We start from the raw sequence: 56,788 nt of genomic DNA on the forward strand, positions 1-56,788 counted from the left end.
GCAGCGAGCGAAGCTAAATGGACGGCGCGCCCCCAAGCCGAGGACCGCAGCGGAGTCGGCCCCCCCGGGGCCGACCGCCGGACTCGGCCCGCTGTGCCCGCAGCCCGAGCCGCTCGGGCGCTCCGCTCTCGGAACGTCCAGCGGCTCGACATCGAATGACCGCAACGGGCCGACACCCGCCCCCGCCCGGCTTCGCAGGTCCGGCGCGAAGCTGGATCGGCAGCGCGCGGCGAGCCCGGCATGACGACGGGCCGCGGCGCCTTCATCGACCGCGTGCGCTGGCGCCTGCTGGCGGCCTTCTTCGTGCTGCTGTTCGCCGCCATCGCGCTCGCCGGCGTCGGCTGGTGGGGCATGCGCAGCACGCAGCGCGCGCTGGCCGGCGTCGAGCACGACCTGCTGCCGAACATCTCGCATGCGCTGGAGCTCGCGCAGCGCACGACGCAGCTGGCACTGGTGGCGCCGAAGCTGAGTGAGTCGGCGACCGAGGCCGAGCTCGAGGCGCACCGCGCCAGCGCGCAGGACCTGCTGCAGCAGATCCGCCGGCGCTCGGTCGACCTGCAGCCCGCGCGCGAGCTGCAGCAGGTGATCGGCCCGCTGCACGAGCAGGTCGGCCGGCAGCTGGAGACACTGATCACGCTGACGCGCGACAAGCAGCGGCTGCAGCAGGCGCTGGCGCTGCAGCGGCGCCAGCTGGAACGGCTGGGCGAACGCCTGCACGGCGCGGCGCGGCCCGCCGGGCAGCGCAGCGACGACCACGCGGCGATCACCGCGCTGTGGTCCACCCTGGTCTTGGGCCTGGCGGCCGAGGATGCCGCGTCCATCGGACGTTTGCAGGCCGATGTCGAGGCGCTGCTGCTGGCCGCGCGGCGGCGCGGCGCCTGGCAGCGATTGCCGGCGGCCGACACCACGCTGCTGAGCGCGCTGGCCGCAGGCGCCGACGGGCTGCTCGCGCAGCGTCAGCGGTTGCTCGACCTCGAGTCGCGCAGCGGCTACCTCGTGGTGCTGGCGCGCGCGAATGCCGACGAGCTGGGCGACGAGGTCTCGCGTTACGTCGCCCGCCTGCGCGGCGCCGCCGCCGAGCGCAGCGATGCGCTGGCGCGTGCGGTGCGCTCCGGCGAGACCGGCGTGCTGGCGCTGGCGCTGGTGGCCATCGTCATCGCGGTGCTGGCCACGCGCTACGTGCGGCGCCTGGTCGGCGAGGTCGAGACCATCACCGCGCTGATGTCGCGCCTGGCGCAGGGCGACACCGGCCAGCCGACGCCGGCCACGCGCCGCCGCGACGAGCTGGGCGAGTTGGCGCGCAGCTTCGAGGTCTTCCGCGACCAGGCGCTGGCGCAGCAGCGGCTCGTCGGCGAGCTGCACACGCAGCGCGAGCAGCTCGAAGCGGTGCTCGAAAGCCTGACCGACGGCCTCGCGGTGTTCGACCGCCAGCGCCGCCTGCTGCTGTGGAACCGCCGCTTTGCCGAGCTGCTGGCGCCGCTGGGCGCGCAGCCACAGGCCGGCATCGCCGCCGACGCGCTGCTGGCCGGCCTGCCGGCGGGCGCGCGCTGGCAGGCGTCGCCGGGCATCGAGACCACGCTGGACGCGGTGTGGGGCGGCGCCGGCCACGCCGAGCTGCTGCTGCCCGACGGCGGCGCCTACGACCTGCGCAGTCGCACGATGCCCGCCGGCGGCAGCGTCACGCTGGTCACCGACCTGACCGCGCGGCGCGCGATCGAGCGCGAGCTGCAGCAGTCGCAGAAGCTGGAAGTGCTGGGCCAGCTGACCGGCGGTGTCGCGCACGACTTCAACAACTACCTCGGCACCATGCTCGGCAACCTGGCGCTGCTGGAGGCCGAGCTCGCCGGCGCGCCGCGCCCGCAGCAGCTGTGGCAGCGCATCCAGCGCGCCGCGGCCAGCGCCGCGGGCCTGACGCGGCGGCTGCTGGCCTTCGCACGGCGCCAGCCGCTGCAGGCCGAGCGCGTCGAGATCGACGGCATGCTCGAGGAGATGCACGACCTCGTCGAGTACTCGGCGGGAGAGGCGGTCGACGTGCAGCTGGCGCTCGGCGCGCCGGGCGTCTGCGTGCACGTCGACCGCGGGCAGCTGGAGAACGCGGTGCTGAACCTCGTGCTCAATGGCGCCGCGGCCATGCCGCAGGGCGGGCGCTTGCGGCTCGTCACGTCGCGGCCCGACGAGGGCTGCATCGAGCTGGCGGTCGCCGACGAGGGGGTGGGCTTGCCCGAGGCGCTGCGCGAGAAGGTCTTCGAACCCTTCTTCACGACCAAGGGCGAAGGCAAGGGCAGCGGGCTGGGGTTGTCGATCGTCTACGGCTTCGTCAAGCAGAGCGGTGGCGACATCACGCTGGACAGCCGCGTCGGCGCCGGCACGACGGTGCGGCTGCGCTTCCCGGTGGCGGCGACGGTCGAGCGCGCGCTGCCGGGCCCGCGGCGCCCTGCGCAGCCGGTCGACGCCCCCGGGCTCGCGGGCCTGCGGCTGCTGGTCGTCGAGGACGACGAGGCCTACCGCGCGACCCTGCTCGACCTGCTGGCCGAAGCCGGCGCCGTCACCGACAGCCGCAGCTCGGCCGAAGACGCGCTGGCCTGGCTGGACGCGCAGGGCGAGGGCGCTTTGCCGCAGCTGGTGCTGTCGGACATCTGCCTCGGCCGCGGCCAGGACGGGCTGCAGCTGGCGCGTACGCTGCGCCGGCGCTGGCCCGCATTGCCGGTGATCCTGATGTCCGGCATGGCGCCCGAGATGCTCGGCCAGCCCACCACCTGGCTGCAGGATTTCGGCTTCCTGCAGAAGCCGTTCGCGCTGCAGGCGCTGGCCGATGTTTCAAGGATTGGCCCGCGCCACGAACATTCGTAATGCGGGGTTCATCTGCCGCCGGTCTGATGCCCTCACTGCACCACGCCCCCCGAGACCGCCGCGCATGAACCCCCGCACCGACCGCATCCGCCCGCTGAAGCAGGTCGCGCTGGTGATGGCCGTCGTGGGGGTGGCGCTGGTGGCGCCCGCGACACTCGCCGCGTCGATCAAGATCTCCTGCGGCTCGGTCGGCCAGGAGCTGGAGCTGTGCAAGCAGGCCGCCGAGCAGTGGGCGCGCAAGACCGGGCACACGGTGCAGGTGGTCGCGACGCCGAACGACGCCAGCGAACGGCTGGCGCTGTTCCAGCAGGTGCTGGGCGCGGGCTCCGACAAGATCGACGTGTTCCAGGTCGACGTCGTATGGCCCGGCATGCTCGCCGCGCACCTGCTCGACCTGCGGCCCCATGCGCAGGGCATCGAGCGCGAGCACTTTCCGAGCTTCATCGCCAACAACACCGTCGGCGCGCGCGACGGCCAACCCGGCCGCCTGGTCGCGATGCCGTGGTTCGCCAATGCCGGCCTGCTGTTCTACCGCCGCGACCTGCTCGACAAGCACGGCGCGAAGGTGCCGACGACCTGGGACGAGCTCGGCGCCACGGCGCGCCGCGTGATGCAGGCCGAACGCGCCGCCGGCAACGAGCGGCTGTGGGGTTATGTCTGGCAGGGCCGCGCCTACGAGGGCCTGAGCTGCAATGCGCTCGAATGGATCGTCAGCCACGGCGGTGGCACGGTGGTCGATGCCGACGGCCGCATCAGCGTGCGCAGCGCGCAGGCCGCCGCGGCGCTGAAGACGGCCGCCGGCTGGGTCGGCACGATCTCGCCGACCGCCGTGCTGAACTACGCCGAGGAAGAAGCGCGCGGTGTCTTCCAGGCCGGCAACGCCGTCTTCATGCGCAACTGGCCGTATGCCTGGGCGCCGGCCCAGGGGCCGGAGAGCGCGATCCGCGGCAAGGTGGGCGTGGCGGTGCTGCCCAGGGGCGCGGGGCCGGGCGGCCGGCCGGCGGCGACGCTGGGCGGTGAATCCCTGGCGGTGTCGAAGTACTCGCGCCACCCCGCGCTGGCCGCCGAGCTGGTGCTCTACATGACCAGTGCTGCCGTGCAAAAGGAGCGGGCGCTGAGCGGCGCCTACAACCCGACGCTGCCGGCGCTGTACCGCGATGCCGACATCGCGCGCGTGAACCCGTTCATGGCCGAGCTCGCCGACACCTTCACCAACGCCGTCGCGCGGCCCACCGCGATCAGCGGCGCGCGCTACAACCAGGTCAGCAACCAGTTCTGGAACGCCGCGCACGAGGTGTTGTCCGGCCGGACGGCGCCGGACGACGCGCTCGCGCGGCTCGAAGCCACGCTGCAGCGCCTGTCGCGCGGCGGCAAATGGAACTGAAGGCCATGCCCCGCCACGACGGGGACGGGCGGCCGGCGGTCGCCGCGCCAGTGTCGGCGATCGCGCCGGCGTCGGCAGCTTCCGCGCCGGCGCGCGGCAGCCTGCAGGCCCAGCGCCGCCGCCAGGCCTGGTGCATGCTGGCGCCGATGCTGGTGCTGCTGGCCGCGGTGGCGGCCTGGCCGCTGGCGCGCACCATCGCCGCGAGCTTCACCGATGCGCAGCTGGGCGCCGTTGAGCCGCCCGCCTTCGTCGGGCTGGAGCACTACCTCGGCGAGTACGGCGTGCTGGCCGACCGCGACTGGTGGGGCGCGGTCGCCAATACGCTGCGCTTCGCGATCCTGTCGGTCGCGCTGGAGACGCTGCTCGGCCTGGGCGTCGCGCTGCTGATCAACCGCCCGTCGCCGGTGCGCACGCTGCTGCGCGCCGCGATGCTGATCCCGTGGGCGGTGCCCACGGTGGTGTCGGCCAAGATGTGGAGTTGGATGCTGCACGACCAGTTCGGCATCGTGAACCACTACCTGCTGGCGCTGGGCCTCGTCGCCGCGCCGGTCGCGTGGACCGCCGACCCGGCGCTGGCGATGTGGACCATCGTGGCGGTCGACGTGTGGAAGACGACGCCGTTCATGGCGCTCTTGATCCTCGCCGCGCTGCAGAGCGTGCCGACCGACTGCTACGAGGCGGCGCAGGTCGACGGCGTGCCGGCCTTCACCGTGTTCCGCCGCATCACGCTGCCATTGATCCTGCCCGGCGTGGCCGTCGCGGTGGTGTTCCGCCTGCTCGATGCGCTGCGGATCTTCGACCTGATCTACGTGATGACCTCCAACAGCCGCGACACCCGCAGCATGTCGGTCTACGTGCGCGAGCAACTGATCGACTTCCAGCTGACCGGCTACGGCTCGGCGGCCGCGACGGTGCTGTTCTTCATCGTCGCGCTGGTGACGATCGTCACCATCGGCGTGCTGAAGCGGCGCGACGGGGTGGACGCATGAAGCGCCTGCGCCAGTCCGGCTATGCAGTGGGCGCCGCGGCGCTGATCGCCACCTCGCTGTGGCCGCTGCTCTATGCGATCGGCAGCTCGCTCAAGTCGCGCGACGCGCTGTTCGATCCGCGGCTGTGGCCCGAGCATCCCACGCTGGTGCACTACGCCGGCCTGTTCCGCGACCAGCCGTTCGGCCAGAACCTGCTCAACTCGCTGCTGGTCTCCGGCGGCGTCGTCGCGCTGTCGCTGGTGCTGGCGCTGATGGCCGCCTGGGCGCTGGGCCGGGTGAACTTCCGCGGCCGCGGCGTGCTGCTGACGATGATCCTGTCGACGTCGATGTTCCCGCAGGTCGCGGTGCTGGCCGGCATGTTCGAGCTGGTGCGCACGCTGGGCCTCTATGACCGCCTCGGCGCACTGGTGCTCGCGGACCTGCTGCTGACCTTGCCCTTCACCACCTGGGTGCTGGTGACCTTCATGCGTCAGCTGCCGAAGGAGCTCGAAGAGGCCGCGGCGATGGACGGCATCGGCGTGCTGACGCTGGTCTTCCGCATCTTCCTGCCGCTGCTGTGGCCCGCGGTCGCGGCGACCGGGCTGCTGGCCTTCATCGCCGCGTGGAACGAGTTCCTGTTCGCGCTCAGCTTCACGCTGTCGACCGAGCAGCGCACGGTGCCGGTGGCCATCGCGCTGATCAGCGCACCGTCGAAGTACGAGCTGCCGTGGGGCGCGCTGATGGCGGCGTCGGTGATCGTCACGCTGCCGCTGGTGGCGCTGGTGCTGCTGTTCCAGCGCTTGATCGTCTCCGGTCTGACGCAGGGGGCCGTGAAGTGAACCGGCTCCCTTTGCTCGACAACCGTCTTCGGCCCGTTTCGGTCGTTTGCGCCGGGACCTTGCGTGCCGGCACCGAGCGGGCCAAGGCCACTGGGTGCCCGGCTCCGCTCATGTCCCCCGGGCCGTGCGCCGCTGATACGCCTCAGGCTCAATCTCGGCCGGCCCTCCTCCTTGACTTCGCTACGCCGGGCACCCAGCGCCCTTGGCTGAGGCGACACCGTGGCAGGCGACGGCCTGCCAGGGCGGTGCGGATCAGGACGGTGGGGCGCTCTGTGGAGCGAAGTCAAGGAGGAGGGCCGGCCGGACCGCAGCCTGGACTCCTGAGCGGAGCCCGGCCCGGGGGACATGAGCGGAACAGAGCGCCCCACCGTCCTGATCTTGCGCGGTGCACGCATGGGGGCACGTGGCGACTATCCGCAACGGACCGACAGAGCGGCCGCTATCAAGTGAAGCTACCGAAATGAACCGCGTCGAGCTGCGCCAGGTGCGCAAGGACTTCAATAACACCTCGGTGCTCGCGGGCATCGACCTCGGACTCGCGCCCGGCGAGTTCTGCGTCTTCATCGGGCCATCGGGCTGCGGCAAGTCGACCTTGCTGCGGCTGATCGCCGGGCTGGAGGACTTGTCGGGCGGCGAGATCCGCATCGATGACCGCGTGGTCAGCCACCTGCCGCCGGCCGAGCGCGACCTCGCGATGGTGTTCCAGAGTTATGCGCTGTATCCGCACATGAGCGTGCACGAGAACATGGCTTTCGGGCTGCGGCACCGCAAGCTGGGGAACGACGAGATCGAGCGCCGCGTGCGCGATGCCAGCCGCATCCTGAAGCTCGACGGGCTGCTGCAGCGCAGGCCGCGCGAGCTGTCGGGTGGGCAGCGGCAGCGCGTGGCGATCGGGCGGGCGATCGTGCGGCAGCCGAAGCTCTTCCTCTTCGACGAGCCGCTGTCGAACCTCGACGCGGCGCTGCGCGTCGCGACCCGGCTCGAGATTGCCAGGCTGCACCGCGAGCTCGGCTCGGCGAGCACCGTCTACGTCACCCACGACCAGGTCGAGGCGATGACCCTGGCCGACCGCATCGTGCTGCTGCGCCCGGCGGCCGAGCGCGGCGATCAGCCCAGCATCGCGCAGGTCGGCTCGCCGCTGGAGCTGTACCACCGCCCGGCGAACCGCTTCGTCGCCGGTTTCATCGGCTCGCCGGCGATGAACTTCCTGCCGTCCGAAGTACGCGTCATCGAAGATGGTGCGCTGCACGCCTGCAGCGTCGGCGGCATCGGCTGGACCGCGCGCGTGCGCGGTGAGGGCATCGCGCCGGGCGCGGCCGTGACGCTGGGCATCCGGCCCGAGCACCTGCGGCTGGGCGAAGGCCCGGGGCGGGCGCGCGTCGTGCACGTCGAGCGCCTGGGTGAACATGCCTACGTCTACCTGCGGCCCGACGGCGGCGACGAGGCCGCGCCGCCGCTGCTGGCGAAGACGCCGCGCGAGGACGTGGCCGTCGGCGATGCGCTGGCCTATGCGCTGCCGCCGGAGGCGCTGCACTGCTTCGCCGCCGACGGGCGTGCGCTGCCGCGGCTGGCGGCCTGAGACCATGGGCCCCATCGATACCTGGACACTGCGGCGCGACAGCTTCGATCCCGCCACGCAGGCGCTGGACGCGACCCTCTTCGCGCTCGGCAACGGCTTCATCGGGCTGCGTGGTGTCGGCGACGAAGGGGCGCTCGGCGGCGCGCACGATGGCTGCTACCTCAACGGCTTCCACGACACCGCCGACATCCACCATCCGGAGCACGCGTTCGGCCTCGCGCGCCGCAACGAGTTCATGCTCAGCGTGCCGAATGCGAAGCGGCTCGCGCTATGGATCGATGGGGAGCGCATCGACCTTCGCCAGGGCGCGCTGCTCGGCTACGCGCAGGCGCTGGACTTTCGACGCGGGGTGCTCGAACGGCGCCTCGAGTGGCAGTCGCCGGGCGGCCGGCGCGTCTGCATCGAGAGCCGGCGCCTCGTCTGCCAGCAGCGGCGCACCCTGTGGGCCGCGCGCACCGAGATCGAGGTGCTGAATGGCGACGCGGTGCTCACGCTGCAGCTCGGCATCGATGCGCGTGTCGGCAACCTCGCGGCGGGCGACGATCCGCGCGTCGGCAGCCACCTGAAGGAAGCGCCGCTGCTGCTGCAGTCGGCCGAACAGGATGCACACGGGTTGCATCTGCGGCAGCGCACGCGGCACAGCGGCCTCGCACTGCTGAGCAGCCTGGCCTGGACGCTGGATGGTGACGAGGGCGCGGCGCTGCCCGCGCTCGATCCGGCGGACGGCCTTGCGCGCCGCTTCGAGCGCAGGCTTGCCGCGGGGCAGGCGCTGCGCCTGGACCGCTTCGGCAGCTACCACACGAGCCAGGATGTCGCCGATGACGCGCTGCTGGCCACCGCGACCACCACGCTCGCGCAGGCGCGCCGCGATGGCTTCGATGCCTTGTGCGACGAGCAGGCCGCGGTCCTCGAGCGCTATTGGAGCCAGGCCGACCTGCGGCTCGACGGCGATGACCGCCTGCAGCAGGCCCTGCGCTTCAATGCCTGGCACCTGCTGCAGTCCGCCGGCCGCGACGGCCGCAGCAACATCGCCGCCAAGGGCCTGACCGGCGAGGGCTACGAAGGCCACACCTTCTGGGACACCGAGGTGTACGTGCTGCCCTTCTTCGCCGCGACGCAGCCTGCCACTGCACGGGCCCTGCTCGAGTACCGCCACCGCCTGCTGCCCGCGGCGCGCGAACGCGCCCGCGAGCTGGGCCACGCGCGCGGCGCGCGCTACCCCTGGCGCACGATCGCCGGCGGCGAGTGCTCGGCCTACTTCCTCGCCGGCACGGCGCAGGTGCACCTGAACGCCGACATCGCGCATGCGGTGCAGCTGTACTGGGATTCGAGCGGCGACGATGACTTCATGCTGCGCCACGGCGCCGAACTGGTGATCGAGACCGCGCGCATCTGGACCGAGCTCGGCCACCACGACGCGCGCCGCGGCGGCGCCTTCGTGATCCCCGGCGTCACCGGCCCCGACGAGTACACCGCGCTGGTCGACAACAACTGGTACACCAACCGCATGGCGCAGCGCCACCTGCGCTTCGCGCTGCGCGTGCGGGACTGGCTGGCCGCCGAGCACCCGTCGCGGCTGGCCGAGCTGACGCAGCAGCTGGTGCTCGATCCCGGCGAGCCGGCCGCGTGGCAGCGAGCCGCCGAATCGATGTGGCTGCCGCTCGACGCCACGCTGGGCGTGCACCCGCAGGACGACGGCTTCCTGCACAAGCCGCGCTGGACCCGTGCCGACACGCAGCACCCGCTGCTGCTGCACTACCACCCGCTGGAGATCTACCGCCACCAGGTCTGCAAGCAGGCCGACGTGGTGCTGGCGCTGCTGCTGGCCGGCGATGACATCGATGCCGGGACCAAGGCGCGCGACTTCGACCACTACGCCGCGGTGACGACGCACGACTCGTCGCTGTCGTACTGCATCTTCGGCGTCATCGCCGCCGAGATCGGCCGCCACGACCAGGCGCTCGACTACTTCGAGCGCACCGCGCTGCTCGACCTGCACGACACCCACGGCAATACCGCGCACGGCGTGCACACCGCGGCGATGGCCGGCAGCTGGCTCGGCCTGGTGCAGGGCTTCGCGGGCCTGCGCTGGCCGGGGGGCCGCGCATCGTTCCGGCCGCAGCTGCCGGCGCGCTGGCAAGGTTATGCGTTCCGGCTGTGGCTGCGCGGCGCGCAGATCGAGGTCGCCGTCACGCCGGGCGACGTCACCTACCGCCTGCTGCACGGCGAGGCCGCGCGCTTCCTGCACCACGGCACGCCGCAGCGCCTGGACGCCGGGACGCCGCTGCTGCACCTGCCGCTCCACCCCTGACCGCGATGAACGCCGCCCTGCCGTCCACCATGCTGCAAGCCCCCAAGCCGCCCGTGCCGCCGCGCGCGGTGATCTTCGACCTCGACGGCGTCATCACCGACACCGCGCAGTACCACTTCCACGCCTGGCAGCGCCTGGCGGTGTCGCTGGGCCTGCCCTTCGACGAGGCCTTCAACGAGACGCTGAAGGGCATCGACCGCATGGGCTCGCTCGAACGCATCCTCGCGCGGGGCACCCGGGTCTACACGCCGCAGCAGAAGCTCGCGCTGGCGCGGCAGAAGAACGAGCACTACATCGCGCTGATCTCGACGATGGACGCGAGCCAGCTGCTGCCCGGCGCGCTGGACGCGCTGTGTGCCGTGCGCGGCGCGGGCCTGCGCATCGGGCTCGCGTCGGCCAGTCGCAATGCCGCGCTGGTGCTGACCCGGCTGGGCATCACGCGCTGCTTCGACCATGTGGTCGAGGTCGAGGACATCGAGCGGCCCAAGCCCGATCCGGAGATCTTCCTGACCGCCGCGCAGCGCCTGGGCGTGCGGCCGGTGCAGTGCATCGGGGTCGAGGACGCGGCCGCCGGCGTCGCGGCGATCAAGGCCGCCGGCATGTGGGCGGTGGGCATCGGCGATGCCGCGGTGCTGGCCCAGGCCGACGAGGTGATCCCGGGACTTCACCGCTTCGACATCGCCCGATACCTGTGATATCACCCGCATTCATCGTTCGACACGAGGAGCGCGCATGAAACGGGTCACCGGCATCGGCGGCATCTTCTTCAAGGCCCAGGACCCCCAGAAGCTGCGCGAGTGGTACCGCCGCCATCTCGGCTTCGAGCTCGAGTCCTGGGGCGGCGCGGTCTTCAAGTGGAACGAGCCGCCCACGCCCGACGGCGCGACGGTGTGGAGCCTGATGCCCGACAGCAACGACTACTTCGCACCGAGCAGCGCGCGCTTCATGGTCAATTACCGCGTCGACGACCTCGATGCGCTGCTGCAGGTGCTGCGCGACGAAGGCTGCGAGGTCGACGAGCGCACCGAAACCTCGGCCGAGCTCGGCAAGTTCGGCTGGGTGATGGACCCCGAGGGGAATCGCGTCGAGCTCTGGGAGCCGCCGAAGCCCGCGGCATGACGGGTGCGTGCGATGGCGTACAGAGCGCGGGTCCCGCCAGGCGCATACTCGCCCAGTAGCGGCCCTGGTGAGGCGCCGTCTTCGTCCATCACAGAAACAGCGCAGGCGCACCCATGACCGAGGTCCAGACTTTCCAGTTCGAACAGTACGAGCTGACGTGCAGCGCGAAAGCCAGCGACAACGGGCGCTTCGAACCTTTGCTGGTCATCACCAAACGCGTCTGGCCCACCCGGGCGCGGACGATCGCGGTGCGCCGGGGCAGCCACCCGTCGTTCGAAGGCGCCATCGCCGCGGCGCGCGCCCAGGGCCTCGAGTGGGTCGCGAACTACGGTTGAGCGTCAGGCACCGTGCGCGACGCGCGTGCCGCGCGCCGTGGGTCCGCTGATCAGCACGGCACCACCCTCAACGCCGCACCGAGCACCTGCAGCACGGCGTTGATCAGCAGGGTGGTGATGCGCGCCCGATTGAACGCGACGTCGACCAGCAGCGCGATCACCGCAAGCAGGTAGCCCACGTACGCGAATCCCACGTACTGGCCGAAGACGATCGTGTGCAGCCAATTCTGGTTGACGAGGTAGACGGTCGCGGTCAGCAGGGTCGCCGCCAGCAGCAGCCCGGCGGGCAGCAGCAGTTGAACCGCGCCGGCGCGGCGTGTGGCGAGCAGCGCGATCAGCGCGAACGCCAGCGCATTCGTGCCGCTGAAGATGCGCAGTTCCCGCAGCAGCTTCGCGCGCACCTGCGCGTAGGCGGTCTCGACGAAGTCGGCCAGCCGCTCGCGGATCTGCTGCAGCGACTTCAGGCGTTCGTCCTGGCCGCGGCGCGCGGCGTCGACCAGGCGCTTGCGGCATTCGCAATCGGCCTTCAGCAGGTCGGCGACGGCCGATGCCACGCGCGCCGGCACGTCGGCTTCGATGCGTCGGCGCTCGGCCTCGATCTCGGCATCGGTGCGGCCCAGCGCCTTCTGCGCCAGCACGACCAGCTTCGCGTTCGACAGCACCTGCACCTTCTCGCCGACGCGGCGTTCTACCTCGATGCGCACCAGCTCGCGCGCCGCCTGCTCGATCCACAGCGGCTGAACGACGCTGATCAGCAGGATCAGGCCGAACACCGCCGCGCCGCCTGCGCCGATGCACTGCAATGCGCGTCGCAGCATCGCGGCTACCTCGCGGCCGGGTCGATGCGCTGCGTGCGGGTCACCGCGCCGCTGCGGTCATGGTGCAGCCGGGTGTCGAGCCGGCCGTCGCCATCGCCGTCGAGCTCGGTGGACTCGACACGCCCGAGGCGCAAGTGCTCGCGGCGCAGCACGCGGCCGCTGCGTGCATCGATGAAGTCCTGCGACTTCAGCACGCCGTGTTCGTAGAAGGTCAGCAGGTCCGGCAGGCCGTCGCCGTCGGTGTCGGTCTCGCCGGAGATCACGTTGCCGCGCTCGTAGCGCAGGCGCGTCTCGAACGTGCCGTCGAAGTCGTCGTCGGCCTCGGCCGACGCGATCTGGCCGCGGCGGTCATAACGCTGGATCAGATCGGCCTTGCGGTCGACGTTGCGGTCGATGCGGGCCTCGACCAGCGTGCCGGCCGGCGAATACGTCCAGCGTTCGTCGAGCACGCCGTCGCGGTCGTGGTCGATGCCGTCGACCGTCGCCGGCGCGCGGAAGAAGGCCCACGAGCCGCCGATGCCGACGGCCAGCGCCAGCGCCGCGGCGGTCCAGGCGCGGCCGCTGCGGCCCCCCGGGCGATGCGCGGGCGCGGCGCTCGGCTCGTCGACCTGCGTCGCCTCCCAGCGTTCGATCGCCGCCCGGGCGGCGGCGACCTGCTCGTCCTCGGCGACCAGCCGCACCAGGCGTCCGGCCGGTAGCTCGCCGATCGCGCCGCCGAGGAACTCGCCGTCCAGCCGCGTGAAGATGCCCTGCTGGCGCAGCAGGTCCTGCAGCATGTGCGCCTCGATGGCGTTGGCGGCTTCGTAGACGGTCTTCATGCGCCGAGTTTCAGCCCGGCACCGAATCGGCCGGCGGGGCGACGGGGCGGTCGCGCCGCTGGTGCTGCGCGCGCCGCAACGCGCGTGTGCCCTGCAGGCCGTAGCCGCCCAGTCCGGCCAGCAGCAGCCAGGTCAGCAGGCCGGCCTTCATCAGCAGCGCTGCCGGCAGGCCGACCGCCGTGGCCAGCAGGGCGACGCGGGCCGGGTGCCAACGCCGGATCGGTGCGACCCTGTCGCCGATCGGCGGCGATGCCGGCCGCTGCGGCTGCGCGTCGCGCTGGCGCCGCCGGCGCGATGCGAGCGCCCCCGTCACCGAGGGTGCTTCGACCAGCGCGTCGACCAGCGCCTGGACCTCGATCTGCTCGCCGGGCGCGAAGCGCAGCGCGATGCGCGACGCGGCCCCGCGCCGCTGCGCCAGCAGGCTCAAGGCCTTGGCGGCCACCAGGTCGCGCTCGGCCGCCGCGCCGTCGGCGGCCATCGCACCCAGCGCGGCGAGGGCTTCGGCATGGAACTGGTTGGCCGCGTGGCCGAACCATTGCCAGGCCTTCATCTCGTTTCGCGGCACGCCCTGGCCGTCGCGGTGCATGCAGGCGAGCGCGTACTGGGCCTCGGTGATGCCTTGTTCGGCGGCCAGTTCGAACCACAGCGCGGCCTGGGGCCAGTCGCGCGGCACGCCGTCGCCGCGGCGGTGCAGGGCACCGAGCGCATTTCGCGCGCCGGCATGGCCGTGCCGCGCCGCATGCGTGTGGTGGCGCGCGGCGGCGCTGAAGTCGCCGGCGGCTTCGGCTGCCTGGCCCCGGACGAAATGCGCCTGCGCATCGCTGCCGGGCGGCAGGGTGCGGCCGAGCATGCGGTCCAGCGCCTCGGCGGCTTCGGGCTCGCCCGCCGCCGCGGCGCTGCGGTACCAGCGTTCGGCCTGCAGCAGGTCCTGTTCGAGCACGTCGCTGTCCTCGTACAGCCGCGCGAGCGCCAGCTGCGCCGGTGCATGGCCGCCCTTGGCCGCGCGCTGGGTCCAGCGCGCGGCCAGTGCCGCATCGGGCGCCGCGCCGCGGCCCTCGGCGATCAGGCCGGCGAGCAGGTGCTGGGCGATCTCGTGGCCGTGGTCGGCCAGCGGGCCGAGCAGGCGCCGCGCGGCCGCGTGATCGCCGCAGCGCAGCGCGTGGTCGGCGTCGTCGAAGTGCGCATCGACCTCCCTGCAGCAGGCATCGATGGCCGCCAGCAACGCGCCGGCGTGGCTGTCGAAGCGGCGCAGCAGCTGGTCGGCCGCGGCGGTCGCCCCGGGGCCGACCTGTTCGCGTACGCGGCGGCCGATCGCGGCGTCGCGCGCTTCGCGCGGTGCATGCACCACGCCCAGCGGTCCGGCGTGCCAGCCGGTCGCGGCGCACAGCAGCGCGCAGCCGACGACGGTGTTCTGGCGCAGGCCCTGGCCGTGCAGGTAACACTCGGCCAGCGCGTACATCGCCTCCCGGTTGCCCTCGGCGGCGAGGTGGCGGAACTCGGCCACCGCGGTCGCATGGTCGCCGTCCAGCCGCGCGGCCAGACCCTTGACGCAGGCGCCGCGCGCACCGATCGCGTAGACCCGGCCGTCCGACAGATGCGCCTCGGCGGCCTGTTCGTCGAGCACGTTCAACCCCAGCGCGAGCGCTCGCGCGACGACGGTCAGCTGCACCTCGTCGAGGCGGTCGCTGCGCGCCAGACCGATCGGCCACACCGCGTGGCCGGCGGGTGGCACCCGCAAGGCATCACTCCACACGCCCGGTTGATCCGGGGTGACCGGATAGCGCTGGCGCAGTTGTTCGGCCAGCGTCGCGAAGTGCATGCCGGCGGACACCGGCGACGGGCGGCGCTGCTGCAGGTAATCGACGAGCGCGACGGTCGCGTCCAGGCTGCCGGGCAGCGTGACGTCCTCCGGTTGCGCCCAGACTTGCACGACGTAGCTCATGAAGGCCGGCAGGTTGCCAGAGGCGGCCGTGCGCCGGCAAGTGCGCCGGGGCCCGCCGGAGCGCGGCAATGCCCCGTTCGTCGGCAGGCCCTTCGATCGCGGGGTCAGCCGCCGCCGGGCCGCCCCAAGGCGGCTGGCGTCCCCTCGGGGGGCAGGAGCGAAGCGACGTGGGGGTCCACTCAGTCCTCGATCGCCAGCCCGGCCGTCCACAGCGGCTGGGCGGCACCGAAGATGCTGCCGCGGCCGATGCCTTCGCGCGCCAGCGCCAGCCAGGCCAGCGTGTCGTGGTGGCTGCCGGGAACCAGGTCGCGCTCGCGCTCGGCCTGCAGCCAGGCCCGCAGCGGCGCGTAGTCGTGCGGCCGGTGTTGCTCGATCCAGGCCAGGCCGACGAGGTCGGCATAACCCTCTTCGCGCCGGGCTGCTCGCATGCCGAGGTAGGTGGCGCGCAGCTCGGGGCTGACGATGCTGGCGTCCGGCGGCGAGAAGCCGGCCGGCAGGCCGTGCCAGGCGCCGTCGACCCAGCGCCGGCAGTGACCGAGCTCGTGCGCGGCCATCATCTCCAGCGCCGCCTCCTGCAGACCGGCGGGAATGCGGTCCAGCGTGGCCTGCGCCTCGGGGTTGCCGCGCATCGACAGCACCAGCTTGCAGCGGCCGTTCAGGTAGGCCAGCGCCAGCGGCGCGGCGCCGGGCAGCGGGTTCGGCTGCACGATGATGTCCAGCGGCAGCTTCGCGTCGCGCGCAAAGGCCAGTACCGGTGCGGCGCCCTGCAGCCAGCGCTGCTCCAGCACGGTGAGATCGGCGGCACCGGCGGGCAGCAGGACGGCGCCGAGCAGCGCCGCGCCGGCGCGGCGCACGAGGCGGGCGACGCCGGCGACGCTCACATCTGCCCCGCCGCGCTCAGGCCGAACTCGACCTGCCAGTCACGCGTTTCGGGCAGCACGTACACGACGCCGCGGCCGCGGCCCAGCGTCTTCGCGACCACCTGCTCGTAGAAGCCCTCGCTGACGACGATGCAGCCGTAGGACACGCGTTTGTCGTCCGCGCCGGGCGTGACCAGCCGCTGCGCCCGTTGTTCGGCCGACGGCCCCGGACGCACGCGATGGATCGCGATCGCGGCGTCGTAGTCGACCCAGACGATGGCCTCGCCCTTGTCGTTGCGCCCGGGCACCGACTCGAAGCGGCCCGATGGCGTGGTGCGCTCGGCCGGCGCGATCAGGTTGACGGGCTTGAGCCCGATGCCGGGCACCGAGTCGTCGCCGCGCGCCAGACCCAGCAACGCGGCGGTGGCGCCGACGAGCCGGCCGTCCGGCCCGAAGACGTAGAGGCGGGCGAGCTTCTTGTCGACGATCGCGAACGGGCGGCCTTCGGCGTTGCGCTCGGCATAGGCCCATTGCGCGACCGCGCGGGCCTCCGGCGACGCGGCCTGGCCGCCGAAGTCGACGCGGCGAGCGTCGCCCGGCGCTGCTGCCATGGCGCCGGCCGCCCCCGCCGCGATGCACAAACCGATCCCGACCGCGCGCAGCGCGCTCAACCATCCCATTCCCGCAACCCCGCCCGACAGTGCCAAGAAGAAGCCGGGCGGGAAGCCCGGCTGGGTAAGTGAATGCTAACGGCCGATCTTTTTTCCGAGTGAAGTCGATGGGAATGAAAAAGCTCCACAAACCGGCACTTTGACCGCTGGCCGACAGTGGATGTGTAAACGACCGGCGCGCTTGGTCGCGCCCGCAGGTGTTGCCGGTGGGGCCGCCGAGATTTCGAAAGTTACGCACCGATCGGCGCCTTTGAAATCAGGTTTCCGACGGGCACGCGACAAAGAAAATCATCCGCGCGACCCCCGTTCCTACAGTCGCCGCCGAACAGTGGCCACCGACGTGGCGCTGTCCGCAGGCACCGGGCGCGGGACGAGTGCAGTCCCGGTCCGAGATTCGACGACAACGATGGTGGGGCGACAAACGATGAACCAACGGACGACCATGCCGAGCCGCACGCTGCTCGCGACCGCGGCACTGGCCGCCTTGCTCGCAGCGCAGCGGGCGCATGCCACGGACCAGCCGGCGGCACCGGCGCAGCCGGCGAAAGCCGCCGACAAGGCGACGGACAAGGCCGCCGAAGACACGGCGGCCAAGGACGTCAACCAGATCATCGTCACCGGCACCGCGCGCCGCGAAGGCCTGCGCAAGCTGGAGGCCAGCTTCTCGATCACCACCGCCGACGAGGAGCAGATCAAGCAGGCCGCGCCGTCGTCGACCGCCGACCTGCTGAAGATCGTGCCCGGCGTGTTCGTCGAGAGCACCGGCGGCCAGTCCGGCGCCAACATGCGCGTGCGCGGCTTCCCGACGCCGGGCGACGGCCCGTACTCCACGTTCCAGCTGAACGGCTCGCCGCTGTTCGGCCAGCCGACGCTGTCGTTCTTCGAACATTCGCAGCTGTTCCGGCTCGACGACACGATCGAGCGCGTCGAGGTGCTGCGCGGCGGCCCGAGCCCGATCTTCGGCAGCGGCCAGCCCGGCATCACGGTGAACTTCATCCAGAAGAAGGGTGGCGACGTGCCCGAGGGCGGGCTGCGCCTGACCACCGGCACCGGGAACCTGCGGCGGATCGACGGCATCTTCAGCGCGCCGCTGGGCGACAAGTGGACGGCGATGGTCGGCGGCTTCTACCGCTCGTCGGCCGGCATCCGCGACACCGAGTTCCCGGCTGACCGCGGCGGGCAGTTCAGCGCGCTGTTCACGCGCAAGCTCGACGACGGCGCCTTCAGCGTCTATGCCCGCACGCTGAACGACAAGAACGCGTTCTACACCGCGATCCCCGTCGTCGGCAGCGCGGACGGCAAGAGCGTCTCGAGCTTTCCCGGCTTCGACGCGCTGACCGACTACTACTACGGCAACGAGTTGCGCCACGTGACGCTGGAAGGCGGCCGCGCCACCGGCCGGCTGCGTGCCGACGGCACGCCCGCGATCCAGCGCGAGACCGTCACGCGCGACTTTGCCGACGGCCGCGGCGCGAAGGTCCACACCTTCGGCGCGACGCTGGACACCAAGCTCGGCGGCTGGGCGCTGTCGAACAAGCTCGGGTACACGTCCGGCAGCGTGCCGACCTACGCGTTGTTCTCGGGCGCGAATCCGCAGACGCTGGGTTCGTACATCGCCTCGCAGGTGACGGCGGCCAACGCCGATGCGCGCGTGCGCGGCGCGGCCGGCAGCGCGGCCACCGGCGGCACGGCGCGCTTCGTCAACGGCGGCCAGGCCCTCACCGACCCGAACCGGCCCGTCGTCGTCAACGGGATGTGGATCGTCGACAAGGACATGCAGTCCTTCACCAACGAGACGCGCCTGTCGCGCGACATCGGCGGCGGCCACAACCTGACGTTCGGCCTGTACCTCGCCGACTACTCGTCGCACGACCGCTGGATGCTGGGCCAGGCGCAGCTGATGACGATGGAGCCGCACGCGCGGCCGATCGACGTCACGCTGGACAACGGCGTGCGCGCGTCCGGCCGCGGCTTCGTCACGCCGCCGTTCTCGTTCAACCTCGACGGCAGCTACAACGGCACCAACACCGCGATCTACGTCGCCGACGAGTGGAAGGTGAACAACGCGCTGACGCTCGATGCCGGCGTGCGCTTCGAGCAGCAGCGCATGTCCGGCACCATCGCCAACGTGTCCTCGGGCGACCTCGACGGCGACCCGCTGACCCTGCACGACAACAACCTGTCGTACTACAACGGCACCACCAGCCAACTGGCACCCGGCGGCACCAGCCGCCTGCGCGAGACCTCGGTGACGCTGGGCGCGAACTACAACTTCAGCCGCAGCTTCAGCGTCTTCGGCCGCGTGAACCAGGGCCACCGCCTGCCGGACTTCGACGTGCTGCGCGGCCGCGGCAATGCCGACACCACCTCGCCGGTGGAGGACATCGCGCAGATCGAGATCGGCCTGAAGACCGCGACGCCGCTGTACACCGCCTTCCTCACCGCGTACCACAACCGGCTGAAGAACTCGCAGTCGCAGCAGTTCACCAACGCCGGCAATACCGTCGAGCGCGGCGGCTCGGAAGCCACCGGCATCGAGTTCGAGGCGTCGCTGCGGCCGCTGCGCGGGCTGACGCTGGAGCTGGTGGGCAACCTGCAGAAGGCGAAGTTCACCGACTTCGGCGCGCAGACCGGCAACACCGTGCCGCGCCAGCCGAAGGTGCAGTTCCGCTTCACGCCGAGCTACAAGCTGCCGGCCACGGAGCTGGGCTCGTTCCGGGTCTTCGGCACGATGACCTATGTCGGCGAGCGCTTCGCGGCCAACAACAACGTGCTGAAGCTGCCGTCGTACAAGACGCTCGATGCCGGCCTCGTCGCGCAGCTGAACAACGGCATCGAAGTGCGCTTCACCGGCACCAACCTGACCAACGAGGTCGGCCTGACCGAAGGCAACTTCCGCGCGCCCGGTGCCACTGCCGACGAGAACGGCGTGTTCCTCGCGCGGCCGCTGTTCGGCCGGGCCTTCGAGCTGTCGGTGGGCTTCGCGTTCTGAGGCCCGGCGCGGCGAATCAACGTCCGCCGCGCGCGAAGAATTCGCCCACCCGCATCAGCAGCCGCGCGCTCTGGCCGCTGAACGTGTGCCAGTCATGCGCGCCGGGGATCTCGTCGTAGACGAAGGTCCGGCCCGCGGCCTTCAGGCGCGCGGCCAGCGCGCGGTTGCCGGTGATCAGCTCGTCGCCGGTGCCGCAGACGAGGTCCAGCTCGATCGGCGGCACGGGCCGCAGCGGTAGCGCGGCCAGCAGCTCCGGCGGGTACCAGCCGGCCAGCCCGTATGCCAGCCCGAAGTGCCGCGGATGGCGGTGCGCCAGCGCCACCGCGCCGCGGCCGCCCATCGACATGCCGGCCACCGCCACCTTCTCGCGCGACTGCGCGAAGCCGTAGCGCTTCTGCACCTGCGGCAGCAGTTCCTGCATCAGGTGCCGTTCGCTGCGGCCGTCGTAGGGCACCGCATCGCTCGACGGCATCACGATGCCGAAGGGCCGCGCGAGGCGGCCGCGTGCGAGCAGGCTGTCCATGAAGCGGTCGACCTGGCCGGTGCGCAGCCACTGGTCGGCATCCATGCCGGCGCCGTGCAGCAGCAGCAGCAGCGGCGTGGGCTGCGTCGGCGGCTGCGCCAGGCCGGGTGGCAGGTAGACGTGCACCAGGCGTTCGCCGCGCCACGCGCGCGAGGGCAGGCGCAGCGTCTCGACGCGCCCGCGCGGCGCGCCGGCCGGCACCTGCCAGTCGCCGTCGCCGACCCAGATGAACGAGTGCTGGCCGCCCAGGCCGTCGCTGTCGCGCTGCGGATTCGCCGGGTCGGCGATCCAGCGGCCGTCAACGACGAACTTGTAGACCCACTGGCCGGGCTCGAGCGCGATGCGCAGCCGCCAGCGGCCGTCGGCCTCGCGCTGCAGCGCCCGCTTGCCGGCATCCCACGCCGTCATGTCGCCGGCCAGGAAGACCGCGCGCGCGTCCGGCGCGTCGAGCTCGAAGATCCATGGCGCGGCGGTGGCGGCGCGCGTGGTCGGTGCGATGGCGCAGAGGCCGGCGAAGGCGAGCAGCGGGCGTCGTTGCATGGCAGGTCGTGGGGAGCGGCACGCGGCGGCCGAAGCGGCGAGTGTCGCGCGGCGCGCGGCCCGGATAATCGGACGCACCGCCCCTGCGACCCTCCTCGCGTGACTGCCCCCGACCGCCTGCGCACCCTCGTTCTCGGCGGTTATGGCCACTTCGGCGCGCGCATCGCCCGCGCACTGGCGCAGGACCCGGCGATGGCGCTGATCGTCGGCGGCCGCGATGCGGCACGCGCGCAAGCCGCGGCGACACCGCTCGGCGCCGAGGCGCTGGCGGTCGATGCGCTGGCCGCTGACTTCGCGCAGCAGCTGCAGCGCGCGCGCATCGGCCTCGTGATCCACACCGCGGGCCCGTTCCAGGCACAGGACTTCCGCGTCGCGCGCGCCGCGGCCGACGCAGGCGCGCACTACATCGACCTCGCCGACGGCCGGCGCTTCGTCTGCGACTTCGCCGGCGCGCTCGACGCGCGCTTCCGTGCGGCCGGCAGGACGGCGGTCAGCGGCGCCAGCACGGTCCCGGGCCTGTCGACCGCGGTGATCGACGCGCTGACGGCGGGCTGGCAGCGCATCGACAGCATCCACACCTGCATCGCCCCGGCGCAGACCGCGCCGCGCGGCCTGGCGACGCTGGAAGCGGTGCTCGGCTACTGCGGCGCGCCGGTGCGGGTGTGGCGCGACGGCCGCTGGGTCGACGCACCGGGCTGGGCCCATCCGGTGGCCGTGCACTTCGCACGTTTGCAGCCACGGCTGGGCGCGCTGTGCGACATCCCCGACCTCGAGCTGCTGCCCGCGCGCCATCCCGGCGTGCGCACGGTGGAGTTCCGCGCCGCGCTGGAACTGCGCATCACGCAGCGCGGCTTCGCGCTGCTGGCCGCGCTGCGTCGCGCCGGCCTCGTGCGCCGGCCCGAGCGCCTGGCGCGGCTCGCGCAGCGCGCCGCCGACGCGCTCAACCCCTTCGGCAGCGGCACCGGCGGCATGGTGCTGCGTGTGCGCGGCATCGATGCCGATGGCCGGGCAGCGGCACGCAGCTGGCACGTCACCGCGCCCGACGACCACGGTCCCGAGATCCCGTGCATGGCCGCGATCCTGCTCGCACGCCGGCTCGCGCGCGGCGACGCGGCGCTGCCGGTCGGCGCGATGCCGTGCGCCGGGCTGCTGGCGCTGGACGAGTTCGCGCCCGAGTTCGCGCGCTGGGGCATGGCGACCGACGTGCTCGACGATCAAGCCGACGCATGAGCTTCTACCTCGCTCTGAAGTGGCTGCACATCGTCTCGGCACTGCTGATGGTCGGCACCGGCTTCGGCACCGCGTTCTATTTCTTCTTCGCCAATCGCAGCGGCAACCTGCAGGCGCAGGCGGTGGTCGCGCGGCTGGTGGTGCGCGCCGATGCGTGGTTCACCGTGCCGACGGTGCTGCTGCAGCCGGCGACGGGCCTGGCGATGGCGCACCTCGCCGGCTGGCCGCTGGCGACGCCGTGGCTCGCGTGGTCGATCGGGCTCTACCTGTTCGCGGGCGCCTGCTGGCTGCCGGTGCTGTGGCTGCAGTGGCGCATGGCGGCGCTGGCGCGCGATGCCGCGGCCGCCGTCACGCCGCTGCCCGACGTCTACTGGCGCCATGCGCGCCTGTGGGAGCGGCTCGGCTACCCGGCGTTCGTCGCGATGCTCGTGGTGCTGGGGCTGATGGTCTTCAAGCCCGCTTGACCTTGCTGGCGGCGGCCGCGCGCTTCGTGCCGTCGGCCAGGCCCACGGCCAGCGCCGTGCCCACCAGGATCACCGCGGCGCCGAGCAGCACGTGCTCGTCGAGCCGCTCGCCGAGGAACAGCGCGCCGTAGGCGACGCCGAACACCGGCACCAGGAAGGTCACGGTCAGCGCACGCTGCGGGCCGGCGCGCTCGATGATGCGGAAGTACAGCACGTAGGCCAGCGCGGTGCACAGGGCGGCGAGCGCGGTCACCGCCAGCCAGGCCTTCAGGCCCGGTGCGCCGGCGCCCGTCAGCGGCGGCATCAGGAAGGCGGCCGGGATCGCGAGGCCGATCGTCGCGCCGAGCTGGCTGCCCGCCGCGGTGGCCAGCGGCGGCACGCCGGGCAGCCAGCGCTTCGTGAAGCTGGCCGAGAGGCCGTAGCACAGCGTCGCCGCCAGCACCGCGAGCACCGCCCAGGCGGCCGCGCCGGGCCCGGCGGCCACCTTGTCCCAGCTGATGAGCGCCACGCCCGCGACGCCGATCGCCAGCCCCGCCGCGCGCGGCGCCGGCAGCTTCTCGTGCAGCCAGAGCGCCGCGACCAGCGCGCCCCAGATCGGCGCCGTGGCGTTGAGGATCGCGGTCAGCCCGGTCGGGATCGACAGCACCGCGAACGAGAACAGCGCGAAAGGCAGGCCGCTGTTGAGCAGGCCGATGGACAGGGCCGGCCGCCAGTGGCGGCGCAGCACGTGCAGCTCGCGCCGCAGCGCCAGCAGCGCCAGCAGCATCGCCGCGGCCAGCGCGACGCGCAGGAACGCGGTGCCCATCGCGCCGAATTCCAGCGCGCCCAGGCGCATCAGCAGGAAGGAGCCGCCCCACAGCGCGGACAGAAGAATCAGATCGGCAATCCAGGGCATCTTGGGGGCTCCGTCGAGGCCCCGATGCTGTCAAGTCCAGCTTGATCGAACAAGCGATCATTTCTAGGTTCACCGTTTAGACTGGCTTAACGATGAAGCGCGATCCCGCATGAAGCTGCCGCCGCTGAACGCGCTGCGCATGTTCGATGCCGTCGCGCGCCTGGGCGGCATCCGCCCGGCCGCCGAGGCGCTGTTCGTCACGCCGGCGGCGGTGACGCAGCAGGTCAAGCTGCTCGAACGTGCGCTCGGCGTCGCGCTGCTGCAGCGCCAGGGTCGCAACGTGGTGCTCACCGAGGCCGGCCGCCGGCTGCATGCCGGCACGGCCAGGGCGCTGCGCACCATCGCCGAGGCGGCCGACGAGGTGCGGCCACGCGCGCGCCGCGTTCGCGTGACCACCGTCGCGAGCTTCGCGGTGCGCTGGCTGGTGCCGCGGCTGCAGCGTTTCATGGACCGCTGCCCGGATGTCGACGTGCAGGTCGAGGCCGACGGCCGGCTGAACGACCTCGGCGCCGGCGACTGGGACCTGGCGATCCGCGAAGGCCAGGGGCGTTATGCCGGCACCGAGTCGGCGTTGCTGTTCGCGCTGGACGTGGTGCCGGTGTGCGCGCCGGCCTATGCGAAGCGCCTGTTCGGCGCCAAGGGTGGCACGGCGGGCGCGGCGCGCGGCTGGACGAAGGCGCGGCTGCTGCACGAGGTCGGCCATCCGTGGTGGCCGGGCTGGCTGGAGCGCGCCGGCGTGACCGGCATCGACACCGGCAGCGGGCTGCACTTCTCGCACACGGTGATGGTGATCACCGCGGCGCTGGACGGGCAGGGCGTCGCGCTGGTGCCGCCGCCGTACGTCGAGGCCGAGCTCGCCGCGGGCACGCTGGTGGCGCTGGATGACCGGCCCTACGAAACCGGCGTCGGCCTGCACGTGCTGTGGCCGACCGGGCGTGGCGCGCCGGCCCTGAGCGCCGAAGCGCTGCAGTTCCGCGACTGGGTGCTGGCCGAAGCCGCCGTCCGGCGAACCGCACGCGGCGCGGCGGCGATTCCGGCCGGCCGCACGAGATCGGCGTCGCCGAAAGTGCGTCCGGCACCGCGTTCACCTCGGTAACTCGGCACCGCGGCGGCTCCGCGGCTGGCGTGCAGCGGGCTGGCACGCGCGCTGCTAACGCCGTTGGCCGCAGCCCGGACGCCGATCCGGGCGCCGCGCGATTCCACCCACTCAGGAGACCTCGATGCACCGCCGTGTCTTTTCGCTGCAGGCCGCCGCGCTGGCCGCTTTCGCCACCGTGGCCGCGACACCGTTCGCCCAGGCCCAGTCCTATCCCGACAAGCCGGTGCGCGTGATCGTGCCCTTCGCGCCGGGCGGCACGACCGACATCATCGCGCGCGTCGTCGCGCAGCAGATCCAGCCCGCGCTGGGGCAGACCATGGTGGTCGACAACAAGGCCGGCGCCGGCGGCCTGCTGGGCGCCAGCGAGATCGCGCGCGCCACGCCCGACGGCTACACGCTGGGCATCGCGACGGTGTCGACCACCGCCTCCGTGCCGGCGATCAACCCGAAGACCACCTACAACCCGCTGACCGACTTCACCTCGGTGATCAACATCGCCGCGACGCCGAACGTGCTGGCGGTGCACCCGTCCTTCGGCGCCAAGGACTTCAAGTCCTTCATGGCGACGGTGAAGGCCGCGCCCGGCAAGTACACCTATGCCAGCTCGGGCACCGGCGGCATCGGCCACCTGCAGATGGAGCTGTTCAAGTCGCTCACCAACACCTTCGTCACCCACATTCCGTACCGCGGTGCCGGCCCGGCGCTGAACGACGCGGTGGCCGGCCAGGTGCCGATCATCTTCGACAACCTGCCCTCGGCGCTGCCCTTCATCAAGGACGGGCGGCTGGTCGCGGTGGCGGTGGCCGCGCCGCAGCGCCTGGCCGTGCTGCCCAACGTGCCGACCTTCAAGGAGCTCGGCCTGGAGCAGGTCAACCGCATGGCCTACTACGGCGTGCACGGCCCGAAGAACCTGCCGAAGGACGTGGTCGCGAAGGTCTCCGCCGCGGTCAAGCAGACGCTGCAGAACCCCGAGGTGAAGAAGCGCATCGAGGACACCGGCTCGCTCATCGTCGCCGGCACGCCCGAGCAGTTCGCGGCCGAGACGCGCGCGGAGTTCGAGGTGTACAAACGCGTCGTCGAGCAGCAGAAGCTCAAGCTCGAGTAACCGCCAACGCCCGCCGGACCCCGCCATGACCGACGCCGCCCTGCCCACGCCCAATCACCAGCTGACGATGACCGTGCTGATGACGCCGGACCAGGCCAACTTCGCCGGCAACGTGCACGGCGGCACGATCCTCAAGCTGCTGGACCAGGTGGCCTACGCCTGCGCCAGCCGCTACGCGGGCCGCTACGTCGTCACGCTGTCGGTGGACCAGGTGATGTTCCGCGAGCCGATCCACGTCGGCGAGCTGGTCACCTTCCTCGCCAGCGTGAACCACACCGGCACCTCGTCGATGGAGATCGGCATCAAGGTGATGGCCGAGAACATCGCCGGGCGCACCACGCGCCATGCCAACAGCTGCTTCTTCACGATGGTGGCGGTGGACGATGCGAGGAAGCCGGTGGCGGTGCCGCGCTTCGAGCCGGGCAACGACGACGAGCGCCGGCGTTACGAAGCCGCCAAGCTGCGCAAGGAGCTGCGCCAGCAGTTCAGCGCGCGGCTGGCGGAGATCAAGGTCGGCACGGCGGGCGGTGCGTGATCCGGGCGACCTCACGTTCCGGCGCCTGACCCGCGCCGACTTCCCGCCGGACACGCTCACTTCGTCTGTTGCGCCCGGTGTGATGCAGCAGGGCGAACCTTCGACTCGACCGCAGCCGCAGCGTCGAGTCCAGAACTCCCGACGTACGAACTGCTCGCCTGACACGAATGGCAATGTTGTCCGCCCAGCGAACGGTGCGCTTCCGTGCACATTCCGCGTCGGCCACTGCGCGCGCGGATGGCATGCCTCGTCGGCCGGCTTGACGGCCGATAAGCAGGAGATCAGGACTCCTGGGAGAGAACACCATGTCGCTGCGCGATCTCAGCATCCGCACCAAGCTCGCGGGCGGTTTCGGCCTGCTCGCCGTCGCCGTCTTCTTCGTCTCCACGCTGGCCTGGCTCAGCGCGACGCGCGAGCACGAGGCCTTCACCACCTACGTCGGCCAGACCGATGCCCGCCAGACGCTGGCCACGCAGGTGCTCGACGCCGCGAATGCGCGCGCGATCGCCGCGCGCAACCTCGTGCTGGTGACGGCGCCTGCCGATCGCGAGGCCGAGAAGGCGGCGGTGAGCCAGGCGCACCAGGACGTCGGCCGCTATATGGCCGCGCTGAAGCAGGCCATCGCCACCACCGCCGAGGTCGGCGATGCGGAGCGCAAGCTGTTCGCCGAGCTCGAGGCGGTGGAAGGGCGCTACGGCCCGCTGGCGCTGGGCATCGTCGAGCTGGCGCTGAGTGACAAGCGCGAGCAGGCGGTCGGGAAGATGAACGCCGAGTGCCGGCCGACGCTGGCGGCGCTGATCGCCGCGGCGCAGCGTTATGCCGCGCACGGCGCCACGCTGGCGGCACAGCGCGTGCAGCAGGCCGAGGACGATTTCAAGGCGAACCGCGCGCTGCTGCTCGCCACCTGCCTGCTGTCGCTGGCCGCGGCCGTCGGCCTGGGCTGGGCGCTGACGCGCGCGATCACGCGGCCGATCGACCGCGCGGTGCAGGTCGCGCGCACCGTGGCGTCGGGCGACCTGACCTCGGCCATCGAGGTCGACAGCCGCGACGAGACCGGCCAGCTGCTCGCCGCGCTGAAGGCGATGAATGAGAGCCTGCTGGGCATCGTCGCCAACGTGCGCCAGAGCAGCGAGAGCATCGCCACCGGCAGCGCGCAGATCGCCTCGGGCAACGCCGATCTGTCGCAGCGCACCGAGGAGCAGGCGTCGAACCTGCAGCGCACGGCGGCGTCGATGACGCAGATGAACGACGCGGTGCGCTCGAGCGCCGAGACCGCGCAGCAGGCGACGCAGCTGGCCGGCGCGGCGCGGGCCGCTGCGGTGCGCGGCGGCGAGGTCGTCGGCGAGGTGGTCACGACGATGGACCAGATCACCGCCAGCTCGCGCAAGATCGCCGACATCATCGGCGTGATCGACGGCATCGCGTTCCAGACCAACATCCTGGCGCTGAATGCCGCGGTGGAAGCCGCGCGCGCCGGCGAACAGGGCCGCGGCTTCGCGGTGGTGGCCACCGAGGTGCGCACGCTCGCGCAGCGTTCGGCCGCCGCCGCCCGCGAGATCAAGACGCTGATCGGCGCCAGCGTCGAGCGCATCGAGACAGGCTCGCGGCTGGCCGGCGATGCCGGCTCGGCGATGCAGGACATCGTCGGGCAGGTGCGCCGCGTCGCCGACCTGATCGGCGAGATCAGCGCGTCGGCCACCGAGCAGACCGGCGGCATCGGCCAGGTCAACGCCGCCGTCATCCAGCTCGACGAGACGACGCAGCAGAACGCGTCGCTGGTCGAGGAGAGTGCCGCGGCCGCGGACAGCCTGCGTCAGCAGGCGGCGAAGCTGACCGAGGTGGTGGGGGCGTTCCGGGTCGCGTGAGCGCGGCGCGACGGTCCGGCGTGCCGCCCGCCTAGCAGGCCATCGACTCGGTGAAGTTCGGATCGCTTTCGAATCGGCACGCCACACCTTGCGCCGAGAGCGTGAGCTGGGCGTGGTTGGCGAATGCCAGCTCGAGCCTCACCGGCCCGCGCTGCGACGACGGCAGCGTGAGCCTGGCGTGCCACTGCTCGCCGAGCCGGATGCGGCCGGCGAAGAGGCGTCCGAACAGCGCAGCACCGGGCGGCGGTGGCTCTGCCGCATCGAGCAACAGCACGACCCCACGCGAGAAGCCGGCCGCCGGCCGGTCGCCGGGCGCCGCACCGGCCTGCTCGACGTGCGCGGCGGACAGCCGGATCAGCACCCCGCCGGGCGCCGCGTCGACGGCGGCGACCTCGGAATCCGCGAAGTGCAGCGACAGCATCGTCACTCGACGATCAGGCGGTAGGTCACCGCCTGCGACAGCGGCGGCAGCGCGACGTAGTAGCCGTCGGCGGCGGCAGCGGTTTCACCGGGCACCAGGCGCGGGATCGGTCGAACCGCCTCGGCGGTCCGCGCGGTCGCGGCGGCCTGGGTCCGGCGCATGCTCTTCAGCAACTGCAGGGTCTTCGCCGTGCTCGCGGCGTGGTCGTCGTTCATCAGCGCGGTGAAGACGACCGTCAGGTCGCGGATCGCGAGCTGGCCCTGCAGCAGGTAGCGGTACTCGTCGGGCCCGGGTGCCTTGTCGGTGGCGGCGAAGTAGTGCGCAAAAGCCTCGGGCACGTCGAGCTTGATGACCTCGAGCGCCGGCTCCACCGCTTTCGGCGCGGCCTGCGCCGCCACCTGCCGCACGGCTTCCCGAACCGACGCATCGGTGGGCAGCGGCAGGTCCGTGCGCGTGCGCAGCAGCCCGGTGACCAGCAGCTGGAACTGCCGCGCGTCCGTTGCGGTGATGCGCGCGGTGTGCGGCTGGCCGGGCAGGGTCGGCCGCGTCTGCACGCGCCAGTCATCCGGCGCCGTGAAGACCAGCGACTCGTTGCCCGGCATCGGAATGCGGACCTCCGCGGCCAGCACCGCGCCGGATGCGACGGCGAACGTGATCGCCAACAGGCTGTTCTTCAGCATGCGCTCCCTCCCTCGATGCGCGAAGCCTACCGCGCTTCGCCCGGGCCTCGCCGGATCAACCTCCATCGGGCACGCATCGCAGCCAGGGCGGGGCGAGGCGCCGGGCGCGCGCCTGCGCACGTTCGTCGTGCGGATAGTCGTACTGCGCGAGGCGCCGGCCGTCGGCGATGCGCCGCAGCTCGAAGTGCATCGCGTCGGTGCCGTGCAGCACGCCCTGGCGGAACGCGACCGCGCGCCGGCCCGGCACGAAGCACCAGTCGAAGATGGGCAGTTGCTCGCCGTCGAAGGTGTGCAGCGCGCCGTGTTCGTCCAGCACGACGAGCTGCATCGCGACGGGATAGGACGTGCAGCAGTTGCCGAACATCGCCAGCCAGCCGACGTGGCGGCGGTCGGCGGACCGCTTGACGTCGCTGAAGGCGACCTGCTCGGTGAGGACCGGTGCCGCCACCGGTGTCGCGCCGCGGCGGGTGAGCACCAGGCGCGTGTCCTGGTCGGCCAGCGTGGCACCGACCCAGGCTGCGTGCGCGGCGAGCGTGCACAGCAGCGTCGCCGCGAGCAGCACCCACCGCAGCATCGCCGAACAACCCCGCCAACAGCCCCGCCTAGCGTGCATCGATCTCGTAGCGCTTCAACTTGTCGTACAGCGTCTTCTTCGGAATGCCCAGCCGCTCCGCCGCCAGCGCGACCTGGCCGTCGGCGGCGGCGAGCGCTTCGCGCAGCAGGCGCTTCTCGATCAGCTCCAGCCGCTTCGGCAGGGGCAGGGCGCTGCCGCCGTCGGACGATGCGGCGGCGTCGCCGGCCACGCCCAGCACCAGCCGCTCGGCGAAGGCCTTCAGCTCGCGCACGTTGCCGGGCCAGGGGCGCGCGCACCAGTCGTCGAGCTGCTGCGGTGTCCAGTCCGGCACCGGGCGCTGGTAGCGGCGGCAGGCCTGCTGCACGAAGTGCGCGAGCAGCCGTGGGATGTCCTCGGCATGCGCGCGCAGGGGCGGCAGGTCGACGCTGACGGTGGCGATGCGGTAGTAGAGGTCGGCGCGGAAGCCGCCCGCGGCCGACAGCGCCGCCAGGTCGGCCTTGCTGGCGCAGATCACGCGGCAGTCGACCGGCACGCTGGCATTGCCGCCCAGCCGCTCGACGCAGCGTTCCTGCAGCACGCGCAGCAGCTTGGCCTGCAGCGCGAGCGGCATCGATTCGATCTCGTCGAGGAACACCGTGCCGCCGCGCGCGTACTCGAACTTGCCGATGCGCCGCTTCTGCGCGCCAGTGAAGGCGCCGGCCTCGTGGCCGAACATCTCGCTCTCGAACATCGACTCGGGCAGCGCCGCGCAGTTGATCGCGACGAACGGGCCGCCACCGGTGCCGGCGGCATGCAGCGCCCGCGCCAGCACTTCCTTGCCGCTGCCGGTCTCGCCGTTGATCAGCACGTCGGCGCCGCTGGGGCCGATGGTCGCGACGAACTGGCGCAGCCGCTGCATCGCCGGGCCCTCGCCGAGCAGCGCGTGCGCGTCGTCGCGGCTGGCCATGCTGTCGCGCAGGCGGCGGTTCTCCAGCACCAGGCGGCGCTTGTCGAGTGCGCGCTTCACCACCGCGACGAGCTGCTCGGCGCGGAAGGGCTTCTCGATGAAGTCGTAGGCGCCGTCGCGCATCGCCTGCACGGCCATCGCGACGTCGCCATGGCCGGTGACCAGGATCACCGGCAGCTCGCGATCGATGCGCTGCGCGTCGGCCAGCACGTCGAGGCCGGAGCGGCCCGGCAGGCGCACGTCGCTGAGCACGATGCCATCGAATTCGGACGTCAGCGATTCGAGCGCTTCTTCCGCGGTCGCCACCGCCGTCACCGGCAGCTGCGCGAGCTTCAGCGACTGCGTGACCGCCAGCCGCACGCTGGCTTCGTCCTCGATCAGCAGCACGCCGCCCATCAGCGGGGCTCCACGCCGTCGTGCAGCGCCGGGATCGACGCGGGCGGCGCGGCCGGCGGGTCCAGCAGCGGCAGTCGCAGCTCGAACTGCGCGCCGCTGTCGCCCGGCGCGTCGAGCGCCGCAAGCCGCCCGCCCATCGCCTGCACGATCGACGACGAGATCGCCAGGCCCAGCCCGAGGCCCTGGCCCGAAGGCTTGGTGGTGAAGAAGGGCTCGAACAGGCGTGCGCGGGCTTCGCGCGCGAGGCCGGGGCCGCTGTCGGTGATCGTGATCACCGCGTCGCCGCCGTCGCGGGCCAGCACCAGGTGCACGCGGCGCTCGTCGGTGCCGGCCACCGCGTCGAGCGCGTTCTTCAGCAGGTTGACCAGCACCTGCTCGATGCGCAGGCTGTCGCCCATCACGCGGGCCGACGGCAGCGCGGTGATCGACAGCGCCGCGCCGCGCTGGCGGTAGTCGGCCTCCAGCAGCAGCGCGGCATTGCGGATCGAGGCCGCCAGGTCGACCGGGCCGACCTCGCCGTCGCTCTTGCGCGCGAAGCCCTTCAGCTGGGCGATCAGCTGGCCCATGCGGCTGCAGGCATCGCTGATGTGCTGCAGGTTCTCTCGCGCGCTGGCCTCGTCGCCCTGCGCGAGGAAGGCCACCGCGTTGTCGGCGAAGGCCTTGGCGGCCGTCAGGGGCTGGTTGAGCTCGTGGGTCATGCCGGCGGCCATCTGGCCCAGCATGCCGAGCTTGCCGGCCTGCACCAGCTCGTCCTGCGTCGCGCGCAGCAGCTGTTCGGCCTGCTGCAGCTCGCGGTAGCGCTCGGCGAGGTCGTGGTTGGCGCGCAGCAGCTCGGCGGTGCGCTCGGCGATGCGATGCTCCAGCTGGGTCGATGCGTCCTGCAGCGCGGCGCGCGCGGCGTCCAGCGAACGCTGGTGCGTGCGCCGCTGCGACCACGCATGGGCGCCCAGCGCCGCGGCCAGCACCAGCAGCGCGGTGCCCACTGCCATGCCGCGCGCGGCCTGGTGCGCCGGGGCCAGGTCGACGAAGAGCATCAGCTGCCAGCCCAGCGGGCCGACCGGCTTCACCACGCGCGGCAGGGCCGCGGCCGCACCCGGCAGCGGCTCGATCGAGCGGCCGGTGTATTGCTGCGACGCGGCGATCTCGCGCCGCGCCGCGTCGTTCAGGCGCGCCAGGCTGCGGTACTTCCAGTCGGCCTGGCTGGCGAGGAACAGCACGCCGTTGCGGTCGACCAGCGCCACCGGCTCGTCGTTGCCGGCCCAGCTGCGCTCGAAGGCATCGAGGCTGATCTTCAGCACCACGGCCCCCAGCGGCGGCCCGCTGGACGTCGGCGGGTGGGCCGGGTCGGCCACCGGATGCGCGAGGAAGTAGCCCGGCAGCGAGGTCGTCGTGCCGATCGCGTAGAAGCGGCCGACGTCGCCCGACAGCGCCGCGCGCGCATAGGGCCGGAAGCCGTAGTTGTTGCCGACGAAGGTCTGCACGTCCAGCCAGTTGCTGGCGGCGATCGTCAGGCCCTGCTGGTCGATCACGTAGGCGGCGGCCACCTGTGCGCGCTGCTGCACCTCGGCCAGGTAGTGGTTCAGCGATTCGATGGCCCGGGCATCGCCGGGGTGCTGCAGCCCCTGCAGCACCTGGGCCTGCAGCGAGATCACGAAGGGCAGCGTCTCGACCTTCTCGAGCGCGCCGGTCAGGTCCAGCGCCAGCGCCGCGGCATGGCGCTCGGCGCGCGCGCGCAGCGCCGCGCTGGTGCGATCGACGCTGAACTGCCACGCCGCCGCGCAGGCCAGCGCGCCGCCGATCAGCCAAGCCAGCACGACCGCCAGCGTGCGGGCGCGCGGGCGCGCCAGCGCAGCGGGGGAGCCGGATGCCGAAGAAGTCACGCGCGCACGCTACACCAACTGTGCAAGTTCACGGAATTGCCATCCCCGCGGGCAATTCCCGAGACGGCACGGGGCTTGCATCGACAGAATCCGCGCGCGGCGTTGGGGCCGCGCAGGACGAGGTGGGATTCATGAGCGACTTCATCAGCGGGCACGAGCGGGGCGAGGGGACGACGGCGATGCATCGTCGTCGGGTGGTGGCCGGCGGCATCGCCGCCGCGGTGCTGGTGGCGCTGGCCGGCTGCAGCGCTCAGCCGGACGTGATCAAGATCGGTGTCGGCCAGCCGCTGTCGGGGCCGCTCGCGTCGCTGGGCCAGGACATGGTCAACGGCGCCAAGATGGCCGCCGACGAGATCAATGCCCGCGGCGGCGTGCGGCTGGGCTCGTCGCGCGCGAAGCTGGAGATCGTCACCGCCGACGACAAGGCCGATGCGAAAGCCGGCGAGGCCGCGGCGCAGCAGCTGGTCGATGCCGGCATCACCGTCGCGCTGGCGCACCTGAATTCCGGTGTCAGCATCGCCGCGGCGCCGATCTACGCGAAGGCCGGCGTGCCGCAGCTGGCGATCTCGACCAAACCCAGCTACACGCAGCAGAGCCTGGACACCACGCTGCGGCTGGTGGCCAACGACAACCTGCAGGCCAAGGCGATGGGCTCATACGCCGCGCAGCTGGCCGGCGCGCAGCGCTTCGCGGTGATCGACGACGGCACGCCCTACGGCAAGGGCCTGGGCGACGACGCCGCCGGCGCGATCAAGCAGCAGCAGCGCGAGGTCACGCTGCGCCAGTCGCTCGACGACAAGCGCACCGACTTCAAGGACCTGGTGGCCGATCTCGGCAAGACCAAGACCGACGTGCTGGTGACGACGCTGAACGACTTCCAGGTCGAGGCGCTGATCAAGCAGGCCGCCGCGGCCGGGCTGACGCGGCTGCGCATCCTCGGCGGCGACACGATCAAGACCGACAAGCTCGGCAAGGTCGCGCCGCTGATCGCCGGGGTCTACGCCACCTCGCCGATCGTCGAGGCCAAGGAGTTCCCGAACGGCAAGCCCTTCCTCGACGGCTTCCGCACGCGCTTCAAGGGCGACCCGATCTACGGCGCGCACTATGCCTACGACGCGGTGCACCTGGTGGCCGACGCGATGTCGCGCAACGACAGCGCCGACAAGAAGAAGCTGCTGGAGCGGCTGAAGAACGCGTCCTTCGACGGCCACGCACCGGTCACCGGCTCGATGCGCTTCGCGGCCGACGGCGAGCAGCGTTATTCGGCGGTCGCGGTCTACCTGCTGAAGGACGGCGCCTGGCTGCCGCAGATCCGCTCGGACCGCTGGTGACGGCGGCGTTTCCAGGGCAGTTGGTCTAACTTTCCGCGCAGCCTAGCTTTCGGCGCCTAGGGCGGGGCGGCCATGATGCGTCATCGCTTCATTCGCCCTGAAAGAGAGCTCCGCATGTCCACCCAACGCCCGCTGAACGCCATCGCCATCGACGTGGTCGGCCAGTACAACGACGCCGCCAAGCACCTCGTCGCCGCCTACCGCAACGGCACGCGTCGCGCCGTCGCCGGCGCGAGCGGCCGCTACGAGCAGCTGCTGAACGCGCGTGCGCTGCCGCTGCTGAACGACGACGTGAAGGGCCGCCTCATCGGCGCCGAGCAGCGTGTCGCCGGTGTCGTGGTCGACGCGGTCGAGCGCAGCAGCCAGGGCGCCGAGCGCCTGGCCGATCGCCTGGCCCAGGGCGCCGTCGCCGGCCTCGAGGCCTTCGATGCCCGCACCGCCTGGACCGACGACATGCTGGTGACCAGCGCGCTGCGCACGCTGAACACGCCGGCCGCGAACCTGTCGCTGCAGGTCGCCGGCAAGGTGGCCGAGGTCTCGCGCCGCCTGTCCGAGCGTGTGGCCGGCGAAGCGCCGGTGGTCAAGGCCGCGAAGGCGGCAAAGACTGCGGCGAAGAAGGCCGTCAAGCGCACCGCGAAGACCGCCGTCAAGCGCACCCGCCGCGCCGCGGCCGCCGTGACCGGGGCCTGATCGGCCCACCGGTCCGGTGGCGGACCGGCGATCGATGGGGCGGTCCGCCCCTCGCTGAACCTCGCGCGCCGCGTCCGCGACCGATGCCCGGTCGCGCCGCGGCGCGGTGCTATTCTGGCCAGCCCCTCGAAGGATCCGCATGGCGCGCAAGACTCCTCGCACCGTCGACGACGACGCGCCCGCTGGCGTCGTCCGCAAGGCGGCGGCCTCCAAGCCGCGCGCGCAGCGCAGCGCCCCCGCGCCGGTGCCTGCGCCGGCGCCAGAACCGGAACCCGAAGCCACCGGCGCCCGCGCGCTGATCCGTGCCGGCCTGAAGGCGCTGGGTGACGTGCGGGGCGACATGGTCGCGCGCCAGACCCGCGTATTCGAGCTGCTGCTCGGCATCGGCCAGTCGCCGGCGTGGACGGCGGCGTCGAAGAGCCTGGCCGATGCCCGCGCCGCCGCCGATCCGTTCAGCAAGTTCGAGGACGTGTTCGACCAGCGCGTGGCACGCTCGCTCGAGCGGCTGGGCATGCCTTCGCCGCAGGCGCTGCGCGAGCTGGCCGACCGCATCGAGGCGCTGACGCTGCTGCTCGAACAGCAGCAGCCGCCGCAGTCACCGGCCGCCGGCGCGCGCCGGCGCTGACCCGTCAAATCCAGCGGCGAGCGCGCACGATGGCCGCGGCCGGCTCGAGCACCCGTGATCGCATCCTCGAAACCAGCCTGCGGCTCTTCAACGAGGACGGCGTCGCCGCGGTCTCGACGCACCGCATCGCGGCCGAGCTCGGCATCAGCCCCGGCAACCTGCACTACCACTTCAAGACGAAGCAGCTGATCGTCACCTGGCTGTTCCGCCGCTTCGAGGACCGCTTCGCGCCGTGCATCGACGCGGCGGCCACGGTGACGGCGCTGGACGACCTGTGGCTGTCGCTGCACCTGACCTTCGAGGCCGTCAGCGCCTACCGCTTCGTCTACCGCGATATCGACTACCTGCTCAACGAGTTCCCCGAGCTCGAGGCGCGCGCGCAGGCGCTGACCGCCCGCAACGTGCTGGCGGCCAACGGGCTGTGCGCCGGCCTGGCGGCGGCCGGCGTGATCGACGCGAACGCGGGCGACGTCGAGATGCTGGCGCTGCAGATCGCCTTCACGACCACCTGCTGGTTCACGTTCAAGCGCCTGACGCCGCGTCCGCAGGACGGCAAGCATGCCGAGGCGGCGCTGGCCGCCTACTACACGCTGACGCTGCTGTCGCCCTACGTCGTCGGCGAGGCGCGCGACTACCTGAACTACCTGCGCGCGAAGTACCTGCGCTGACGCGCTACAGCGGCACCGCCAGGCGGTAGGCGGCCGCCCGCGGATGGCCGGCATTCAGCTCGGCGAGCCAGGGCCGCACCTGCAGCCGGGCGCCCTCGTCGACCCAGGCCAGCCGGCCGCGCAGGCGCGCCGGCAGGTCCTGCCGGTCAAGCCAGGTCGCCCGCTCGGCCGGCGGCACGCGCTGCAGCTGCACGGCCAGCACCGTGCGCAGCGCCTGTCGGTGCAGCTCGGCGTCGGCCTGGCGCGCAAAGTACTCGTCATAGGGCGCGCCTTCCAGCACGCCGACCAGCGCCATGCCCAGCGTATTGCGCCAGGCCAGCCCGCGCGGCGCGGCAAGGCCGGACTGCCGCTGCGCGATCGCGTGGTCGAGCGCGGCGTCGAGGCCCGGGCCGGCGCTCGCCATCACGCGCAGCCAGCGCTCGTCCATCGCTCGCCGAGTGGCCTGCGGCAAGAGGCCGATGCGCCCCTGGCAGGCCCAGTGGCCGGCCAGGTCGAGCGCACGCGACGGCACGCCCAGCAGCATCGTCGCCAAGCCGCCGCCGCACTCGGCCATCAGGTCATCGAGGCTGCCGCGCATCAGCGCGTGTTCGGTCTTCAGCCACTCGCCCGGGGCCAGGGCCTGCGGCGGCAGCGGCGGCAGCAGTGCGATCAGATCGGCGGACCACGCCGGCCGCAGCAGCGCCACCGCGCCCAGGCCCTGGAACTGCAGCTCCATCATGCGCACCGCCACCATCTCGCAGACCAGCATGCGGCAGCCAACCAGCAGGGCCTCGGCCAGCTGCCGGCCCTCACGCAGGCGCCGCACGGCGGCATCGCGGTCGTCGCGCGAGGCGGCCAGCACCGCCTGGCCGGACAGCCACAGCGCGCATTGCACCGCGCCGCTGTAGGCCGGCAGCGGCGACGCTGCATGCAGCCGTGCCGGCAGGTGCTCTTCGTAGCGCAGGTCGCCGGCGAGCGCGGCAGCGCAGCGCTGGCCCAGCAGGGCGGCCGGCGCCAGCTGCCGGCCCAGCTGCGGCAGCGAGGCCGCCAGCAGCTGCGCACAGTCCTGCGGTGCGCGGCAATCCAGCGGCAGGCCTTCGATCGGCCGCGGCCGCTGGCCGGCGTCCGGGCCGCGGCCGGTGGCGGCGGCCTGCAGCCATTCGCGGCGGCCGACGGCCTCGGGCGCTTCGCCGGGCGGTGCCAGCAGGCCCTGCACGGCGAAGAAAAGCGGCGAGCCGGGCGGGTTCGGCGGCAGGGCCAGCGCGGCGGGCACCGGCTGGTCCCGGTCGTCGACCACGTTGCTGGCCAGCCAGGCGAGCATGAGCACGCCGAGCAGGGCGAGCAGTGCGAGCAGGCCGCGCAGACTCACGCGCGCGATGCCGCGCAGGCCGGGCGTCATCGTTCATGCCGGCGCGAACGCCGCGTCGTGGCAGGGCCGCCATGATGCGCACCGGTCGTGCCGGTGACAAGGCCCCAGGTCGTGCGTTGCCGGCGGCTGACGCGACGGGCGCGCCGGCACGCTGCGGGTCAGTAGCGCAGCTCGAAGCGCGTGCCGCGGAAATCGAGCACCGCGCTGCGCAGCCTGATCTGCAGCAGCGTCAACCCGGGCGCGAGCTGATCGCCTTCGCGGAAGGGCTGGCCGTTGACGATCAGCAGGCGCGCCGAGGGCTGCGGCGAGTCCATCGCCCCACCGGGCTGCAGCGTTGGGATCTGGCGGCGCAGTGCCTCGGGCAGCTCGGCGAGCGTCGGCAGGCGTTCGGTGGCCGGCGGCGGCGTTGTCGCCGCACTGGCCGCGGGCACGCGGGCCGCCGCTGCGCTCGCCGCGGGCATGCGGGCCGTCGCCGCGCTGGCCGCCGGGGGAGCTGCAGCCACGGCGCTGGCCGCTGCTTTTGGCGGGGAGGCGGTATCGGCCTTCGCGACCGGTTCCGGCATCGGGATCGGCTCGGGCGGCAGGGTGGCGGTCGCGGGGGACGCGGGGGTGACGGGGGCGGCGTTGGGAGCCGATGGCGCCGGCACGGGCGGAACCGGCGCCGGCGGGGCGAGCACCGCCGGCGGCAGCGTCGTGGTGGCGGCCGGCGCCGGCGCGTCGGGCGCCTTCAGCAGCCACCACGCCAGCGCCGCCCCGATCGCCAGCAGGCCGACGGCGCCGGCGCCCATCAGCGCAAAGACCGTCGTCGAGCGCGGCCCCGCGTCGGCCGCGGCCGGCGCCTGCGGCTGGCTCTGCAGCCCGGGCAGCGCACCGCGCTGGCGTTCGGCGTCGGCGCGGCGAAGGGCATCCAGCACGTAGGACATCGTCAGTGTTCCAGGCGCGGCTCGGACACGCCGGCCGCGCGGTTCAGTTGCATCAGCGTCAGCGGGCCGGCGCGGCCATCGGCGGAAAGCCCCTGCGCGCGCTGGAAGGCCGCGATGCGCGCACGCTGCGCGGCGGCATCGTCGTGCTCGCTGCCACCGAGCTGCGCGGCGATGGCCGCGGCGTCGTTGCCGGCGGGGCGGCGCCACAGCGTCGAGAAGTCGCCGCGCCAGCGCGCCGCGAGTGCATCGATCGGCAGCGCGACGGTGTCGGTGCCCAGGCGCAGCAGCGCATCGCGTTCGCGCAGGCCGACCAGCAGCGCGCTGCGCGGCCGGCCGGCGGGATCGACCAGCGTCAGCAGGCCGGGGCGGTCGAGCTGGCGGATCTGCGCCAGCGTCAGCGCGGCGCTGCGGTGGCAGCGCAGCGGACCGTCGGCGGCGCAGGGATCGTCGGCCGCCGCGGTGCCGGGCCAGTAAGTGGCGAGCGCGCGCCACGCAGCCGTGTCGTCGGCCTCGAGCCGCGGCCACAGCGCGTCGAGGCCGATCGCCGGAATCACCACCGGTGCCGACGCCGCGGCGGACGCCCCGGCGGCCCCGGCTGCCGCAGCCGAAGCGGCGGGCGATGCGGCCACGGCCGGTGCTGACGCCTGCGCCGCCGCCGCCGCTGCATCCCGCGGCGCGGTGATGCCCGGCGCGCCGCTTCGATCCGCGCGCCAGTGCTGCACGGCCGCCCACAGGCCGGCGGCGGCCAGCAGCCCGGCGCCAGCGGCCAGCGCGATGCGCCGCGAACGGGTCGCGGGCGTCAGCGCCGCATCGTCGAACACTTCGCGCGCCGCCTGCGCGACGGTGCGCCGGTCCACCCGCTCGCGGCGCTGGCTCCACGCGCCGAGCAGCGCGCGGTCGGCCAGCAGGTTGATGCGCCGCGGCACACCGCGCGCCAGCGCGTGCAGGCGCTTCAGCGCGCCGGCGTCGAAGGGCAGCGGCCCCTGGGCGCCGGCCACCTCGAGCCGGTGCCGCACGTAGGCCTCGGTCTCGGCGGCCGACAGCGCCTGCAGGTGGTAGCGCGCGATCACCCGCTGCGCCAGCGCGGCGAGCTGCGGCGCCTGCAGCATCGTGCGCAGCTCCGGCTGGCCGATCAGCACTATCTGCAGCAGCTTGCGCTCGGCGGTTTCCAGGTTCGTCAGCAGGCGCAGCTGCTCCAGCAGCTCCGGCGTCAGGTCCTGCGCCTCGTCGATGATCAGCACGTTGTTGCGCCCGGCCGCGTGTTCGCGCAGCAGGAAGGCGTTCAGCGCGTCGACGTAGTCCTTCACCGTGGCGGTAGCGGCCGGCGGCAGCGCGCCGATGCGGAATTCCTCGGCCACCGCGCGCAGCAGCTCGGTCACCGTCAGCCGCGGATTGAAGATGTAGGCGACATTGCAGTGCGCCGGCAGCTGTTCGAGGAAGCAGCGGCAGACGGTGGTCTTGCCGGCACCGATCTCGCCGGTCAGCAGCACGAAGCCGCCGCCGCCCTGCAGCCCGAACAGCAGGTGCGCCAGCGCCTCGCGATGGCGCTCGCTCATGAACAGGAAGCGCGGATCGGGGGCGATCGAGAACGGCTCGCGCGCCAGGCCGAACGACGGGGCGTACATCACGAAGCGGGCCGGGGGCGGAACATCCGCGCGATTGTGACCAACCGGCGGCGCTTTCTCGGCGACCGATAGACTCCCGGCGCCGCCATTGCCGCCCGCCCGACCGTTGTCGCCCGATCCTGCTGCCCCTTCCACCGCGCCGGCCGTGCGTGCCGCCGCGGTGCTCGCCGGTTCGACCGATGCGACCGAGCTGGCGACGCTGCTCGGCTGGCCGGTGCACGAGGTGCTCGCGGCCGGCCCGGTCGATGTGCCGGCGGACACCGCGCCGCTGGCGGAGTGGTTCCGCGCCGCTCCCGAGGTCGCGTCGCGCACCTTCGCGCGTGCGCTCGCCTGGCTGTCGGCCCAGGGTCGCGTCGAGCAGGCCGCGCCGCTGGTGCTGGCCTTCGGCACGCCGGCGCAGCGGCTGGCGCTGCTGGAGCAGGCCGGCTGGCTGCTGCTGTGGCGGCCGCGGCGCGCGGTGCTCGGGCCGCTGCTGGCCAGCGTGTCGATGGAGCCCGGCGCCGATGCGGTGCTGCCATTGCAGCTGGCGTGGTGGATCGAGGTCGAGCGGGTGTCGCACGTCGCCGAACGGCGCCTTCAACAGCTTGCGGAGCGACGCCGGCAGCAGACGGCGGCCGACGACCCCGCGCTGCCGCTGCCGCTGCGTGCGGCGCTGCATTCGCGGCTGGCGCAGGTGTTCGACGACGCGCGAGGCGCGCTGCGCTGGGCCCGACAGGCCGAGGCGGGTTACCCGACCGACCTCACGCCGGACGCGCTTTTCGCGCGTTATGCGCTGGGCCTCGCGCTGCTCGACGCCGGCCAGCCGCGCGCGGCGCTGGCGCCGCTGGCCACGCTGCTGCACGCCTGCGCCCGCGACGGGTTGCCGATGCTGGCGCTGGATGCCTTCGCCGCGCAGGCCCGGGCCCACGACGAGCTGGGCGACGACGCCGCGCTGCGCACGACGCTGGACGCCGCCCGGGCGCTGGCGCAGGCGCAGGGCATCGCCGACGCGCCAGCGCTGCAGCTGCTGGAACGCCTGCGCCGCGGACAGGCGCTGCGCCGCGCGGCCTTCGCCGAGCCGCCGACCGCCCCCGGCACGGACAGCGACACCCCGCTCGCACCGCCGCTGCCGGCGACGGACTACGACGCCTTCCCGAACCTGGTGCTCGACGCGCTGGCACTGCTGCAGGCAGACGCCTTGGCCGAGGCGGCCGACGCGCTGGCAGCGCTGGCGCGCCGCGAAACGCAGGCCTTCCACTGCCGCAAGTGGCGCAACGCGCATCGCCACGCGCGGCTGTGGTGGCTGGCGCGGCGGCCGCAGGCGGCGGCGCTGGCCGACGCGATGGCCGAGGTGCCGGCGGTCGACGAGGCGTCGACGCTGGTCGAGCTGCACCAGGCGGTGCTCGCCGCGGCGGCCGCGGCGCTCGCCGGCCGGCCGATCGACGCGGCGATGCTCGCCGCCTGGCAGGCCGAGCTCGGCGCCCGCGGCCTCGTGCGGCTGTCGCAGCGCCTGGCGCTGGTGCAGGCCATCGGCACCCCGCCCGACACCGACGCGCTGCTCGGCTGGCTGGGCGCGCAGGCGGCCGACCCGGCGCCCTGGGACGCGGCCTGGCTCGCGCCCAAGCTCGCCAAGGGACTGGAGGCGCTGCTGACGACGCCGGCGATCGTGCGCTACCCGGCCGAACGCGCGCTCGCGCAGCGCCTGCTGCAGCACATGCTCGCACCGCCGGCGGTCGACACACCGGCGGAGGCCGTCGACATCGCCGCCCCGGCCGACCTGACGCATCGCGAATGGGAAATCCTGCAGCTGATCGGCCGCCACTACACGAACGAGCAGATCGCGCACCAGCTCAACGTCTCGCTGGCGACCGTCAAGACGCACATCAACCGCGTCTACGGCAAGCTGGGCATCGGCTCGCGCGCCGAAGCGGTGCAGCGGGCGCACGCGCTGCAGCGGCCGGCGGGCTGACGGCGCGGCGCGTCGGGCACCGCCCCCATGCTGGGCGTCGAGCACGCCGTCGTGCCGGGCACACCGAGCGCTGTCGTCGCATCCTCACGACAGGGTTAAACCCATCCACCGCGACGATCCACCCCCCCGGTGGATGCCAGCGCGCGGCCCGGCGCCGAAGAATGGCCGCAGTCCTTCAGAACGAGAAAGAGAGACTGCCATGCTGCTGCTGCACCCGCCGATCTCCCCGTGGCTCGTCCGCACCGACAGCGGCTGCCGCGTCACGCTGCTGACCGACCAGGCCGACCTGGCGGCCGTCTACCTGCGAGTGCTGCCGGACAACGAGGAGTACCTGTTCCCGATGCAGCCCGCCGGCCGGTCCGGTGCGCTGCATGCCTGGGTCGGCGAGATGCCGTGGGACGGCGGCAACCCGGCGACCCTCTACGCCTTCAAGGCGCTGGGCGGCGAGGGCCTCGGCGACGGCCAGTGCTGGCTGGCCGCCGACGGCACGCATGCGCACGTGCCGCCCGAGGCGGCGCATTTCCGCGCCGTGCGCGAGCTGCCGCCGGCCTGGGTGCGCGACCAGGTGTTCTACCAGGTGTTCCCCGATCGCTTCGCGCGTGGCGAAGAAACACGCAACCGCGACGGCGAGACCGTCTACGGCAGCCGCCCGGTGGCCGCGCAGCAGCTCGAGTGGGGCGCGCCGCTCGACCCCGACCACGCGCAGAACTCGTTCTACGGCGGCGACCTCGACGGCCTGCGCGCGAAGCTGGGCCACCTGCAGCAGGCGGTGGGCGCTACCGCGGTCTACCTGAACCCGGTGTTCACCTCGGGCAGCAACCACCGCTACGACACCGAGGACTACGACAACGTCGACCCCGCGCTCGGCGGCAATGCGGCGCTGGAGCGGCTGTCCGCGGCGATGCATTCACGTGGCATGCGGCTGGTGCTCGACGCGGTGCTGAACCACACCAGCACCAACCACCCCTGGTTCAACCGCTGGGGGCAGCATGCCGAGGTGGGCGCGGACCAGTCGGCCGAGTCGCCGTGGCGCGCGTGGTACGCGTTCAACGACGCCGGCCATCCGATCTACTGGAAGGGCCACGATTCGCTGCCGGTGCTCGACTTCTCGCACGCCGCGCTGCGCGAGGCGGTGTACGAGGGGCCGGATTCGATCGTGAAGAAGTGGCTGCGCGCGCCGTACTCGATCGACGGCTGGCGGCTGGACGTGATCCACATGCTGGGCGAAGGCCCGGGCGCGAAGAATAACGCGCACCATGTGCGGCAGATCCGCCAGGCGATCAAGGACGAGCAGCCGCAGGCCTACGTGCTGGGCGAGCACTTCAGCGAAGCGACGCGCTGGCTGCAGGGCGACCAGGAAGACGGCTCGATGAACTACTACGGCTTCGCGCAGCCGGTGTGGGCCTGGCTGGCGGGCCAGGACACCAACGGCCATCCGGCACGCCTGAGCACCGCGCAGTTCGAGGCCTGGCTGAACCGCGCGCGCAGCGCGATCGGCTACGACACCGCGCTGGTGCAGTTCAACCTGCTCGGCAGCCACGACACGCCGCGCTTCATGACCCGCCTGGCCGGCAACCGCGCGCGCGCGAAGCTGGCGATGACCCTGCTCTTCGCCTACCCCGGCGTGCCCTGCATCTACTACGGCGACGAGCTCGGCATGGAAGGTGGCGCCGACCCCGACTGCCGCCGCTGCATGGACTGGAGCGGCGCGACCTGGGACCGCGACCTGCTGGCGCACGTCAAGCGCCTGTCGACCTTGCGCCGCGAGCGCCGCGAGTGGCGCGAGGGCGCGTTCCAGGTGCTCGCGCAGGGCGACGAGTGGCTGGCCTTCGCGCGCCATACCGGGCAGGCGGCGTCGATCTGCGTGGTCAATCGGGGCGAGGCGGTGGACGTGGTGCTTCCGCTGGCGGCGCTGCCGGTCGAGGTGGCCGTCTGGCGCGACGCCGATGGCGCTGCGGTGCATGCTGCCGACGGCGTGCTGCGCCTGTCGGTGCCCGCCGAGAGCGGCGTGGTGATGATGGGTTGATGCTTGAAGGGAATCACCGCCTGTAGTAACGTTGCTACGTTCTCGGGCTCTGCAAACCCTCATGGCCACGACCACGCTCTCCAGCCGCGACTTCAACCAGGACACCGGCCGGGCCAAGCAGGCGGCGCGCAAGGGGCCGGTGGTCATCACCGATCGCGGCCGGCCTTCTCACGTGCTGCTGACCTATGGTGACTACGAGAAGCTGCTCGGCCGCGGCACCAGCCTGCTCGACGCGATCGCCCAGCAAGAGGGCGGCGACTTTCACTTCGATCCGCCGCGTGTCGAAGGGCTGAGCAAACCCGCCGACCTCGACGCATGATCCTGCTGGACACGAATGTGGTCAGCGAGCTGCGTCGCCCGGCGCGCGCGGACCGCCACGTGCTGGCCTGGGCGCAGGCTGCTGCCGCGGCGCAGTTCCACCTGTCGGTCATCACGGTGCTGGAGCTGGAATTGGGCATCCTGCGTGTGCAGCGACGGGATGCAGCACAAGGTGAGGTTCTGCGCGCATGGCTGGATGGGCAGGTGCTGCCCCAGTTCGAAGGCCGCATCCTGCCGATCGACACCGCCGTGGCCCTGCGCTGCGCGCGCCTTCATGTGCCGGATCCCCGCGCCGAGCGCGACGCCTTGATCGCGGCGACGGCGCTGGTCCACGGCATGACGGTCGCCACCCGCAACCAGGCCGACTTCGCGCCCACCGGCGTACCCACGATCAACCCGTGGGCCGCGCCACCCGCGGCGCCGCGCAGGCCGGCACGGCGACGGTCCTGACGCTCACCCCGGCACCGGGAACCACGCCGGATCGAGCGTCAGCGTCTGCCCGACGATGCCGGCGATCTCGACGGTGTTGAAGTCGATCGTCGTCACCAGCGCCAGCAGCGAGGCCTGGGTGAAGGTGCCGTCGTTGACGAGGCCGGTGTACAGCGCGAGCGCGTCGGACGGGATCGGCGACTCGATGATGGTGCTCCACAGGTACGCCACCAGCACGTCGTTGGGCACCCCCGGCGCGTAGAAATTGATCATCGCCTGCGCCAGGTCCTCGAGGTTGCCGCCCTGGCGGTCCAGCATCGCGGTCCATTGGCTGAGCTGCGCGGAGCCGGGCGCCACGTTGAAGGCCGCGTTGAGCATCGCGTAGGCGAGGTAGGTGTTCTGGCCGGGCGAGGTGTCGCTGGCCAGCACCTGGTCGCTGAACTGCAGGCGCTCGACGTTGAACAGCGTGTCGCTGCCGTCGCCGCCGCCGGCGACCGTGCGCTGCGCGACCGAGCCGGTGATCGTGTAGTCCGCGCGTGCGCCGCCGAAGACCGCCGTGTCGATGCCGGCGCCGCCGTCGAAGCTGTTGTTGCCCGCGGTGCCGCGGAAGACGTTGTTCGACGCATTGCCGGTGCCGGTGGTGGCGCTGCCGGTCAGCACCAGGTTCTCGACGTTCTCCGGCAGCGTGAAGCTGGCGCTCGACACCACCGTGTCGATGCCGCCGCGCGGGCTCTCGGCGATGCGGTCCTGCGCGCTGCTGACGCTGTAGCGGTCGTTGCCGAGGCCGAAGCTGTAGGTCGCCGGGCCGTCGTTGTCGATCAGCGTGCCGGTGGCCTGCGCCTGCGGGATCGTCGCGTTGACCGGCGCGCTCAGCGACAAGGTCCAGGTCTCGGTGGCCTCGGCCGTCGTGTCGTCGATCAGCGGCGAGCTCACCAGCTTCGTCGTCTCGCCCGGTGCGAACACCAGCGTGCCGAACAGGCGCTGGAAGTCCGGCGCCGACGAGTTGTGGAACGCGGTGCCGTTGGCCATGTCGAAGTTGACCTTGACCTCGTTGCCCGACGGCGCCGACAGCTGCACCAGGAAGCCGGCCAGCACGTCGCCTTCGCCGACGCTGATCGGGCCGGCGCCGATGCGCGGCTGGCTCACCGGCGCGGTGTCGCTGCGGCCGATCAGCACCGCGCCCACCGCGTCGGCGAGCGTGCCGCCGGCCGCGCCGCTGAGCTGCAGCCGCAGCGCCTCGTCGAACTCGGCCAGGCCGTCGTCGGTGATGTCGATGGTCAGGGTCTTCACCGTCTCGCCGGGCGCGAAGCTCAGCGTGCCGCTGGCGGCGCGGTAGTCGGTGGCGGCCGCGGCGGTGTCGTCCGCGGTGGTCCAGTTCACGGTGACGGTGCCCACCGAGGGCTTGTCCAGCCAGACCGGCAGCGTCGCGATGCCGGCGCGCTCGTCGACCACCGCATCGCCGATGCGGATCGCCGGCGTGCCGGCCACCGCGTCGTTGTCGTAGAGCCGCGCCGGCGTCCAGCGCTGCGGCACGGTGGCGTTGACCGGCGAATTGAGGTCCAGCCAGAAGGACTCGACGCCCTCGACCAGCGTGTTGTCGATCAGCGGCACGGTGATCGTGCGCGTGGTTTCGCCGGGCGCGAAGACCAGAGTGCCGAAGTGGCGCTGGTAGTCGGGGGCCGACGAGTTGTAGAAGGCCAGCGCGTTGGCGAGGTCGACGTCGACCTCGACCGGGTTGCTCGAGGGCGAGCTCAGCTGGATCACGAAGCTGAGCGCGGGCTGCGACTCGTCGCCGAAGGCCGGGTGCGCGATCACGTAGGGCATGCCGGCCGGCGCCGCGTCGCTGCGGCCGATCTGCGCGACGCCGCTGCCGTCGGCCAGCGTCGCGCCGGACGGCGCGCTCAGGGTCAGGTTGAAAAACTCGTCGACCTCGGTCGCCGCATCGTCGTACAGGTCGATGGTCACCGTCTTGGCGACCTCGCCGGGCGCGAAGCTCAAGCTGCCGCTCGCGGCGCGGAAGTCGCTGCCGGCCTGCGCGGTCTGGTCGGCGGTGGCGTAGTTCACCGTCACGGTGCCGGTCGACGGCCGGTTCATCCAGACGAAGAAGCTCGCGGTGCCGGCGCTTTCGTCGACCGTGACGTCGCCGACGGCGATCGCCGGCGTGCCGGCGATGCCGTCGTTGTCGACGATGATGCCCGGCGTGTAGCGCTGCGGCACCGTCGCGTTGACGGGCGTGTTGAGGTCCAGCCACCAGAGCTCGCGGCTCTCGGCCTGCGTGTCGTCGAGGATCGTCAGCGGCACGAAGCGGGTGGTCTCGCCGGGCGCGAAGACCAGCGTGCCGAAGTGGCGCTGGTAGTCGGGCGCCGACGAGTTGTAGTACGCGGTCGCGTTCGCCAGGTCGAAGTTGACCTTGACCTCGTTGCCCGATGGCGCGCTCAGCTCGATCGTGAAGCCGGTCAGCGCCTGGCTTTCGTCGGCGACGATCGGCCGCGCGCTGATGTGGGGCGCCCCGACCGGCGGGCCGTCGTTGCGGCCGATCGTCGCGCTGCCGAAGGCATCGACGATCGTCGCGCCGGCCGGGCTCGACAGGTTGAGCCGGAACACCTCGTCGGCTTCGGTGTCCGCATCGTCGAAGAGGTCGACCGTCACCGCCTTCACCACCTCGCCGGCGGCGAAGGTCAAGGTGCCGGCGGCGGCGCGGTAGTCGCTGCCGGCCATCGCGGTGGCGTCGCCGGTGGCGTAGCCCACCGTCACCGTGCCCGTCGAGGGCCGGTTCAGCGAGACGAAGAAGCTCGCGCTGCCGCTGGTCTCGTCGACCACGGCATCGCTGACCGAGACCAGCGGCGTGCCGGCGACGGCGTCGTTGTCGAACAGCAGCACCGGCGTGTACCGCTGCGGCACCGTCGCGTTGACCGGCGAGTTCAGGTCCAGCCACAGCGCCTCGGTGCCCTCGGCCTGCGTGTTGTCGACCAGCGCGAAGGCGACGATCCTGCTCGTCTCGCCGGGCGCGAAGACCAGCGTGCCGAAGTGGCGCTGGTAGTCCGGGACCGACGAGTTGTAGTAGGCCGTGGCGTTCGCCAGGTCGAAGTTGACCTCGACCTGGTTGCTGGACGGGGCCGACAGCGTGATCGCGAAGCGCAGCAGCGCCTGGCTTTCGTCGCCGGCGATCGGCATTGCGCTGATCGCCGGCTGGCTCACCGGCGCGGCGTCGTTGCGAACGATCAGGCCGCGGCCGCTGCCGTCGACGATGGTCGCGCCGGTCGGCGTCGCGAGGTCGAGCCGGAAGGCTTCGTCGGCCTCGGCATCGCCGTCGTTAGTGATGTCGACGATCACTGTCTTCACCGTCTCCCCGGGCGCGAAGCTCAGCGTGCCGGTGGCCGCGCGGAAGTCGCTGCCCGCGGCGGCGGTGTCGCCGGCGGTCGTGTAGTTCACCGTCACGACCCCGGTCGACGGCTTGTTCAGCGTGACGAAGAACTGCGCCGTGCCGTCGGTTTCGTCGACCATCGCGTCGCTCACCGCGAGCGCCGGCGTTCCGGCGGTGGCGTCGTTGTCGATCAGCAGCGCCGGCGTGTAGCGCTGCGGCACGATCGCGTTGACCGGCGTATTGAGGTCGAGCCAGAACTGCTCCGGCGTCTCGGCCGTGGTGTTGTCGACGATCGGCACCACCACCAGCTTCGTCGTCTCGCCGGGTGCGAAGACCAGCGTGCCGAAGTGGCGCTGGAAGTCCGGCGCCGACGAGTTGTAGAAGGCCAGCCCGTTGACGGTGTCGAAGTTGACCTTGACTTCGTTGCTCGACGGCGCCGACAACTGCACGACGAACTGGGTGAACGCGGCGCTCTCGTCGGCGGCGATCGGCCTGGCGGTGACGAAGGGCTGGCTGACCAGGTCCGCGTCGTTGCGGCCGATGAGCCCCAGGCCGCTGCCGTCGACGATGGTCGCATTCGTCGCATTGCTCAGCTGCAGGCGGAAGTACTCGTCGACCTCGGCAGCGGGGTCGTTGAGCAGGTTCACCGTGACGGTCTTGACCGTCTCGCCCGCCGCGAAGCTCAGCGACCCCGAGGCCGCGGTGTAGTCGCTGCCGGCGGTCGCGGTGTCGTCTGCGGTCGTGTACTGCACGCTCACCGTGCCGGTCGAGGGGCGGTTCAGCGTGACGAAGAACTGCGCCGTGCCGGAGGCCTCGTCCACCACGCGGTCGCTCACCGCGATCTGCGGCGTGCCGCTGGTGCCGTCGTTGTCGACGATCAGCACCGGCCAGTAGCGCTGTTGAACGGTCGCGTTGACGGGCGTGTTGAGGTCCAGCCAGAACAGCTCCGACCCCTCGGCGGTGGTGTTGTTGACGATGTTCACCGTCAACGTCTTGCTGGTTTCGCCGGGCGCGAAGGTCAGCGTGCCGAAGTTGCGCTGGAAGTCCGGCGCCGCGGAGTTGTAGAAGGCCTGCCCGTTGACGGTGTCGTAGTTGACCTGGACCGGGTTGCTGGAGGCCTGGTCCATCACGATCGTCAGGGTGACGGTGGCGGCGCCTTCGTTGATGGCGGACGGCAGGACGCGGAGGTAGGGCATGGACGCTCCTCGAGGGCGATGGAAGGACGCGGCGAAAGGCTTCGACGACAGGGACGGCCCGTGCGGCTTGACGTCAGGGCTGCAGGCGCTCCGGCCGGCTGACCATGAAGGCGGCCCAGAAGAACGGATGGCGCCAGGCGCGGTCGGCGCGCCGGCGCACCTGGACCTGCGCCTGCTGCAGCGCGCGCGCCGGGTCGGCATCGCTGCGCAGCGCGCGGTACAGCGCGGTCATCAGCGCGCCGGTGCTCTCGTCCTCGACGCGCCACAGGCTCGCGATCACCGCGCCGGCCCCGCGCCGGGCCAACAGCGCCGCCAGGCCGTCGACCTCGCGGCCGTCGGCGCCCTGCGCGCCGCCGAGGCCGGTCTCGCAGGCCGACAGCGTGATCAGTGCCTGGCCGCGCCAGTCGAACGCCGCGAAGCGCTCGAGCGACAGCTTCTGGGCATCGCCCGTCAGCAGCCAGCTGCGGCCGATGTGGCCGGGGCGCAGCACGAAGTGCGTGCCCAGGTGCAGCAGCTCGCGGCGCGCCGGCGCCAGCTCGCGGGCGGCCGTGCCGCCATCGGCCACCGCACGCAGGCGCTCGGTGGTGAAGGCCTCGTTGAGCCAGCCGGCGCCGGGCAGCAGCCCGCGCTCGCAGGGGCCGTCGGCGGCGTCGAGGCCGATCACCTCGCCGTCGACGATGCTGCACAGCTCGCGCGGCACCGCCTGCAGCGCCGGCAGGCCGGCGAGCGCGCGGCTGACGCCGAAGGCCCGCACGTAGGCCTCGCGCGGCGGCGGCTCGGCCAGCGGCGCATCCGCGCCGCCGTTGGCCGGCGCATCGCCGGCGGTTCGGTCGGCGGCGGCGATGCGCTGCTCGATCGCGTAGCGCTCGCCGAGGTAGCGCCGGCCGTCGTGCAGCGCGGCGAAGGGCAGGTAGCGCAGCGCGCCGTCCAGGTGCAGCACCAGCCGCTGCACGCGCGCCACATCGGCCGCCTGGGCGATCGGCGCCGCCACGCGCGCATGCAGCGACTGCGCCAGCGGCAGCACGTCCTCGCGGCGGCCGATCTGCGCCAGCAGCCGGCCGACGTCGCGCGCCAGCGCAGCCGGGTCCTGCGGCCGCCGCTGCAGCGTGCGGCCCCGCGGGCCGTCGAGCACGAGGTTCAGGTGGGTGTCGCCGGCGAAGAGCCAGGCCACCAGCGTGCCGGCCGGTGCGCGCGTCGCCACCGGCGCGGTGGCGGCGCGCGGCGCGCGACCGTTGGCCGGTTCACTGCCCAGCAGCGCCTGCCACGATTGCAGGCGCTCGGCCTCGGCGGCCGCGCTGTCGCCTGCCGCGGCGGGCGAGGCCGCGCGCCAGCCTGCTTCGCGCGGCGTCAGCGCCGGCCCGCCGGGTGCCGGCGCGTCGCCCGCACCGCGCACGAAGTCGAGGAACTCCTCGGCCTTCAGCAGCCGCAGCACGTCCAGCGCCTCGTCGATGCGGCCGTCTTCGGCCAGCCAGTCGGCCAGGCGCCGGTACACCGCATGTTTGTCGGCGACGAACTGGCGCTCGCTGTCGCGCGCGGTGCGCGAGAAGTCGCGCCGCATCGCCTCGATCTGCTCGACCGCCGTCTTGCCGAAGTGGATCGCCAGCGCCCGCGCGCCGCTGCGCCGCAGGTGCTCGGCCAGCGCGTCGTAGGCGATCCACAGCGGGTGCGCGGTGCCAGCGCTCTGCGCGGCCGCCAGCGCGCGCAGGTGGTGCTCGCGGGCCTCGCCGGCGCGTCCCGCGGCATCGGCCTGCAGGGCCAGCGCGTGGTGCACGCGGAAGCGGTGCAGCGGCACCGCGGTATCGAGCGTGGACGCGCGGCGCCGCAGCGTGTCGCAGGCCTCGCCCGCGAGCCGGCCGCGCACCTGGGCGATGCAGCGGTGCACCGTCGACACCTCGACGAAGGCATGCTGCTCGCCGACCACCGCGGCGATCAGCGGCGCCGACCGTGCATGCAGCGCGTCGACCTCGGCCCAGCGGCCGCGGGCGGAGGCCAGCGTCGCCTGCAGCCGCAGCAGCCGGCCGTGCCAGTAGCCGAAGCTCGCGTCGCGCCCGGCCACGCCCAGGCCTTCGTCGATGACGCCCTGCGCCGCGTCGGCGTCGTTGAGCCGCGTATACAGCTCGGCCAGGTTGTCCAAGAGCCGCAGCCGGCGCAGCGCCGGCAGGCCGGGGTTCGCGCGCAGCAGCGCGCGCGCTTCCTCGAAACGCAGCTCGGCTTCGGCCAGGCGCGACAGGTGCATCAGGCAGGTCGCGCGGTTGTTCATCGCCACCAGGTGCATCGCCGGGTGCTTCGGGAAACGTTGCTGCGCGAAGGCGACGGCTTCTTCGGCGACGGCCAGCGCGTCGGCATAACGGCCGCGGTCCTGCTGCAGTGCCGACAGGTTGTTCAGCACGCCCAGCTGCGCGGCCGGCGACACCGCCGGATGCAGCGCCATCAGCCGCCGGCCCTCGTTGAGCGCGGTTTCGGCCTCGTCGCCGCGGTTCAGCTGCGACAGCATCGCGCCCAGGCTCGCGAGGGCGTCGAAGGCGTCGGGCGCGTCGGCGCCGTCGAGTTCGCGGATCAGCGCGACTTCGGCGCTGGCATGGCCGATCGCCGCGGGCAGGTCCTGGCGCGCGTAGGCATGCATCGTGCGCTGGTTCAGCAGGTCGCCCATGTCGCGGCTGCGCGCGAGGCCGGCGTCCTTCAGCTCGCGCTCGGCCTCGTCGAGCAGCGCTGCGGCGCGATCGAGGGCGTCGGGCGCCTCGCGCAGGGTGCGCAGCGCCTGCGACAGCCCGACCGCCGCCAGCGCGGGCAGGCGGCCGTGCTGGTCCAGCGCGCGCAGCTGCGCCAGCGCGCGCTCGAAATGCGGCGCGGCGCGGGCGTAGGCGCCCTGGTCGGATTCCAGCGTGCCCTGGGCCAGGGCGACCTCGGAGGCGGTCAGGCTGCCCGGCGCGGCCGACGCGGCCAGCGCACCGAGCAGCGCGGCCGCGGCGTCGTAACGTTCGTTGGCCGCCAGCGCCTGGGCCAGCTCGATGCCGGTGGCCGTCGACGCCGCGGCGCGGTGGCGGGCGCAGGCGCGGGCCAGCGCCAGCGGCGGCTGGTTGCGTCGCAACGCGTCGGCCTCGGCGGCGAGTGCGGCGGGGTCCGGCGGCGCGACGCCGTCGCACGGGGGCTGTGCCGCGGCCAGGCCGGCGAACGTGGCGAGCAGCAGCGCCGCGGCGCGCCGGAGGTTCACGGCGCCGCCTCGACCTCAATGCGCACACTGCCGTCCGCCCCGCGCACGATGCCGCGGCGCGCCAGCTGCACGCTCACTTCCGGTGATGGCGGCGACGTCCATTCCGCGTCCAGCCCGAAGCGGCCGAGGCGCTCGTAGCGCCGCACCGTCGCGCCCAGCGCCGCCAGCTCGGCGGCCAGCGCATCGCGGCGTTCGCGCGGCTTCGCATCGCGCAGCAGCTGCAGGCCGTCGGCCGTGCTGCCGCGCAGCACCGTCGGATCGTCGGCCGGCGGCGTGACGGGGGGCCGCAGCAGCGGCAGCAGCACGGCGATGCCGAACGCGGCGGCCAGCGCCCAGGCCCACGGCCGCGGGTGGCCGGCGCTCATGAGCCGGCGCTGCCAGCGCTCCCAGCGCTCGGCGCAGGCGGGGCACCAGCGCCGGCGCAACAGGCCCGTGCGCTGCGCCGCCTGCAGCAGCGCGGCCTCGGCATCGGCGGCCGGCTCCGCCTGCGCCAGCGGGCGCCAGCGTCGCATCGCTTCGCGCAGCAGCGCCGCCTCCTGCAGCGTCGCCGGTGCGCTGCCCTCGCGCGGCCGGCCAGCCAGCGCGTCGAGCCAGTCGTCGTCGTCACGCGGGTTCATGGGCCCCCTACGGCGCCACGCGCCGGTCCCCCCGAGGGGGATCGAGTGTCTTCGGAACGGCCGGGCGGCGCTCGTCTGCCGATGCCGTCGTGTCGCTGCGCGTTTCGCCGGCACGCAGCCCGGCCTGCAGGTACCAGTCGTGGAAGTACACCCGCGCCTTCTTGCGGCACTGCGACAGGTACTCACGCGTCGCGCCCGGGCTGCGGCCGAGCAGCGTCGCGATCTCGGCCGGCGACAGCTCGTCCTCGGCGATCCAGCGCAGCACCTCGGCGGCGGCCGGATGGTCGCGGCGGAAGCGCTGGGCGCAGGCGCGGTACAGCGCCTCGAGCTCGGCATCGCGCCACTGCTGCTCGGGCGTCGCGACCGGGGCGGCGCGCTGCAGCGCGGCCTCCACCTCGGCCAGCACGCGGCCCTGCGCATCGTCCAGCGGCGACTCGGGCCGGCGCCGGCGCAGTTCGTCGGCCGCGCGGTGGCGCAGCACCGTCTTCAGCCACGGGAACAGCTCCGACTCGCCGCGGTACTGCGCGCAGCGCTGCCAGGCGCGGATCAGGGTGTCCTGCACCAGGTCGCGTGCGGCCTGCAGCTCGCCGAGCGCGCACATCGCTTCGTGCAGCAGCGCGCGGCCGTAGTCGCGCTGCAGCATGCGCAGCGCCTCGGCGATTCGGGGTCCGCCGTCGCTGCAGGCGCGCATGAAGTCGTGGCGGTCCATCGTCCGGCCCAGGAGGCGGGGGCAGGAAAGTCCACGATGCCACAGGCGGGCCCGGCGAAGGGAGGGGGAAACGCGCAGCCCGGCCGGCAGCGCGCAGGCAAGCAGTTCGGCCATCGTTCGGCAGGGACGGATCAGCCGCCGCAACGTCAGGCCGACGCGGTAGAGAATGCCGTGCATGTCCGCTCCCGCCCCGCGCCTGCCCCGGGACACCGCCGGCCTGCTGAAGCTGGCGGCGCGCTCGATGTTCGACCTCTACGCGCAGACGGTGCAGGGCATGATGGTCGTCGACCGCGACCACCGCATCGTGTGGATCAGCGAGGGCTACAAGCGCTTCCTGCCGGCGCTGGGCTTCGAGGCGGAGAGCGAGTTCGTCGGGCGCCGCGTCGAGGAGGTGGTGCCGAACACGCTGATGGCGCAGGTCATCGAGACCGGCGTGCCGATCATGGTCGACCTGCTGACCAACAAGGCCGGCACCTTCCTCGTCAGCCGGGTGCCGCTGCGCGACGAGGCCGGCGAGGTGATCGGCGCGCTCGGCATGGTGCTGATGGACCATCCGGAAAGCACGATGCAGCCGCTGATGACGAAGTTCGGCCGGCTGCAGCGCGAGCTGGAGCTGGCGCAGCGCGAGCTTGCCGCCGAGCAGACGCGCAACCGCCGGCCGAAGTACACGATCGCCGCCTACATCGGCGCCAGCCCCGCGGCGCTGGAAGTCAAGCGCCAGGCGCGGCGCGTGGCCGGCACCGAGTCGACCGTGCTGCTGCTCGGCGAGACCGGCACCGGCAAGGAGCTGCTGGCGCACGCGATCCACGCGGCCTCGGCGCGCGCGGCGCGGCCCTTCGTCGGCGTCAACATCGCCGCGGTGCCCGACACGCTGCTGGAGGCCGAATTCTTCGGCGTCGCGCCCGGCGCCTACACCGGCGCCGAGCGCAAGGGCCGCGACGGCAAGTTCCGCCTCGCCGACGGCGGCACGCTGTTCCTAGACGAGATCGGCGACATGCCGCTGGCGCTGCAGGCCAAGCTGCTGCGCGCGCTGCAGGAGCAGGAGGTCGAGCCGCTGGGCAGCAACCAGGTGATCAAGGTCGACGTGCGGGTGATCGCCGCGACCAGCCGCGACCTGGGCGCGATGGTTGCCCAGGGGCTGTTCCGTGCCGATCTGTACTACCGCCTCAACGTGCTGCCGATCCGCCTGCCCGCGCTGCGCGAGCGCCTGCCCGACCTGGAGGCGCTGGCCGAGGCGCTGCTCGACGACATCGCGCGGCGCAGCGGGCTGCCGCACAAGAGCCTGTCATCCGAGGCGCTGGACCGGCTGGCCGGCCATGCCTGGCCGGGCAACATCCGCGAGCTGCGCAACGTGCTCGAACAGGCGGCGCTGATGACCGACGAGCTGCGCCTGGACGCCCACCACCTCGACGGCGCGTTGCAGCGCATGCCCGCCGGCGAGCCGCTGCCGGCCTTGCCGGCGGCGCCGCCACAGCGCGCGCCCGCCGCGCCGGCCCTGCCGCCGCGCGGCGACGGGGCGCCGCCGGCGCTGATCAAGCCCCTGCCGCAGGCGATCGCCGAGCTCGAGGGCCGTGCGATCCGCGAGGCGCTGGCGGCCACCGGCGGCAACAAGCTGGCCGCCGCGCGGCTGCTGGGCATCGCCCGCGCGACGCTTTACGAAAAGCTGCCCCTGGCCGAGCGGGACGGATGATCATCGCGGCCATGCGCAAGCGGCGGTGGCTGGCGTTGGCCCTGGCAGGTTCGGTGATGGGTGCCGGCGTGGCGGCCCAGCCCGAGGCTGCCGGCAGCGGCCTGCGCTTCGACGGCTTCGGCACGCTGGGCGTCGCGTCGGCCGACATGGACCCGCCGTACAGCTTCCTGCGCGAAGTGTCGCAGCCGGCCAGCGGCCGCCGCACGCGCGCCGATGCCGACAGCCGGCTCGGCCTGCAGCTGAACTGGTCGCCGAGCCCGCGCTGGGACGTGGTCGGCCAGGCGGTGCTGAGCCGGCGCGCGCCGAGCAGCCCGGCGCGCGAGGCCATCAGCCTGGCCTTCGCGGCCTGGCACCCGGCCGCCGGCTGGGACCTGCGCGCGGGCCGTCTCGCGCTGGACGCCTTCCTGCTGGCCGACTACCGCCATGTCGGCTATGCGTATCCGTGGGTGCGGCCATTCCCCGAGTTCTACGGCTGGATGCCGTTCCAGTCGATCGACGGCGCCGACGCGACGCTGCGCTGGACCGATCGCGGCGGTGCGAACTGGCGCGCGAAGCTGCTCGCCGGGCGCTCGCGCGTGACGATTCCCGGCCCGAGCGAAAGTGGCGACGTGGTGCTGCGCACGAAAGGCACTGGCGGCCTGGTGCTGACGCGCGAAGCCGATGGCCTGACGCTCAAGCTGAGCCTGATCCACTCGCGCAGCCGGCTGGTGCCGACGGCGCAGTTCCAGCCGCTGCTCGACGGCCTGCGTGCGCTGCAGGCGCTGCCGCTGCCGCTGGCCCCGGAGGCCGCGGAGGCCGAGCGGCGGCTGCCGTTCCGCTGGTTCGGTGCCAGTTATGCCGGGCTCGGCGGCAGCTACGAGCAGGGCGCCTGGCTGCTGCATGCCGAGGCCAGCGTGATCCGCGCCGAGCACACCTCGAACGACGGCCGCCATGCCTATGCCAGCATCGGCCGCCGCTTCGGCGACGTGACGGCCTATGTCGCGGCCGCCGAAGCGCGCTCGACGCTGGCCCCGGCCGCCTCGCCCGACTGGGCGGCGCAGCTGCTGCCGATCGCCGGCCCGGTCGCGGCGGCGCAGGCCCAGGCCCTCGGTGAAGCGGCGCGCGCCGCCGGCGATGCGGGGCGGCTCGACCAGCGCTCGCTCGGCATCGGCGCGCGCTGGGACTTCGCCGACCGGCGCGCGCTGAAGGTCCAGCTCGACCGCGTGCGCATCGGCCCCACCGGCTCCGGGCTGTGGGGCCGCGCCGGCCCGCAGCCCGCGCGTGGCCACGTGCTGTCGGCCTCGCTCGACTTCGTGTTCTGACGACCATGAAGCACGCGGCCGCCCGTTTCGCGACCTGCCTGGCGCTGCTGCCGGCCGGGTTGGCGGTCGTCTCGTCCGCCGCTCATGCCGAGAGTTATGTCGTCGTGCACCCGGCGAATCCACTGAAGGC

The 56,788-nt window shown here is 72.9% G+C and carries 46 protein-coding genes (1 of these 46 cut by a window edge); 27 read left to right on the plus strand and 19 right to left on the minus strand.

The genetic code is table 11. The annotated features are described in order from the left end of the window. Positions 1–240 precede the first annotated feature (240 nt). From P1K89_RS23220 to P1K89_RS23260, 9 genes are all read left to right on the plus strand, one after another. Positions 241–2,850, plus strand: coding sequence for a hybrid sensor histidine kinase/response regulator (locus P1K89_RS23220; protein ID WP_284618911.1), 2,610 nt, complete (start codon positions 241–243; stop codon positions 2,848–2,850). A 64-nt stretch (positions 2,851–2,914) separates the two neighbouring features. Further along, positions 2,915–4,234 carry an ABC transporter substrate-binding protein gene (locus tag P1K89_RS23225; protein WP_284618912.1) on the plus strand — a complete coding sequence of 440 codons (1,320 nt, stop codon included), beginning with the start codon at positions 2,915–2,917 and terminating at the stop codon, positions 4,232–4,234. A gap of 5 nt (positions 4,235–4,239) precedes the next feature. Then, positions 4,240–5,223 (plus strand): carbohydrate ABC transporter permease, encoded by a 984-nt coding sequence (locus tag P1K89_RS23230; protein WP_284618913.1) that lies wholly within the window; start codon positions 4,240–4,242, stop codon positions 5,221–5,223. Next, positions 5,220–6,041: a carbohydrate ABC transporter permease gene (locus P1K89_RS23235; protein WP_284618914.1), complete on the plus strand. Its 822-nt coding sequence runs from the start codon at positions 5,220–5,222 to the stop codon at positions 6,039–6,041. Before P1K89_RS23230 ends, P1K89_RS23235 begins: the two co-directional genes overlap by 4 nt. Positions 6,042–6,501: 460 nt before the next feature. Beyond that, a complete protein-coding gene (locus tag P1K89_RS23240) occupies positions 6,502–7,620 on the plus strand; it encodes an ABC transporter ATP-binding protein (protein ID WP_284618915.1) in 1,119 nt (372 codons plus the stop codon). A gap of 4 nt (positions 7,621–7,624) precedes the next feature. Further along, on the plus strand, positions 7,625–9,931 hold the full coding sequence (locus P1K89_RS23245) for a glycoside hydrolase family 65 protein (protein WP_284618916.1): 2,307 nt from the start codon (positions 7,625–7,627) through the stop codon (positions 9,929–9,931). A gap of 5 nt (positions 9,932–9,936) precedes the next feature. Continuing rightward, entirely contained in the window at positions 9,937–10,626 is a 690-nt protein-coding gene (gene pgmB / locus P1K89_RS23250) for a beta-phosphoglucomutase (protein WP_284618917.1), read from the plus strand. Positions 10,627–10,663: 37 nt separating this feature from the next. After that, positions 10,664–11,050: a VOC family protein gene (locus P1K89_RS23255; protein WP_284618918.1), complete on the plus strand. Its 387-nt coding sequence runs from the start codon at positions 10,664–10,666 to the stop codon at positions 11,048–11,050. Positions 11,051–11,163: 113 nt separating this feature from the next. Next, a complete protein-coding gene (locus tag P1K89_RS23260) occupies positions 11,164–11,385 on the plus strand; it encodes a hypothetical protein (protein ID WP_284618919.1) in 222 nt (73 codons plus the stop codon). 50 nt (positions 11,386–11,435) lie between these two features. Here the strand turns inward: P1K89_RS23260 and P1K89_RS23265 are convergent, their stop codons facing one another. The 5 genes from P1K89_RS23265 to P1K89_RS23285 all read right to left on the minus strand — a co-directional run bounded on the left by P1K89_RS23265 (position 11,436) and on the right by P1K89_RS23285 (position 16,434). Continuing rightward, positions 11,436–12,203: a hypothetical protein gene (locus P1K89_RS23265; RefSeq protein WP_284618921.1), complete on the minus strand. Its 768-nt coding sequence runs from the start codon at positions 12,201–12,203 to the stop codon at positions 11,436–11,438. Between the two features lie 5 nt (positions 12,204–12,208). Then, positions 12,209–13,021, minus strand: a complete 813-nt coding sequence (locus tag P1K89_RS23270; protein ID WP_284618922.1) for a putative signal transducing protein — start codon at positions 13,019–13,021, stop codon at positions 12,209–12,211. Between the two features lie 10 nt (positions 13,022–13,031). Next, positions 13,032–14,963, minus strand: coding sequence for a tetratricopeptide repeat protein (locus P1K89_RS23275; RefSeq protein ID WP_284618923.1), 1,932 nt, complete (start codon positions 14,961–14,963; stop codon positions 13,032–13,034). Between the two features lie 179 nt (positions 14,964–15,142). After that, a complete protein-coding gene (locus P1K89_RS23280; RefSeq protein ID WP_284618924.1) occupies positions 15,143–15,844 on the minus strand; it encodes a hypothetical protein in 702 nt (233 codons plus the stop codon). Then, positions 15,841–16,434: a L,D-transpeptidase gene (locus tag P1K89_RS23285; protein ID WP_284618925.1), complete on the minus strand. Its 594-nt coding sequence runs from the start codon at positions 16,432–16,434 to the stop codon at positions 15,841–15,843. Before P1K89_RS23285 ends, P1K89_RS23280 begins: the two co-directional genes overlap by 4 nt. A gap of 502 nt (positions 16,435–16,936) precedes the next feature. On the opposite strand from P1K89_RS23285, the gene P1K89_RS23290 reads away from it, so the two are divergent. Next, complete coding sequence (locus P1K89_RS23290; RefSeq protein WP_284618926.1) at positions 16,937–19,486, plus strand: TonB-dependent receptor; 2,550 nt, start codon at positions 16,937–16,939, stop codon at positions 19,484–19,486. A 16-nt stretch (positions 19,487–19,502) separates the two neighbouring features. Here the strand turns inward: P1K89_RS23290 and P1K89_RS23295 are convergent, their stop codons facing one another. After that, positions 19,503–20,549: an alpha/beta hydrolase gene (locus P1K89_RS23295; protein ID WP_284618927.1), complete on the minus strand. Its 1,047-nt coding sequence runs from the start codon at positions 20,547–20,549 to the stop codon at positions 19,503–19,505. Between the two features lie 99 nt (positions 20,550–20,648). On the opposite strand from P1K89_RS23295, the gene P1K89_RS23300 reads away from it, so the two are divergent. After that, the gene (locus P1K89_RS23300) at positions 20,649–21,779 is read left to right on the plus strand and encodes a saccharopine dehydrogenase family protein (protein ID WP_284618928.1); all 1,131 of its coding nucleotides are present in this window, start codon (positions 20,649–20,651) and stop codon (positions 21,777–21,779) included. Continuing rightward, positions 21,776–22,243 carry a DUF2269 family protein gene (locus tag P1K89_RS23305; RefSeq protein ID WP_284618929.1) on the plus strand — a complete coding sequence of 156 codons (468 nt, stop codon included), beginning with the start codon at positions 21,776–21,778 and terminating at the stop codon, positions 22,241–22,243. Before P1K89_RS23300 ends, P1K89_RS23305 begins: the two co-directional genes overlap by 4 nt. On the opposite strand, the gene P1K89_RS23310 is transcribed toward P1K89_RS23305, so the two are convergent. Beyond that, positions 22,230–23,138 (minus strand): DMT family transporter, encoded by a 909-nt coding sequence (locus P1K89_RS23310; RefSeq protein ID WP_284618930.1) that lies wholly within the window; start codon positions 23,136–23,138, stop codon positions 22,230–22,232. The two genes, P1K89_RS23305 and P1K89_RS23310, sit on opposite strands and share 14 nt — an antisense overlap. A gap of 109 nt (positions 23,139–23,247) precedes the next feature. Between P1K89_RS23310 and P1K89_RS23315 the strand changes: the two genes are divergently transcribed. The 4 genes from P1K89_RS23315 to P1K89_RS23330 all read left to right on the plus strand — a co-directional run bounded on the left by P1K89_RS23315 (position 23,248) and on the right by P1K89_RS23330 (position 27,742). Next, the gene (locus tag P1K89_RS23315; RefSeq protein WP_284618931.1) at positions 23,248–24,234 is read left to right on the plus strand and encodes a LysR substrate-binding domain-containing protein; all 987 of its coding nucleotides are present in this window, start codon (positions 23,248–23,250) and stop codon (positions 24,232–24,234) included. A 124-nt stretch (positions 24,235–24,358) separates the two neighbouring features. Further along, positions 24,359–25,342: a tripartite tricarboxylate transporter substrate binding protein BugE gene (locus P1K89_RS23320; protein WP_284618932.1), complete on the plus strand. Its 984-nt coding sequence runs from the start codon at positions 24,359–24,361 to the stop codon at positions 25,340–25,342. A 40-nt stretch (positions 25,343–25,382) separates the two neighbouring features. Further along, positions 25,383–25,877, plus strand: a complete 495-nt coding sequence (locus tag P1K89_RS23325; protein ID WP_284619270.1) for an acyl-CoA thioesterase — start codon at positions 25,383–25,385, stop codon at positions 25,875–25,877. A 305-nt stretch (positions 25,878–26,182) separates the two neighbouring features. Continuing rightward, on the plus strand, positions 26,183–27,742 hold the full coding sequence (locus tag P1K89_RS23330; protein WP_284618933.1) for a methyl-accepting chemotaxis protein: 1,560 nt from the start codon (positions 26,183–26,185) through the stop codon (positions 27,740–27,742). A gap of 31 nt (positions 27,743–27,773) precedes the next feature. Here the strand turns inward: P1K89_RS23330 and P1K89_RS23335 are convergent, their stop codons facing one another. Genes P1K89_RS23335 through P1K89_RS23355 form a run of 5 tightly spaced genes read right to left on the minus strand, consistent with a single transcriptional unit; the run spans position 27,774 to position 32,639 of the window. Beyond that, positions 27,774–28,163, minus strand: coding sequence for a hypothetical protein (locus P1K89_RS23335; protein ID WP_284618934.1), 390 nt, complete (start codon positions 28,161–28,163; stop codon positions 27,774–27,776). A 2-nt stretch (positions 28,164–28,165) separates the two neighbouring features. Then, positions 28,166–28,843 (minus strand): hypothetical protein, encoded by a 678-nt coding sequence (locus P1K89_RS23340; RefSeq protein ID WP_284618935.1) that lies wholly within the window; start codon positions 28,841–28,843, stop codon positions 28,166–28,168. 55 nt (positions 28,844–28,898) lie between these two features. Next, positions 28,899–29,417, minus strand: coding sequence for a hypothetical protein (locus tag P1K89_RS23345; protein WP_284618936.1), 519 nt, complete (start codon positions 29,415–29,417; stop codon positions 28,899–28,901). Between the two features lie 28 nt (positions 29,418–29,445). Beyond that, complete coding sequence (locus P1K89_RS23350; protein ID WP_284618937.1) at positions 29,446–30,759, minus strand: sigma-54-dependent transcriptional regulator; 1,314 nt, start codon at positions 30,757–30,759, stop codon at positions 29,446–29,448. Beyond that, on the minus strand, positions 30,759–32,639 hold the full coding sequence (locus tag P1K89_RS23355) for a sensor histidine kinase (protein WP_284618938.1): 1,881 nt from the start codon (positions 32,637–32,639) through the stop codon (positions 30,759–30,761). Before P1K89_RS23355 ends, P1K89_RS23350 begins: the two co-directional genes overlap by 1 nt. Positions 32,640–32,770: 131 nt before the next feature. Here P1K89_RS23355 and P1K89_RS23360 point away from each other — a divergent pair, with 131 nt between their 5' ends. From P1K89_RS23360 to P1K89_RS23375, 4 genes are all read left to right on the plus strand, one after another. Then, entirely contained in the window at positions 32,771–33,970 is a 1,200-nt protein-coding gene (locus P1K89_RS23360) for a branched-chain amino acid ABC transporter substrate-binding protein (RefSeq protein ID WP_284618939.1), read from the plus strand. Positions 33,971–34,084: 114 nt separating this feature from the next. Continuing rightward, complete coding sequence (locus P1K89_RS23365) at positions 34,085–34,660, plus strand: hypothetical protein (RefSeq protein ID WP_284618940.1); 576 nt, start codon at positions 34,085–34,087, stop codon at positions 34,658–34,660. Positions 34,661–34,799: 139 nt separating this feature from the next. Then, complete coding sequence (locus P1K89_RS23370) at positions 34,800–35,285, plus strand: phasin family protein (RefSeq protein WP_284618941.1); 486 nt, start codon at positions 34,800–34,802, stop codon at positions 35,283–35,285. A 29-nt stretch (positions 35,286–35,314) separates the two neighbouring features. Then, the gene (locus tag P1K89_RS23375) at positions 35,315–35,953 is read left to right on the plus strand and encodes a TetR/AcrR family transcriptional regulator (RefSeq protein ID WP_284618942.1); all 639 of its coding nucleotides are present in this window, start codon (positions 35,315–35,317) and stop codon (positions 35,951–35,953) included. Positions 35,954–35,957: 4 nt separating this feature from the next. Here P1K89_RS23375 and P1K89_RS23380 read toward each other — a convergent pair whose 3' ends face one another. The 3 genes from P1K89_RS23380 to P1K89_RS23390 form a co-directional block, all read right to left on the minus strand. Beyond that, a complete protein-coding gene (locus P1K89_RS23380; protein WP_284618943.1) occupies positions 35,958–37,331 on the minus strand; it encodes a hypothetical protein in 1,374 nt (457 codons plus the stop codon). A 128-nt stretch (positions 37,332–37,459) separates the two neighbouring features. Then, positions 37,460–38,224, minus strand: coding sequence for a general secretion pathway protein GspB (locus P1K89_RS23385; protein ID WP_284618944.1), 765 nt, complete (start codon positions 38,222–38,224; stop codon positions 37,460–37,462). 2 nt (positions 38,225–38,226) lie between these two features. Further along, positions 38,227–39,849 carry an ExeA family protein gene (locus P1K89_RS23390; protein WP_284618945.1) on the minus strand — a complete coding sequence of 541 codons (1,623 nt, stop codon included), beginning with the start codon at positions 39,847–39,849 and terminating at the stop codon, positions 38,227–38,229. A 145-nt stretch (positions 39,850–39,994) separates the two neighbouring features. Between P1K89_RS23390 and P1K89_RS23395 the strand changes: the two genes are divergently transcribed. From P1K89_RS23395 to P1K89_RS23410, 4 genes are all read left to right on the plus strand, one after another. Continuing rightward, a complete protein-coding gene (locus P1K89_RS23395) occupies positions 39,995–41,797 on the plus strand; it encodes a helix-turn-helix domain-containing protein (protein ID WP_284618946.1) in 1,803 nt (600 codons plus the stop codon). A gap of 199 nt (positions 41,798–41,996) precedes the next feature. Beyond that, entirely contained in the window at positions 41,997–43,823 is a 1,827-nt protein-coding gene (gene malZ, locus P1K89_RS23400) for a maltodextrin glucosidase (protein WP_284618947.1), read from the plus strand. 61 nt (positions 43,824–43,884) lie between these two features. Next, positions 43,885–44,142, plus strand: a complete 258-nt coding sequence (locus P1K89_RS23405; RefSeq protein ID WP_284618948.1) for a type II toxin-antitoxin system Phd/YefM family antitoxin — start codon at positions 43,885–43,887, stop codon at positions 44,140–44,142. Beyond that, complete coding sequence (locus tag P1K89_RS23410; protein ID WP_284618949.1) at positions 44,139–44,591, plus strand: type II toxin-antitoxin system VapC family toxin; 453 nt, start codon at positions 44,139–44,141, stop codon at positions 44,589–44,591. Before P1K89_RS23405 ends, P1K89_RS23410 begins: the two co-directional genes overlap by 4 nt. 3 nt (positions 44,592–44,594) lie before the next feature. Here P1K89_RS23410 and P1K89_RS23415 read toward each other — a convergent pair whose 3' ends face one another. The 4 genes from P1K89_RS23415 to P1K89_RS23430 form a co-directional block, all read right to left on the minus strand. After that, the gene (locus P1K89_RS23415) at positions 44,595–49,130 is read right to left on the minus strand and encodes a Calx-beta domain-containing protein (protein WP_284618950.1); all 4,536 of its coding nucleotides are present in this window, start codon (positions 49,128–49,130) and stop codon (positions 44,595–44,597) included. 73 nt (positions 49,131–49,203) lie between these two features. After that, positions 49,204–52,341 carry a CHAT domain-containing tetratricopeptide repeat protein gene (locus tag P1K89_RS23420; protein WP_284618951.1) on the minus strand — a complete coding sequence of 1,046 codons (3,138 nt, stop codon included), beginning with the start codon at positions 52,339–52,341 and terminating at the stop codon, positions 49,204–49,206. Then, positions 52,338–52,958, minus strand: a complete 621-nt coding sequence (locus P1K89_RS23425) for a hypothetical protein (protein ID WP_284618952.1) — start codon at positions 52,956–52,958, stop codon at positions 52,338–52,340. The genes P1K89_RS23420 and P1K89_RS23425 overlap by 4 nt, the downstream gene beginning before the upstream one ends. Before the next feature lie 7 nt (positions 52,959–52,965). Continuing rightward, positions 52,966–53,667 carry an RNA polymerase sigma factor gene (locus tag P1K89_RS23430; protein ID WP_284618953.1) on the minus strand — a complete coding sequence of 234 codons (702 nt, stop codon included), beginning with the start codon at positions 53,665–53,667 and terminating at the stop codon, positions 52,966–52,968. Positions 53,668–53,833: 166 nt separating this feature from the next. On the opposite strand from P1K89_RS23430, the gene P1K89_RS23435 reads away from it, so the two are divergent. The 3 genes in view from P1K89_RS23435 to P1K89_RS23445 are tightly spaced (at most 5 nt apart) and all read left to right on the plus strand, a layout consistent with a single transcriptional unit that may run on beyond the window. Then, complete coding sequence (locus P1K89_RS23435; RefSeq protein ID WP_284618954.1) at positions 53,834–55,357, plus strand: sigma-54 interaction domain-containing protein; 1,524 nt, start codon at positions 53,834–53,836, stop codon at positions 55,355–55,357. Then, positions 55,354–56,658, plus strand: a complete 1,305-nt coding sequence (locus P1K89_RS23440) for a hypothetical protein (protein WP_284618955.1) — start codon at positions 55,354–55,356, stop codon at positions 56,656–56,658. The genes P1K89_RS23435 and P1K89_RS23440 overlap by 4 nt, the downstream gene beginning before the upstream one ends. A 5-nt stretch (positions 56,659–56,663) precedes the next feature. Next, positions 56,664–56,788, plus strand: partial view of a type 2 periplasmic-binding domain-containing protein gene (locus P1K89_RS23445; RefSeq protein ID WP_284618956.1) — the start only. The gene runs 328 nt beyond the window's last position; the window shows 125 of its 453 coding nt (coding positions 1–125); the start codon lies at positions 56,664–56,666; its stop codon lies beyond the right edge, outside the window.

This window comes from Aquabacterium humicola (genome assembly GCF_030167915.1).
Classification (GTDB): domain Bacteria; phylum Pseudomonadota; class Gammaproteobacteria; order Burkholderiales; family Burkholderiaceae_C; genus Pseudaquabacterium; species Pseudaquabacterium humicola.

Bases quoted from the DNA above. Each gene is read 5' to 3' on its own strand.
- P1K89_RS23220 (WP_284618911.1), top strand. From the start codon at position 241: ATGACGACGGGCCGCGGCGCCTTCATCGACCGCGTGCGCTGGCGCCTG.
- P1K89_RS23225 (WP_284618912.1), top strand. From the start codon at position 2,915: ATGAACCCCCGCACCGACCGCATCCGCCCGCTGAAGCAGGTCGCGCTG.
- P1K89_RS23230 (WP_284618913.1), top strand. From the start codon at position 4,240: ATGCCCCGCCACGACGGGGACGGGCGGCCGGCGGTCGCCGCGCCAGTG.
- P1K89_RS23235 (WP_284618914.1), top strand. From the start codon at position 5,220: ATGAAGCGCCTGCGCCAGTCCGGCTATGCAGTGGGCGCCGCGGCGCTG.
- P1K89_RS23240 (WP_284618915.1), top strand. From the start codon at position 6,502: ATGAACCGCGTCGAGCTGCGCCAGGTGCGCAAGGACTTCAATAACACC.
- P1K89_RS23245 (WP_284618916.1), top strand. From the start codon at position 7,625: ATGGGCCCCATCGATACCTGGACACTGCGGCGCGACAGCTTCGATCCC.
- pgmB (WP_284618917.1), top strand. From the start codon at position 9,937: ATGAACGCCGCCCTGCCGTCCACCATGCTGCAAGCCCCCAAGCCGCCC.
- P1K89_RS23255 (WP_284618918.1), top strand. From the start codon at position 10,664: ATGAAACGGGTCACCGGCATCGGCGGCATCTTCTTCAAGGCCCAGGAC.
- P1K89_RS23260 (WP_284618919.1), top strand. From the start codon at position 11,164: ATGACCGAGGTCCAGACTTTCCAGTTCGAACAGTACGAGCTGACGTGC.
- P1K89_RS23265 (WP_284618921.1), bottom strand. From the start codon at position 12,203: ATGCTGCGACGCGCATTGCAGTGCATCGGCGCAGGCGGCGCGGCGGTG.
- P1K89_RS23270 (WP_284618922.1), bottom strand. From the start codon at position 13,021: ATGAAGACCGTCTACGAAGCCGCCAACGCCATCGAGGCGCACATGCTG.
- P1K89_RS23275 (WP_284618923.1), bottom strand. From the start codon at position 14,963: ATGAGCTACGTCGTGCAAGTCTGGGCGCAACCGGAGGACGTCACGCTG.
- P1K89_RS23285 (WP_284618925.1), bottom strand. From the start codon at position 16,434: ATGGCAGCAGCGCCGGGCGACGCTCGCCGCGTCGACTTCGGCGGCCAG.
- P1K89_RS23290 (WP_284618926.1), top strand. From the start codon at position 16,937: ATGCCGAGCCGCACGCTGCTCGCGACCGCGGCACTGGCCGCCTTGCTC.
- P1K89_RS23295 (WP_284618927.1), bottom strand. From the start codon at position 20,549: ATGCAACGACGCCCGCTGCTCGCCTTCGCCGGCCTCTGCGCCATCGCA.
- P1K89_RS23305 (WP_284618929.1), top strand. From the start codon at position 21,776: ATGAGCTTCTACCTCGCTCTGAAGTGGCTGCACATCGTCTCGGCACTG.
- P1K89_RS23310 (WP_284618930.1), bottom strand. From the start codon at position 23,138: ATGCCCTGGATTGCCGATCTGATTCTTCTGTCCGCGCTGTGGGGCGGC.
- P1K89_RS23315 (WP_284618931.1), top strand. From the start codon at position 23,248: ATGAAGCTGCCGCCGCTGAACGCGCTGCGCATGTTCGATGCCGTCGCG.
- P1K89_RS23320 (WP_284618932.1), top strand. From the start codon at position 24,359: ATGCACCGCCGTGTCTTTTCGCTGCAGGCCGCCGCGCTGGCCGCTTTC.
- P1K89_RS23330 (WP_284618933.1), top strand. From the start codon at position 26,183: ATGTCGCTGCGCGATCTCAGCATCCGCACCAAGCTCGCGGGCGGTTTC.
- P1K89_RS23335 (WP_284618934.1), bottom strand. From the start codon at position 28,163: ATGCTGTCGCTGCACTTCGCGGATTCCGAGGTCGCCGCCGTCGACGCG.
- P1K89_RS23340 (WP_284618935.1), bottom strand. From the start codon at position 28,843: ATGCTGAAGAACAGCCTGTTGGCGATCACGTTCGCCGTCGCATCCGGC.
- P1K89_RS23345 (WP_284618936.1), bottom strand. From the start codon at position 29,417: ATGCTGCGGTGGGTGCTGCTCGCGGCGACGCTGCTGTGCACGCTCGCC.
- P1K89_RS23350 (WP_284618937.1), bottom strand. From the start codon at position 30,759: ATGGGCGGCGTGCTGCTGATCGAGGACGAAGCCAGCGTGCGGCTGGCG.
- P1K89_RS23360 (WP_284618939.1), top strand. From the start codon at position 32,771: ATGAGCGACTTCATCAGCGGGCACGAGCGGGGCGAGGGGACGACGGCG.
- P1K89_RS23365 (WP_284618940.1), top strand. From the start codon at position 34,085: ATGTCCACCCAACGCCCGCTGAACGCCATCGCCATCGACGTGGTCGGC.
- P1K89_RS23370 (WP_284618941.1), top strand. From the start codon at position 34,800: ATGGCGCGCAAGACTCCTCGCACCGTCGACGACGACGCGCCCGCTGGC.
- P1K89_RS23375 (WP_284618942.1), top strand. From the start codon at position 35,315: ATGGCCGCGGCCGGCTCGAGCACCCGTGATCGCATCCTCGAAACCAGC.
- P1K89_RS23380 (WP_284618943.1), bottom strand. From the start codon at position 37,331: ATGACGCCCGGCCTGCGCGGCATCGCGCGCGTGAGTCTGCGCGGCCTG.
- P1K89_RS23385 (WP_284618944.1), bottom strand. From the start codon at position 38,224: ATGTCCTACGTGCTGGATGCCCTTCGCCGCGCCGACGCCGAACGCCAG.
- P1K89_RS23390 (WP_284618945.1), bottom strand. From the start codon at position 39,849: ATGTACGCCCCGTCGTTCGGCCTGGCGCGCGAGCCGTTCTCGATCGCC.
- malZ (WP_284618947.1), top strand. From the start codon at position 41,997: ATGCTGCTGCTGCACCCGCCGATCTCCCCGTGGCTCGTCCGCACCGAC.
- P1K89_RS23405 (WP_284618948.1), top strand. From the start codon at position 43,885: ATGGCCACGACCACGCTCTCCAGCCGCGACTTCAACCAGGACACCGGC.
- P1K89_RS23410 (WP_284618949.1), top strand. From the start codon at position 44,139: ATGATCCTGCTGGACACGAATGTGGTCAGCGAGCTGCGTCGCCCGGCG.
- P1K89_RS23415 (WP_284618950.1), bottom strand. From the start codon at position 49,130: ATGCCCTACCTCCGCGTCCTGCCGTCCGCCATCAACGAAGGCGCCGCC.
- P1K89_RS23425 (WP_284618952.1), bottom strand. From the start codon at position 52,958: ATGAACCCGCGTGACGACGACGACTGGCTCGACGCGCTGGCTGGCCGG.
- P1K89_RS23430 (WP_284618953.1), bottom strand. From the start codon at position 53,667: ATGGACCGCCACGACTTCATGCGCGCCTGCAGCGACGGCGGACCCCGA.
- P1K89_RS23435 (WP_284618954.1), top strand. From the start codon at position 53,834: ATGCCGTGCATGTCCGCTCCCGCCCCGCGCCTGCCCCGGGACACCGCC.
- P1K89_RS23440 (WP_284618955.1), top strand. From the start codon at position 55,354: ATGATCATCGCGGCCATGCGCAAGCGGCGGTGGCTGGCGTTGGCCCTG.